This is a genomic window from Roseinatronobacter sp. (genome assembly GCF_051859525.1).
Lineage (GTDB): Bacteria > Pseudomonadota > Alphaproteobacteria > Rhodobacterales > Rhodobacteraceae > Roseinatronobacter.
In genome coordinates, this window is the sequence record NZ_JBHYFM010000003.1 from 55795 (window position 1) to 112200 (window position 56406).

Annotated in this window: 57 protein-coding genes (2 of these 57 cut by a window edge); 11 read left to right on the top strand and 46 right to left on the bottom strand. The window is 59.7% G+C overall.

Translation table 11 applies throughout. The features are described from left to right. The 6 genes in view from flgG to ACTIE1_RS04680 are tightly spaced (at most 19 nt apart) and all read right to left on the bottom strand, a layout consistent with a single transcriptional unit that may run on beyond the window. Nucleotides 1–469: the 5' portion of a flagellar basal-body rod protein FlgG gene (gene flgG / locus ACTIE1_RS04655; RefSeq protein ID WP_439562218.1), read on the bottom strand. Its footprint begins 317 nt before the window's first position; 469 of the gene's 786 nt are visible here — the first part of the coding sequence; its start codon is at nt 467–469; its stop codon lies off the left edge, out of view. A gap of 19 nt (nt 470–488) precedes the next feature. Beyond that, nucleotides 489–1205, bottom strand: a complete 717-nt coding sequence (locus ACTIE1_RS04660; protein ID WP_439562219.1) for a flagellar hook-basal body complex protein — start codon at nt 1203–1205, stop codon at nt 489–491. Beyond that, entirely contained in the window at nt 1205–1474 is a 270-nt protein-coding gene (locus ACTIE1_RS04665) for a flagellar biosynthetic protein FliQ (RefSeq protein ID WP_439562220.1), read from the bottom strand. The genes ACTIE1_RS04660 and ACTIE1_RS04665 overlap by 1 nt, the downstream gene beginning before the upstream one ends. A gap of 3 nt (nt 1475–1477) precedes the next feature. Further along, nucleotides 1478–1777, bottom strand: a complete 300-nt coding sequence (gene fliE, locus ACTIE1_RS04670) for a flagellar hook-basal body complex protein FliE (RefSeq protein ID WP_439562221.1) — start codon at nt 1775–1777, stop codon at nt 1478–1480. Nucleotides 1778–1792: 15 nt separating this feature from the next. Beyond that, nucleotides 1793–2185, bottom strand: coding sequence for a flagellar basal body rod protein FlgC (flgC, locus tag ACTIE1_RS04675; RefSeq protein ID WP_439562222.1), 393 nt, complete (start codon nt 2183–2185; stop codon nt 1793–1795). 9 nt (nt 2186–2194) lie between these two features. Continuing rightward, entirely contained in the window at nt 2195–2575 is a 381-nt protein-coding gene (locus tag ACTIE1_RS04680; protein WP_439562223.1) for a FlgB family protein, read from the bottom strand. A 95-nt stretch (nt 2576–2670) separates the two neighbouring features. Between ACTIE1_RS04680 and ACTIE1_RS04685 the strand changes: the two genes are divergently transcribed. The 5 genes from ACTIE1_RS04685 to ACTIE1_RS04705 all read left to right on the top strand — a co-directional run bounded on the left by ACTIE1_RS04685 (nt 2671) and on the right by ACTIE1_RS04705 (nt 8934). Further along, on the top strand, nt 2671–4020 hold the full coding sequence (locus ACTIE1_RS04685; RefSeq protein ID WP_439562224.1) for a FliI/YscN family ATPase: 1350 nt from the start codon (nt 2671–2673) through the stop codon (nt 4018–4020). Between the two features lie 66 nt (nt 4021–4086). Continuing rightward, the gene (gene metG, locus ACTIE1_RS04690; RefSeq protein ID WP_439562225.1) at nt 4087–5802 is read left to right on the top strand and encodes a methionine--tRNA ligase; all 1716 of its coding nucleotides are present in this window, start codon (nt 4087–4089) and stop codon (nt 5800–5802) included. Between the two features lie 49 nt (nt 5803–5851). Continuing rightward, complete coding sequence (locus ACTIE1_RS04695; RefSeq protein WP_439562226.1) at nt 5852–6106, top strand: hypothetical protein; 255 nt, start codon at nt 5852–5854, stop codon at nt 6104–6106. Between the two features lie 190 nt (nt 6107–6296). Continuing rightward, a complete protein-coding gene (locus ACTIE1_RS04700) occupies nt 6297–7673 on the top strand; it encodes an aminotransferase class III-fold pyridoxal phosphate-dependent enzyme (protein ID WP_439562227.1) in 1377 nt (458 codons plus the stop codon). A gap of 79 nt (nt 7674–7752) precedes the next feature. Beyond that, on the top strand, nt 7753–8934 hold the full coding sequence (locus ACTIE1_RS04705; RefSeq protein WP_439562228.1) for a M24 family metallopeptidase: 1182 nt from the start codon (nt 7753–7755) through the stop codon (nt 8932–8934). A 131-nt stretch (nt 8935–9065) separates the two neighbouring features. Here the strand turns inward: ACTIE1_RS04705 and ACTIE1_RS04710 are convergent, their stop codons facing one another. From ACTIE1_RS04710 to ACTIE1_RS04830, 25 genes are all read right to left on the bottom strand, one after another. Continuing rightward, nucleotides 9066–10739, bottom strand: coding sequence for a ribonuclease J (locus tag ACTIE1_RS04710; RefSeq protein WP_439562229.1), 1674 nt, complete (start codon nt 10737–10739; stop codon nt 9066–9068). Then, on the bottom strand, nt 10736–11527 hold the full coding sequence (locus ACTIE1_RS04715; RefSeq protein WP_439562230.1) for a type III pantothenate kinase: 792 nt from the start codon (nt 11525–11527) through the stop codon (nt 10736–10738). The genes ACTIE1_RS04710 and ACTIE1_RS04715 overlap by 4 nt, the downstream gene beginning before the upstream one ends. Before the next feature lie 18 nt (nt 11528–11545). Continuing rightward, complete coding sequence (locus ACTIE1_RS04720; protein ID WP_439562231.1) at nt 11546–12289, bottom strand: biotin--[acetyl-CoA-carboxylase] ligase; 744 nt, start codon at nt 12287–12289, stop codon at nt 11546–11548. Continuing rightward, nucleotides 12279–13718 (bottom strand): NADH-quinone oxidoreductase subunit NuoN, encoded by a 1440-nt coding sequence (nuoN, locus tag ACTIE1_RS04725; protein ID WP_439562232.1) that lies wholly within the window; start codon nt 13716–13718, stop codon nt 12279–12281. Before nuoN ends, ACTIE1_RS04720 begins: the two co-directional genes overlap by 11 nt. Before the next feature lie 11 nt (nt 13719–13729). Further along, nucleotides 13730–15271 (bottom strand): NADH-quinone oxidoreductase subunit M, encoded by a 1542-nt coding sequence (locus tag ACTIE1_RS04730; protein WP_439562233.1) that lies wholly within the window; start codon nt 15269–15271, stop codon nt 13730–13732. Further along, nucleotides 15271–17235: an NADH-quinone oxidoreductase subunit L gene (gene nuoL / locus ACTIE1_RS04735; protein WP_439562234.1), complete on the bottom strand. Its 1965-nt coding sequence runs from the start codon at nt 17233–17235 to the stop codon at nt 15271–15273. Before nuoL ends, ACTIE1_RS04730 begins: the two co-directional genes overlap by 1 nt. Before the next feature lie 4 nt (nt 17236–17239). After that, on the bottom strand, nt 17240–17545 hold the full coding sequence (gene nuoK / locus ACTIE1_RS04740; protein WP_277804705.1) for an NADH-quinone oxidoreductase subunit NuoK: 306 nt from the start codon (nt 17543–17545) through the stop codon (nt 17240–17242). A gap of 69 nt (nt 17546–17614) precedes the next feature. Beyond that, the gene (locus tag ACTIE1_RS04745) at nt 17615–18232 is read right to left on the bottom strand and encodes an NADH-quinone oxidoreductase subunit J (RefSeq protein ID WP_439562235.1); all 618 of its coding nucleotides are present in this window, start codon (nt 18230–18232) and stop codon (nt 17615–17617) included. A gap of 95 nt (nt 18233–18327) precedes the next feature. Beyond that, a complete protein-coding gene (gene nuoI / locus ACTIE1_RS04750) occupies nt 18328–18819 on the bottom strand; it encodes an NADH-quinone oxidoreductase subunit NuoI (protein ID WP_439562236.1) in 492 nt (163 codons plus the stop codon). A 2-nt stretch (nt 18820–18821) separates the two neighbouring features. Continuing rightward, complete coding sequence (nuoH, locus tag ACTIE1_RS04755) at nt 18822–19859, bottom strand: NADH-quinone oxidoreductase subunit NuoH (RefSeq protein WP_439562237.1); 1038 nt, start codon at nt 19857–19859, stop codon at nt 18822–18824. A 15-nt stretch (nt 19860–19874) separates the two neighbouring features. Next, nucleotides 19875–20234 carry a hypothetical protein gene (locus tag ACTIE1_RS04760; protein ID WP_439562379.1) on the bottom strand — a complete coding sequence of 120 codons (360 nt, stop codon included), beginning with the start codon at nt 20232–20234 and terminating at the stop codon, nt 19875–19877. 59 nt (nt 20235–20293) lie between these two features. After that, entirely contained in the window at nt 20294–22306 is a 2013-nt protein-coding gene (gene nuoG / locus ACTIE1_RS04765; protein WP_439562238.1) for an NADH-quinone oxidoreductase subunit NuoG, read from the bottom strand. Between the two features lie 3 nt (nt 22307–22309). Further along, the gene (locus ACTIE1_RS04770; RefSeq protein WP_439562239.1) at nt 22310–22768 is read right to left on the bottom strand and encodes a DUF5333 family protein; all 459 of its coding nucleotides are present in this window, start codon (nt 22766–22768) and stop codon (nt 22310–22312) included. 4 nt (nt 22769–22772) lie between these two features. Then, entirely contained in the window at nt 22773–24071 is a 1299-nt protein-coding gene (gene nuoF / locus ACTIE1_RS04775; protein WP_439562240.1) for an NADH-quinone oxidoreductase subunit NuoF, read from the bottom strand. A 22-nt stretch (nt 24072–24093) separates the two neighbouring features. Next, nucleotides 24094–24321 (bottom strand): DUF5337 domain-containing protein, encoded by a 228-nt coding sequence (locus tag ACTIE1_RS04780; protein ID WP_439562241.1) that lies wholly within the window; start codon nt 24319–24321, stop codon nt 24094–24096. A gap of 19 nt (nt 24322–24340) precedes the next feature. Beyond that, nucleotides 24341–25474, bottom strand: coding sequence for an NADH-quinone oxidoreductase subunit E (locus tag ACTIE1_RS04785; RefSeq protein ID WP_439562242.1), 1134 nt, complete (start codon nt 25472–25474; stop codon nt 24341–24343). Next, entirely contained in the window at nt 25474–26697 is a 1224-nt protein-coding gene (locus ACTIE1_RS04790; RefSeq protein ID WP_439562243.1) for an NADH-quinone oxidoreductase subunit D, read from the bottom strand. Before ACTIE1_RS04790 ends, ACTIE1_RS04785 begins: the two co-directional genes overlap by 1 nt. Further along, nucleotides 26694–27302, bottom strand: coding sequence for an NADH-quinone oxidoreductase subunit C (locus tag ACTIE1_RS04795; protein ID WP_439562244.1), 609 nt, complete (start codon nt 27300–27302; stop codon nt 26694–26696). Before ACTIE1_RS04795 ends, ACTIE1_RS04790 begins: the two co-directional genes overlap by 4 nt. An 11-nt stretch (nt 27303–27313) precedes the next feature. Next, a complete protein-coding gene (locus ACTIE1_RS04800; RefSeq protein ID WP_439562245.1) occupies nt 27314–27847 on the bottom strand; it encodes a NuoB/complex I 20 kDa subunit family protein in 534 nt (177 codons plus the stop codon). Continuing rightward, nucleotides 27838–28203 (bottom strand): NADH-quinone oxidoreductase subunit A, encoded by a 366-nt coding sequence (locus ACTIE1_RS04805; protein WP_439562246.1) that lies wholly within the window; start codon nt 28201–28203, stop codon nt 27838–27840. The genes ACTIE1_RS04800 and ACTIE1_RS04805 overlap by 10 nt, the downstream gene beginning before the upstream one ends. Nucleotides 28204–28452: 249 nt before the next feature. Further along, a complete protein-coding gene (locus tag ACTIE1_RS04810) occupies nt 28453–29235 on the bottom strand; it encodes a crotonase/enoyl-CoA hydratase family protein (RefSeq protein WP_439562247.1) in 783 nt (260 codons plus the stop codon). Beyond that, on the bottom strand, nt 29228–30091 hold the full coding sequence (locus ACTIE1_RS04815) for a hydroxymethylglutaryl-CoA lyase (protein WP_439562248.1): 864 nt from the start codon (nt 30089–30091) through the stop codon (nt 29228–29230). The genes ACTIE1_RS04810 and ACTIE1_RS04815 overlap by 8 nt, the downstream gene beginning before the upstream one ends. Nucleotides 30092–30094: 3 nt before the next feature. Next, the gene (locus tag ACTIE1_RS04820; RefSeq protein ID WP_439562249.1) at nt 30095–30727 is read right to left on the bottom strand and encodes a glutathione S-transferase family protein; all 633 of its coding nucleotides are present in this window, start codon (nt 30725–30727) and stop codon (nt 30095–30097) included. Nucleotides 30728–30806: 79 nt separating this feature from the next. Next, nucleotides 30807–32744 (bottom strand): acetyl/propionyl/methylcrotonyl-CoA carboxylase subunit alpha, encoded by a 1938-nt coding sequence (locus ACTIE1_RS04825; protein WP_439562250.1) that lies wholly within the window; start codon nt 32742–32744, stop codon nt 30807–30809. A gap of 144 nt (nt 32745–32888) precedes the next feature. Continuing rightward, the gene (locus tag ACTIE1_RS04830) at nt 32889–34493 is read right to left on the bottom strand and encodes a carboxyl transferase domain-containing protein (RefSeq protein ID WP_439562251.1); all 1605 of its coding nucleotides are present in this window, start codon (nt 34491–34493) and stop codon (nt 32889–32891) included. Nucleotides 34494–34672: 179 nt separating this feature from the next. On the opposite strand from ACTIE1_RS04830, the gene ACTIE1_RS04835 reads away from it, so the two are divergent. Beyond that, nucleotides 34673–35275: an OmpW/AlkL family protein gene (locus ACTIE1_RS04835; protein WP_439562252.1), complete on the top strand. Its 603-nt coding sequence runs from the start codon at nt 34673–34675 to the stop codon at nt 35273–35275. A gap of 80 nt (nt 35276–35355) precedes the next feature. Here the strand turns inward: ACTIE1_RS04835 and ACTIE1_RS04840 are convergent, their stop codons facing one another. The 3 genes from ACTIE1_RS04840 to thrS all read right to left on the bottom strand — a co-directional run bounded on the left by ACTIE1_RS04840 (nt 35356) and on the right by thrS (nt 39127). Continuing rightward, entirely contained in the window at nt 35356–35844 is a 489-nt protein-coding gene (locus ACTIE1_RS04840) for a lysozyme inhibitor LprI family protein (RefSeq protein ID WP_439562253.1), read from the bottom strand. Nucleotides 35845–35876: 32 nt separating this feature from the next. Beyond that, nucleotides 35877–37040: an isovaleryl-CoA dehydrogenase gene (locus ACTIE1_RS04845; RefSeq protein WP_439562254.1), complete on the bottom strand. Its 1164-nt coding sequence runs from the start codon at nt 37038–37040 to the stop codon at nt 35877–35879. A gap of 140 nt (nt 37041–37180) precedes the next feature. Further along, the gene (gene thrS, locus ACTIE1_RS04850) at nt 37181–39127 is read right to left on the bottom strand and encodes a threonine--tRNA ligase (protein ID WP_439562255.1); all 1947 of its coding nucleotides are present in this window, start codon (nt 39125–39127) and stop codon (nt 37181–37183) included. Between the two features lie 144 nt (nt 39128–39271). Here thrS and ACTIE1_RS04855 point away from each other — a divergent pair, with 144 nt between their 5' ends. Continuing rightward, nucleotides 39272–40570 (top strand): MFS transporter, encoded by a 1299-nt coding sequence (locus ACTIE1_RS04855; RefSeq protein WP_439562256.1) that lies wholly within the window; start codon nt 39272–39274, stop codon nt 40568–40570. Between the two features lie 14 nt (nt 40571–40584). Here ACTIE1_RS04855 and ACTIE1_RS04860 read toward each other — a convergent pair whose 3' ends face one another. Both ACTIE1_RS04860 and gltX read right to left on the bottom strand, forming a co-directional pair. After that, nucleotides 40585–42615 (bottom strand): AsmA family protein, encoded by a 2031-nt coding sequence (locus tag ACTIE1_RS04860; protein WP_439562257.1) that lies wholly within the window; start codon nt 42613–42615, stop codon nt 40585–40587. Nucleotides 42616–42733: 118 nt separating this feature from the next. Further along, nucleotides 42734–44062 (bottom strand): glutamate--tRNA ligase, encoded by a 1329-nt coding sequence (gltX, locus tag ACTIE1_RS04865; RefSeq protein ID WP_439562258.1) that lies wholly within the window; start codon nt 44060–44062, stop codon nt 42734–42736. A 94-nt stretch (nt 44063–44156) separates the two neighbouring features. On the opposite strand from gltX, the gene ACTIE1_RS04870 reads away from it, so the two are divergent. After that, a complete protein-coding gene (locus ACTIE1_RS04870; RefSeq protein WP_439562259.1) occupies nt 44157–44576 on the top strand; it encodes a metallopeptidase family protein in 420 nt (139 codons plus the stop codon). Between the two features lie 67 nt (nt 44577–44643). On the opposite strand, the gene aroB is transcribed toward ACTIE1_RS04870, so the two are convergent. Both aroB and ACTIE1_RS04880 read right to left on the bottom strand, forming a co-directional pair. Continuing rightward, on the bottom strand, nt 44644–45762 hold the full coding sequence (aroB, locus tag ACTIE1_RS04875; RefSeq protein WP_439562260.1) for a 3-dehydroquinate synthase: 1119 nt from the start codon (nt 45760–45762) through the stop codon (nt 44644–44646). Next, a complete protein-coding gene (locus tag ACTIE1_RS04880; RefSeq protein ID WP_439562261.1) occupies nt 45759–46310 on the bottom strand; it encodes a shikimate kinase in 552 nt (183 codons plus the stop codon). Before ACTIE1_RS04880 ends, aroB begins: the two co-directional genes overlap by 4 nt. A gap of 139 nt (nt 46311–46449) precedes the next feature. Between ACTIE1_RS04880 and ACTIE1_RS04885 the strand changes: the two genes are divergently transcribed. From ACTIE1_RS04885 to ACTIE1_RS04895, 3 genes are all read left to right on the top strand, one after another. Then, entirely contained in the window at nt 46450–46584 is a 135-nt protein-coding gene (locus ACTIE1_RS04885) for a hypothetical protein (RefSeq protein WP_439562262.1), read from the top strand. A gap of 62 nt (nt 46585–46646) precedes the next feature. After that, on the top strand, nt 46647–48203 hold the full coding sequence (locus tag ACTIE1_RS04890) for a hypothetical protein (protein WP_439562263.1): 1557 nt from the start codon (nt 46647–46649) through the stop codon (nt 48201–48203). 2 nt (nt 48204–48205) lie between these two features. Beyond that, the gene (locus ACTIE1_RS04895; RefSeq protein WP_439563286.1) at nt 48206–49141 is read left to right on the top strand and encodes a tyrosine recombinase; all 936 of its coding nucleotides are present in this window, start codon (nt 48206–48208) and stop codon (nt 49139–49141) included. Here the strand turns inward: ACTIE1_RS04895 and lpxB are convergent. From lpxB to rseP, 8 genes are all read right to left on the bottom strand, one after another. After that, on the bottom strand, nt 49098–50258 hold the full coding sequence (gene lpxB / locus ACTIE1_RS04900; RefSeq protein WP_439562265.1) for a lipid-A-disaccharide synthase: 1161 nt from the start codon (nt 50256–50258) through the stop codon (nt 49098–49100). The two genes, ACTIE1_RS04895 and lpxB, sit on opposite strands and share 44 nt — an antisense overlap. After that, entirely contained in the window at nt 50255–51082 is an 828-nt protein-coding gene (locus tag ACTIE1_RS04905) for an LpxI family protein (protein ID WP_439562266.1), read from the bottom strand. Before ACTIE1_RS04905 ends, lpxB begins: the two co-directional genes overlap by 4 nt. Continuing rightward, nucleotides 51079–51873, bottom strand: a complete 795-nt coding sequence (gene lpxA / locus ACTIE1_RS04910) for an acyl-ACP--UDP-N-acetylglucosamine O-acyltransferase (RefSeq protein ID WP_439563287.1) — start codon at nt 51871–51873, stop codon at nt 51079–51081. The genes ACTIE1_RS04905 and lpxA overlap by 4 nt, the downstream gene beginning before the upstream one ends. A gap of 8 nt (nt 51874–51881) precedes the next feature. Next, nucleotides 51882–52373, bottom strand: coding sequence for a 3-hydroxyacyl-ACP dehydratase FabZ (fabZ, locus tag ACTIE1_RS04915; RefSeq protein ID WP_439562268.1), 492 nt, complete (start codon nt 52371–52373; stop codon nt 51882–51884). A 117-nt stretch (nt 52374–52490) separates the two neighbouring features. Further along, nucleotides 52491–53093: an OmpH family outer membrane protein gene (locus ACTIE1_RS04920; RefSeq protein ID WP_439562269.1), complete on the bottom strand. Its 603-nt coding sequence runs from the start codon at nt 53091–53093 to the stop codon at nt 52491–52493. Continuing rightward, nucleotides 53093–55366, bottom strand: a complete 2274-nt coding sequence (gene bamA, locus ACTIE1_RS04925) for an outer membrane protein assembly factor BamA (protein ID WP_439562270.1) — start codon at nt 55364–55366, stop codon at nt 53093–53095. Before bamA ends, ACTIE1_RS04920 begins: the two co-directional genes overlap by 1 nt. A 272-nt stretch (nt 55367–55638) precedes the next feature. Next, nucleotides 55639–55800, bottom strand: coding sequence for a hypothetical protein (locus ACTIE1_RS04930; protein WP_439562271.1), 162 nt, complete (start codon nt 55798–55800; stop codon nt 55639–55641). A gap of 308 nt (nt 55801–56108) precedes the next feature. After that, on the bottom strand, nt 56109–56406 hold the 3' end of the coding sequence (gene rseP, locus ACTIE1_RS04935) for an RIP metalloprotease RseP (RefSeq protein ID WP_439562272.1). Its footprint extends 1037 nt past the window's final position; the window shows 298 of its 1335 coding nt (coding positions 1038–1335); its start codon lies off the right edge, out of view — the gene reads right to left on this strand; its stop codon occupies nt 56109–56111.

A 56406-nucleotide genomic window follows, 5' to 3' on the forward strand; every position in this document is an offset into this window, starting at 1 on the left:
TTTCACCATCAGCGTTGATGGAAATCGACCGCGCATCGTTTGGAATGACAATGCCAGGCGTGACTTCGAACCCTTCGGAATTGACAATCAACCCGTCGCCCGTGCGTTTCAGGGCGCCATCGCGCGTAAATGCGGCCTGCCCGTCAGGCAAGGTAACAGACAGAAAGCCCTTGCCTTCGATCGCGATGTCCAGATCGCCATTGGTCTGGGCCAAAGCCCCTTGCTGTATCTGCATGCTGACCGCAGCAGGACGCACACCAAGACCAAGCTGGATGCCGGTGGGCAGCACCGTGCCATCACTGGCATTAATCGACCCCGCGCGCGCGAATTGCTGATAATGCAGGTCCGCAAATTCGGCCCGGCGGGCGTTATAGCCCGAGGTGCTCATATTGGCGAGGTTGTTCGAAATGGTATCAACGCGCATCTGCTGCGCGCTCATTCCCGTGGCGGCGATATGAAGCGCTTTCATTGATCCGTCCTTTTCATCCTTATCGACCCAGTGTCTGGATCACGTTCTTGATCCGCTCATCTTCACGTTCCAGCAGACGCTGGCCCTGTTCATATGCGCGCTGGACGTCAATCATCCGCGCGATTTCCGGCATCGGGTCCACGTTGGACCCTTCAAGGAACCCTTGCCGCAAACGTGGTTGCAAAACGGGTTCAACATCACCATCCACAGCAAACAGGGTGCCCGCAGCCCGCGTCACCGACACGGGGTCGGCAGGCTGAACCAGTCCCACTTGCGCAAATGGCTGCCCGTCAGCAGAAAAGGTTCCATCCCCCGACATGACAATTGAACGGGCGTCCGGCGGCACAAATATCGGGGCGCCCCCCGCGTCCAGCAGCAGATGCCCGTCCATATTCACCAGTTCGCCCGCCGCATTCGGGGTGAACATACCCGCGCGCGTCAGCCGCAACCCCTGCGGCGTTTCCAACTGGAAGAACCCGTCGCCTTCTATCGCCAGGTCAAAACTGCCGTTGGTTTGTGTCAGTTCGCCCTGATTCAGGTATGTCTGGCGGGTGTTGCCCAGCGCCATAGACAAGGAAGTGTCCTGCCCCTGCCCGCCCACCACAAACTCGGAAAACACCATCCCCTCGCGGCGGAATCCGGTGGTCGATGTATTCGCGATGTTATGGGCGATAACCTGCATTTCGCGCTTCAGGCCCGACAGGCGTGTCAGGGTAACATAGGTCGCGTTGTCCATCACACACCTCCTGCGATCAGTGGCACTATCTGGTCGTGGAAAAAAGCGACGAGGGTGGCGGTCATGAAACTCATCGACACCCAGAAGACGATCACAATCGCGGCCAGTTTCGGCACAAATGTCAGCGTCATTTCCTGAATGGATGTTAGCGCCTGAAACAGCCCGATCGTGACGCCCGCAACCAATGCAGCAGTCAGAATCGGAATGGAAATCAGCGTTGCGACCCATAGGCCCTGACGCAATGTGTCGAAGAAGACGGCCTCGTTCATGGTTCAGACCGGCATGCGCAGGATTTCGAGATACGCTTCGACAACCTTGTTGCGGACCGCGACTGCTGTTTCGACAGCCAGTTCTGTGGCCGCGACCGCCTCGACCAATGCGTGCGGGTTTGCACCGCTGAGCATCGAACTGGTCGCGGCCGTGTCGGCCTGACGCAGCGCTTGCGTGAAACTGGACATTTGCGCACCGAAGGCAGCCTCGGCGCGCTGCGTGGTTCCTTCTTTCGGCGCGGGGGCTGCTGCGTTGCGCGCCAGATCATAGCTTTGAATGGCAATGCTTGCGGGAATGGTCATCTAGTCAATCCTTTTTCAACGACGCAGCAGATCAAGCAGGCCCTGCGACATCTGCCGCGCCTGATCAAACATGCGTAAATTCGCTTCATAGCTGCGGCCGGCCTCTCTCGCGTCGGCGATTTCGATCATCCGGTCTACAGTGGAGCCGTCGTAATAGCCTTCCGCATCAGCCAGCGCGTGGCCGGGGTCATAAATGCGCGGCAACTCCCCGCGATCCAGCCGGACCGGCCCAATATCAACGCGGGCAAGGCCGGTGGCGCGGTCAATCGCGGATTGAAAATCAATTGTCTTGCGCCGGTAGCCGGGTGTGTCGGCATTGGCGATGTTTTCGGAAACATGCCGCAGGCGGCGGGATTGCGCCTCCATCCCGGACGCGGCAACGGAGAATACACCAAACAGATCAGCCATTTATGCCCCCTAGTTCCCAAGTGCTGTACGCAGAATTCCGCGCGCTGACGAATAGACTGACAATGCCATGTCATGGCTTTGCCGGGTTTCGGCGGCACGCATCATCTGATGTTCAAGTGAAACTGTGTTACCATTCGGAGATCGGGCCGGTGCTGTCGTATCGATACGCGCCGCGGGTATGCCGCCGGTATCTTCAAAACCCAAATGACCCGCCCGCGTCGCACGCATGGACAGGCCATTATTGTAGGTCGCGCCAAAACTGGGCAGGTCACGCGCCTGATACCCCGGCGTATCGGCATGGGCGACATTTTCAGACAAGACGACTTGCCGTGCCGCTGCATGGCGGGCCATCTGCTGCGCCATGCGCATGACATCGGGTAATTCGAACATGAGGGCTTCTCCCGTCATTTGGATACACTCATCCTTAAGACTGATTCGCTTAAAGATCGGTAACCAGAAGTCGAAAAAGCTGCGAAAGGGATGCGATGAACCATCTTGATTTTCTGCGCGCCGAGGTCACGAATATGCATGTGGTCAGCATTTCAGGGCGAATTACACGCATCGACGGGCAATCCCTGGGAATTGCAGGTTTGGTGCAGGATGCGCGAATCGGCGATTGGCTGAAGGTTACGACCCAGTCCGGCACGCATGTTTACGCAGAAGTCCTGCGTATGACCGAAACCGAGGTCTTGGCGCTGCCGGACGGACCTTGTGACGGTTTGTCGATTGGCGATCGGGCGGAATTCATCGGCCCGCGCGGACTGGCCCCTGATGACAGCTGGATCGGGCGGGTGATTGACCCTTACGGCCGCCCGCTGGATGGCCGCCCCTTGCTGCAAGGGCCTGTCACACGCAACCTGCGCCAGAACCCGCCCGACCCCGCGCAGCGCGGGCGGCTTGGGGGCCGCCTTGATACTGGCATGGCCGTATTCAACACGCTGCTGCCACTGGTCGAGGGGCAGCGCATCGGATTGTTCGCGGGGTCCGGTGTCGGTAAATCCATGCTGCTGGGCAAGTTCGCGCGCAACATGCAGGCCGATGTCGTCGTCATTGCACTGGTTGGCGAACGCGGGCGCGAATTGCGCGAATTCATCGAGGATGTTCTTGGCCCCGAAGGGATGGCGCGGGCCGTTGTTGTCACGGCAACCTCGGACCAGCCACCGCTGACGCGACGACGCTGCGCCGCTGCCGCCATGTGCGTGGCCGAACATTTCCGTGATCAGGGCAAGCATGTGCTGTATCTGGCCGACAGCATTACGCGGCTGGCCGAGGCGCATCGCGAAGTCGCCCTTGCGGGTGGCGAAGCGGCCAGCCTGCGCGGATACCCCCCGTCAACCGCACATCAGATCATGGCACTGGCCGAACGCGCAGGCCCTGGCCCGGACGGAATGGGGGCGATTACCGGAATCTTCACTGTTCTGGTGGCAGGGTCCGACATGGAGGAACCCGTGGCCGACATTCTGCGCGGCGTGCTGGACGGGCATGTGGTGATGGACCGCGCCATTGCCGAACGCGGGCGGTTTCCCGCGATTGATGTTCTGCGCTCGGTCAGTCGCGCATTGCCGAAAGCGGCAACGCCGGAAGAAAACGCGCACATTTCCGAAGCACGCCGCATGTTGGGTGCCTATGACCGCGCGGAAATGATGGTACAGGCCGGACTCTATGAGGCGGGCAGCGACCCGCTTGTGGACCGCGCGATCAGGGTCTGGCCCGCGCTGGACGCGTTTGTGGGCGAATCCGCGCCAGGTGGCATAAAGCAGGCTTTTGCAAAACTGGCAATCTGTCTGGACCCGCCAGCGCAGGCCGGCACGACCGCCAGCAAGGGCAAAAAATAAAACGGGTTTCCTCTTGGCGCGGAATTGCACTAAACGGGGGGCAATTCTGCACATACGGGGACCATCATGGCGCGAATTCTGATCACCTCGGCCCTGCCATATATCAATGGCATCAAGCATCTGGGCAACCTTGTCGGCAGCCAGCTTCCGGCAGACCTTTATGCGCGGTATTGCCGTGCGCGCGGGCATGAGGTGATGTTTATCTGCGCAACCGATGAACATGGCACGCCCGCAGAACTGGCTGCGGCCAAGGCCGGCAAGCCGGTCGACGAATATTGCGCAGAAATGCATGACGTGCAGGCCGAACTGGCGCGTGGTTTCCTGTTGTCCTTTGACCATTTCGGGCGTTCCTCCAGCCAGCGCAACCATGTTCTGACGCAACATCTGGCGGGCAAACTGGCCGATGCCGGACGCATTTCGGAAGTGTCCGAAAAACAGGTCTATTCCAACGCTGACGGGCGTTTTCTGCCCGACCGGTATATTGAAGGCACCTGCCCGAATTGCGGCTATGACCGCGCGCGCGGCGACCAGTGTGAGAACTGCACCAAACAACTGGACCCGACCGACCTGATTGACCCGCGCTCCGCGATTTCAGGGTCCACCGATCTGGAAGTGCGCGAAACCAAGCATCTGTTTCTGCGCCAGTCGGATATGCGCGACCAACTGGATAAATGGATCGACAGCCAGCGCAACTGGCCGGTTCTGACCACATCCATTGCCAAGAAATGGCTGCATGACGGCGACGGGCTGCAAGACCGTGGCATCACGCGCGATCTTGATTGGGGTATTCCCGTCAAACGTGGTGACAAGGACTGGCCCGGTATGGAGGGCAAGGTGTTCTATGTCTGGTTCGACGCCCCCATCGAATATATCGCGGCCACGGCGGAATGGGCCGATGCACAGGGGCTGGATGACAGCGCATGGCAGCGCTGGTGGCGCACCGACCTTGGCGCGGATGATGTTCGTTATGTGCAATTCATGGGCAAGGACAATGTCCCCTTCCACACCTTGAGTTTCCCTGCAACGCTGATGGGGTCGGGCGAGCCGTGGAAACTGGTCAACTACATCAAGTCATTCAACTACCTGAATTATGATGGTGGACAATTTTCAACCTCGCAAGGTCGTGGCGTTTTCATGGATCAGGCGCTGGCAATTCTGCCCGCTGATTACTGGCGCTGGTGGTTGTTGTCCCATGCCCCCGAAAGTTCGGATTCTGAATTCACATGGGAAAACTTTCAGGCCAGTGTGAACAAGGATCTGGCCGATGTGTTGGGCAATCTGGTCAGTCGCGTGACAAAATTCTGCCGCTCCAAGTTTGGCGAAGTGGTGCCAGAAGGCGGGACTCTCGGGGCGCGCGAAACCGCGCTTATGGACGCGCTGACAACGCGCTTGCGCGCCTATGAAACGCATATGGAAGCGATGGAAATTCGCAAATCGGCGGCGGAATTGCGCGCGCTTTGGGTGTTGGGCAATGAATATCTGCAAGATGCCGCACCGTGGTCGACCTTCAAATCGGACCCTGAACAGGCGGCGGCACAAATCAGGCTGGCACTGAATCTGATCCGGTTCTACGCGATCATTTCGCGTCCCTTCATCCCCGATGCGGCCGCCAGCATGATGGCCGGCATGCAATCCGACGACTGGACATGGCCGGACACCGTGACAGATGCCTTGGCGCAACTGGATGCGGGGCATTCCTTCATCGTTCCTGATGTTTTGTTCGCCAAAATCACGGATGAGAACCGAGCCGCGTGGGAAGCACAGTTTTCCGGCCAGCGCTAGGGCTTGATTTGACCTTTTCATGTGCCAAGCCCTGCACTAGGCTTGGCACATGTTTACGATAGAACACGATTTCGACGCCACCATCGTTACCCTTGTGGACGAAGGCGCCCCGCGCGAGGAAGAATTGCGCGAGGATATTATCATTACAGCCTTTGAAGATTGCGTCACCTTGCGCCAGTTTGACCCGCAACGCGATGATGATGTGGTGATTACCCTGTCACTGGTCCAGTTGCGCGATCTGGGGGCCGCGCTTGACCTGCCCGAAGGCAGTTACAGACTCACCCCGAAGGGCCAGACGCGTTAGCCGCAAATCGGGCGGTTTATTGCGCCATGCACGCGCATTGCCGCTGTTCTGCGCTGCAGCGTCGACATCGTTTGACAAAGCTATGTCCCCTCCGGCAGGTTGGGGTCAAGACGGGGGACGAATCAGCCTCCCCGCACCCCCGACAGTGACATAGGAATGCGCCCCCTCCGGGGCAGAGAAAGGAAGTGCCATGCTTACCAATGATCAACTCAGCCAATGGGATAGAGAGAACTTTCTGCACCCCTCGACTGCCTTTGGCCAGCATGCACGCGGCGAAAGTGCCAACCGTATCGTAAAGTCAGGCAGCGGTGTCTATATTGAGGACCGTGACGGCAACCGCCTGCTGGACGCCTTTGCGGGGCTGTATTGCGTCAATGTGGGCTACGGACGCACCGAGATTGCCGAAGCGATTTCCAAGCAGGCGCATGAGTTGTCCTACTATCACGCTTATGTCGGCCACGGCACAGAAGCATCGATCACGCTGGCCAAGATGGTCGCAGACCGTGCGCCTGCACATATGAACAAGGTCTATTTCGGCCTTGGCGGGTCGGATGCGAATGAAACGAATGTGAAACTTGTGTGGTATATCCAGAATGTTCTGGGCCGCCCCGAAAAACGCAAGATCATCTCGCGCTGGCGCGGCTATCACGGGTCGGGCCTGATTACCGGCTCGCTGACAGGGTTGACGCCGTTTCACAACAAATTCGGCCTGCCCCTGTCCGAGGTTGTCCATACCGAAGCGCCCTATTATTTCCGCCGCCCGCGCAAGGACATGTCCGAAGCCGAATTCACCGCCCATTGCGCCGCAGAACTGGAAGCACTTATCGAACGCGAAGGCGCCGACACAATCGGGGCGTTTATCGGCGAACCGATCCTGGGCACCGGCGGCATTGTTCCCCCGCCCGCAGGCTACTGGGACGCCATTCAGGCCATCTTGAAAAAACACGACATCCTGCTGATCGCGGATGAGGTCGTAACCGGCTTTGGCCGCTTGGGCACCATGATGGGGTCCACGCATTACGGCATCACGCCCGATATCATCACCATCGCCAAGGGCCTGACATCCGCCTACGCGCCCTTGTCCGGCTCGATTGTCAGTGACGACTTGTTCAAGGTGCTGGAAGATGGCACCGACAAATTCGGCCCCTTCGGACATGGCTGGACCTATTCGGCGCATCCCATCGGCGCGGCTGCAGGCGTTGCTAACCTGAAACTGGTTGACGATCTGGGTCTGGTCCAAAACTCGCGCGACACGGGCGCCTATTTCCAGCAAGCGCTGAAAACCGCACTTGGCACACATCGCTTTGTGGGTGATGTGCGCGGCGAAGGGTTGATGGCCGCTGTCGAATTGCAGCGCGATCCGGCCAACGGTGACGATTTCGACGCCGCCGACAAGGTTACCGCGCGCGTAGTAGGCGAAATGGCCAAGCGCAATGTCATTGCCCGCGCCATGCCACAGGGCGAGATCATTGGCTTTGCGCCCCCGCTTTGCATTACACCCGCGGAAATTGATCTTGTGGTCGATGTGACCGTCGATGCGCTGAACGCCGTGACGGGCGGGTTGTAACCAGTCCCCAAGCCCCTTTCCGGGTGCCACGGCACGCGGAAAGGGGCCTTTTCTTGCCCTGTTCAAGGTTTAGGCATCCATGACCACAACAAACCCGAATTTCACCGATGCCGAATATGAAGCGCGTGTCGCGCAGACACGCGCCGAAATGGCCAAGCGCGGTATCGACCTGCTTGTCATCTCCGACCCGTCCAACATGAACTGGATTTCAGGCTATGACGGCTGGTCTTTCTATGTGCATCAGGCCGTGCTGCTGCCGATGGAGGGGGAACCCGTCTGGTGGGGGCGCGGCATTGACGAGCCGGGCGCAAGGCGCACTGTCTTTATGAAAGACGGCGCCAATATCGTGCCCTATGACGACAGCTATGTGCAAAACCCCCAGAAACACACGATGGAGGCCCTGTCCTCGCTGATTATCGATCGGGGCTGGCATACCGGCTGGATCGGTGTCGAGATGGACAATTACTACTATTCCGCAGCCGCCCACCAGACCTTGCTCAACCATCTGGGCGATGCGCGTTTCGTGGATGCGACAGGACTGGTGAACTGGCAGCGGCTGGTGAAATCCGAATCCGAATTGCTGTATATGCGCCGCGCCGCACGGATCGTGGAACGCATGCATCAGGTTATTCTGGATGTCGCCGAACCTGGCATGCCCAAGAACATGCTGGTTGCGGAAATCACCCGCGCGGGCATTCAGGGCGCGGACGGGCAATGGGGCGACTACCCCGCCATCGTTCCAATGGCGCCGTCCGGCCTTGACGCGACCGCGGCACATCTGACATGGGATGACCGCCCCATGCGCGCGGGTGAAGCCACCTTCTTCGAGATTGCAGGCGTGCATCGCCGCTACCATTGCCCCCAATCACGCACATTATTTTTCGGCACAGTCCCCGATCTTTACCGCCGCGCAGAAGAGGCGGTTCTGGAAGCGACGCAAGCAGGGCTTTCCTATTGCCGTGCGGGCGCGCGTGCCGAAGACGTGGCAATCGCCTTCAATGTCACGCTGAACAAAAAGGGTTTTGAAAAAGACAATCGCTGCGGCTACTCCATCGGCTTAAGCTACCCCCCTGACTGGGGCGAACGCACCTTGTCGTTGCGCAGCGGTGCCATGACCGAACTGAAACCCGGCATGGTCCTGCATTTCATGCCCGCCCTGTGGCTGGAAGATGGCGGGCTGGAAATTACCGAACCTGTTCTGATCACAGAGAACGGGCCGGAATTGCTGTGCTCCACCCCGCAAGAGATATTTGTGAAATAACGCAACCCCGCCGCGCAGGCTGGTTTTCATTCTGGCCCAAATATCCAAAAACCTCTCTGCTGGCAAACAGGCTATAGCAAGCAGAAAACCGGCATCCGGTTTTCTGCGACATGCCCTGCAACGCGGCCCTGTCAGTCATTCATCAGGCGGCTGACAACAATCGTGACTTCGGGCTTCTTGCCAATTTCTTCCATTGTGACCTGACGCACCAAGCGGCGCAGGCCGTCATTCAGCTTGTCATCATCCGCCATGGTCTTGGCACCGGCACGTTCCAGATATTGCGCCAGCTCCTCCTCAATAATTTCGTTCAGGGGCTGCCCGCCCTTGCCCGTCGGACGCAGTCCCACAATTTCGGCCCAGGGATCGCCCAGCACATCATCTTCTTCGTCCAGAATAAGCGTCACGAACACATGCCCGCCAATCGCCATTCGAATCCGGTCGCGCACCACGCCGTCCATCGCACCAATCATCCGGCTGCCATCCAGATAGATGCGGCCGGTGTCAACCTCGTCCACCAGAACGGGTGCGGCACCGCTCAGGTCGACAACCGACCCGTTTGGCACGACCATGGACTGCATCCCGCGCGCTATCGCCAGTTTCGCGTGTTCGTGCAACATGCGGTGTTCCCCATGAATGGGGATCAGCATTTGTGGCTGGATCAGATCATGCATCGCTTCCAGATCGGGGCGGTTGGCATGGCCTGACACATGATACAGCCGTTCGGAGTTATCCAGAACATCCACACCCATTTGCGACAGCGCATTCACGACACGCCCCACCTCACGTTCGTTTCCCGGAATCGTCATGGATGAAAACAGGAACGTGTCGCCTTCTTTCATGTTCAGGCCCATATAAGTCCCGCGCGCCAACTGCGCCGAGGCCGCGCGCCGTTCGCCCTGACTGCCTGTAACAATCAGCAACAGGTTTTCGCGCGGTACATCTTTGGCCGCTTCGGGGCTGATGGTCGGCGGAAAGTCCTTCAGGATGCCCGCTTCTGTCGCCACTTGTGTCATGCGCAGCATGGCCCGCCCCATCAGGCAGACAGACCGTCCTGCCTCATGGGCGGCCACTGCCAGCGTTTTCAGTCGCGCGACATTCGATGCAAATGTCGTGGCCACGACCATGCCGCGCGCATCGCGCATCAACTGCGCAATGGGGTCGGTCAAGGTGGCCTCGGACCGGCCGGCATGTTTGTTCATGACATTGGTGCTGTCACACAGCAGTGCCTTGACACCACTACGGCCGATTTCTGCCAGCAATTCAGGGTCATGGGGTTCGCCCACGCCGGGGGTGCGGTCGGCCTTGAAATCCCCGGAATGCACAACGCGACCTGCGGGCGTATCAATCACCACACCAGACGCCTCGGGCAGCGAATGGGCCACGGGGAAAAACTGGACCCGAAACGGGCCAAGCTCCAGCGCTTCGGGGGCCTTGCCCACGGTAATCACCTGTTCGGGGTCCTGACCGGCATCCTGCATCTTCAGCCGTGCAATGCGTGCGGTAAAATCGCGGGCATAGACCGGCACCTTCAGCTTGTGCCACAACTGCCCGACAGCGCCGACATGATCTTCATGCGCGTGGGTGATGATAATCCCTTCCAGACGGTCGCGCCGCTCTTCCAGCCAGCGCAGGTCCGGCATGATCAGGTCCACGCCCGGGCTGGATGCCATATCGGCAAAGGTCACACCCAGATCAACAAGGATCAGGCGTTCACGCCCTTTTGGCCCATAGCCGAAGACATAGGCATTCATGCCCACCTCGCCCGCGCCACCAAGGGGTAGATAGATCAGCCTGTCTTTGCTCATGCCTGCTCCTGTAAACTGCTATTGGTCATGTTATAGTCGTAAATGACGCAAAGACCATGTAATGTCAGATCATCCTCGACCGTGTCAAACAGCGTTTGCGCCTGTGCGAACAGGGGCGCAAGCCCGCCGGTGCCGATTACTTTCATCGGGCGGCCGTATTCAGCGCGTATACGCGCGGTTATGCCTTCGATCAGGCCGATATAGCCCCAGAACACACCAGACTGGATACAGGCAACCGTGTCGGTGCCAATAACCTTGTCCGGGCGCGAAATATCGACATGTGGCAGCGCCGCCGCCCCCTGATGCAACGCTTCCAGCGACAGGTTCACCCCCGGAGAGATGACGCCCCCCACATAGGCCCCGTCATGGGCGACCACATCAAAATTTGTGGCGGTGCCGAAATCAACCACAACAACATCGCCGCCATGCCGGTCAAAAGCGCCAGCGGCATTGGCCAGCCGGTCGGGGCCGGGGCGCACCCCTTCGTCCACGCGCGGCGGAACGGGCAACAGACAATCGGGTTTGCCGACAACCAACGGGCGACACCCGAAATAACGGTCGCACAGAACCCGCAGGTTGAACACGACGCGCGGAACAGTCGATGAAATAATCACGCCCTTGATGTCCAGCTTCACGCCCTTGATATTCATCAGGGTCGACAGCCACACATAATACTGATCAGCGGTGCGCGTGGCTTCGGTCGAGGTGCGCCATGTCGCCAGAAACTGCGTGCCATCCCAAACAGCGAAGACGGTATTCGTGTTTCCACAATCAATGGTCAAAAGCATGGCACGGCCCTTTCGCGTTCAAAAAAACACATCTGCAGCAGGAATGGTGCGCCGCCCTTGCGCTGTGCGCAGCATCAGCGCCCCTGTTGCATCAATCCCTTCAAAGGTGCCTTCGTGACTGTCTGTAACTGTCCGCGCGACAATGCACTCCCCAAGCCGCGCGGCGCTGTTCATCCACGCCTGCCGGATCGATGCGAACCCGTAGGTCACCAGCTGGTGTTCCCATTTTGCATAGGCTGGCGCCAGAACATCAAGGAATTCTTCGGGGGACATGGCAATACCGGTTTCCGACATCAGGCTGACGGGCCGCAATGCGCCCTGTTCGGGATCAGGCGCATGCAGCAGGTTCACCCCGATCCCGATTGCAAGATGGCCGACCTGCGCACCCTGTCCGACACTTTCCAACAAGATACCCGCCAGTTTTCCGCCATTTAGCAGCACATCATTCGGCCATTTCAAGGCAAAACTCTCGGGTCGCGCGGTGACGGTGACCAAGGCTTCATGTAGCGCCAGCGCCGCCACAAAGGACCGCAGCGCCACTTGATCCGGCGGACCGCCCGGCCGTGTCACATAGGTGGCGGCGAAATTTCCCACAGGGTCACGCCAATCGCGCCCGCGCCGTCCGCGCCCCTGAGTCTGGCGCAAGGCCAATATCCAGCATGGGCCACCAAGGCCGGACGCCATGCGCGCGGCCTCGGCATTGGTGCTGTCGGTTTCTGGCAGGACGCGACGCCCGACCCCCTCAGGCCAGCTATTTGACAAGGGCTTCTGCCGCCAGCGCCGCCATCCCCTCAATGCCGAACAGGTTGATAACGCCCAACACCATCAATGCGGCCGATGCAACCAGTAGCGTCGCCTGAACCGGCGCACGCACGCTGTCCAGCGGTTCGGTGGTTTCACCGAAATACATGTAATAGACGATGCGCAAATAGTAGAACGCCCCGATCACGGACGCGACAACGCCTGCCACCGCCAGCCATGTCAGGCCAGCCTGCACGGCAGCCCACAAAACATAGAATTTGCCAAAGAAGCCCACCAGCGGCGGAACACCTGCAAGGCTGAACAACAGCACCAGCAACGCCAGTGCGCGCAACGGCTCGGCCTTGGAATACTGGCGCAGGCTGTCGATATCCGTAACGGGTTTCCCATCGCGCGACATGGTCAGAATGAAGGCGAAAACACCGATATTCATGGTGACATAAATCGCCATGTAAACCAGCATCCCCTGCACGCCCTGCGCCGTACCCGCCGCAAGGCCGACCAGCGCGAACCCCATATGCGTGATAGAGGAATAGGCCATAAGGCGCTTGATATCGCGCTGCCCGATCGCCGCAATCGACCCCACGAACATGGACGCAAGTGCCAGAAACGCGATAATCTGCGACCAGTCGCCGGGCACCACCCCGAAGGCTTCGTGCACGACACGCGCAACCAGTGCCATGGCCGCCACTTTCGGGGCCGTGGCAAAGAACGCGGTCACGGGTGTTGGCGCCCCCTCATAGACGTCAGGCGTCCACATATGGAAGGGAACCGCCGAGACCTTGAAGGCCAGACCGGCCAGCATGAACGCCATGCCCATCAACAGACCGACCGACATGCCGTCTTCCGAAATGGTGCTGATGATGCCCGCAAACAGCGTGGTCCCCGCATAGCCATAGGTCAGCGACGCGCCATACAGCAAAAGCCCGGACGCCAGCGACCCAAGGATAAAATACTTCAGGCCCGCCTCGGTCGAGCGCGCGGAATCGCGGTTCATGGTGGCCACGACATACAGTGCCAGCGATTGCAACTCCAGGCCCATATACAGCGCGATCAGATCGCCCGCGGACACCATCAGCATCATGCCGACAACCGACAGCGCAATCAGGATGGGGTATTCGAAACGCAGCAAACCGCGCGCCAGCATGTAGGATTGGCCCATCACCATGACGATAGCTGCCGACAGCAACACGATCATCTTGGAGAATTGCGCGAACGGGTCGGAAATATACATTCCGTTAAAGGCCGTCTGAACCTCCAGCCCCTGCGCGCCGGAATACAGTGCCAGCAGAACCATCAGCGCTGCCGTTGCCCACAAAATGGGTTCGGCCAGCTTGTCCTTGCCGCCATAGACACCCACCATCAGTGCGGCCATTGCATAAAGCGCAAGGACGATCTCTGGCAGGGCTGTGTAAAGATCAGCTCCGATCATTGCGGGACCTTTCAGTTCTGTGCCAACTGGGATGCAGACTCATATGCCTGCAACGCCAGCGAATGCCCTTCGACCAATGCCGAAACCGAAGGGCCAATAATATCGGTGATAAGCGCGGGATAGATGCCAAGGAGCAGTGTCATCGCGATAAGCGGCGCGATAAGCGCCTTCTCGCGGCGGTCCATGTCCTTGATGCCTTTAAGCGATTCCTTGATCAACTCGCCCATGACAACGCGGCGGAACAACCACAGTGCATAGCCCGCAGACAGGATAACGCCCGTGGCCGCGAACAGCGCCACCCAGGTATTGACCTGAAACACCGCCATGAAGGTCAGGAATTCGCCGACAAACCCGGATGTGCCCGGCAGACCGACATTCGCCATGGTGAACAGCAGGAACACTGCCGCATAAACCGGCATGCGGTTGATAAGCCCGCCATAGGCCGAAATCTCGCGGGTGTGCATCCGGTCGTAAATGACCCCCACCGCAAGGAACAAGGCACCAGAGATAAACCCGTGGCTGATCATCTGGAAGATCGCACCATCAACGCCCTGTTGATTGGCCGCAAAAATGCCCATCGTCACAAAGCCCATATGCGCGACCGACGAATAGGCGATCAGCTTCTTCATATCGGTCTGCATCAGCGCCACAAGGCTGGTATACACAATCGCAATCGCGGACAGCCACAGCACCAGCGGCGCGAAAATGTCGCTGGCAACAGGGAACATGGGCAGCGAGAAACGCAAGAACCCGTAGCCGCCCATTTTCAGCAACACGGCCGCCAGCACAACCGACCCCGCCGTGGGGGCCTGCACATGGGCGTCCGGCAGCCATGTATGCACAGGCCACATCGGCATTTTCACGGCAAAGGACGCGAAAAACGCCAGCCACAGCAGCGTTTGCATGCCACCGATCACCTGCCAGCCCATCAGGCTGAAGGTTTCTGTGCTGAACTGGTGGCCCAGCAGGGTGGGAATATCCGTGGTGCCTGCATCGACATACATCGCGATCATGGCAACCAGCATCAACACCGACCCAAGGAACGTATACAGGAAGAACTTGAACGCTGCATAAATGCGTTCCTTGCCGCCCCAAATGCCGATGATCAGGAACATCGGGATCAGGCCCGCCTCGAAGAACAGATAGAACAGCACCAGATCCAGCGCCGTGAACACGCCGATCATCAGCGTTTCCAGCAGAAGGAACGCGATCATGTATTCCTTGACGCGGTGTGACACGTTCCAGCATGCGCCAATGGTGATGGGCATCAGGAAAGTCGTCAGCATCACGAACAGGATCGAAATGCCGTCAACCCCCATCTTGTAAGTGAAGCCCATGATCCAGTCATGTTCTTCCACAAACTGGAAGCCGGTATCTTGCGGGTCAAAGCCCACCAGCAGGATAAGCGATGCGGCGAACGTGGCCAAGGTCGCAATCAGCGCCACCCATTTGGCGTTATTCTGTGCGGCCTCATCCTCGCCACGCAGGAAAATCGCCAGAATGACCGCTGCAATGGCAGGGGTGAATGTAATAATCGACAGCAGGTTCAGCATTACTGCGCCCCCCCTGCAAGGGTGACATAGGTGACGATCACGACAATCCCCAGAACCATTGCGAATGCATAATGATAGACATATCCGGACTGCGCACGTCCGGCGATGCGTGTGATGAACGGAATGATGCCCATGGCCAGACCGTTGATGCCGCCGTCAATGACCTTGCCATCGCCTTTTTTCCAAAGGAACGTCCCCACAGCCTTGGCCGGACGCACGAACAGGAAGTCATAGATCTCATCGAAATACCATTTGTTCAGCAGGAACTGATACGCCCCCGGGAACGTCTCGGCCAGGCGTTTGGGCAGCGACGTGTCGCGGATATAGAACATCCATGCCAAACCCAGCCCCAGCAACATCGCGATGAAGGGCGATACCTTGACCCAGGCGGGCACATAATGGGCCTGCGTGACCAGATCGTTCCCTTCAGCCAGGAAGATCGCTGCACCGAAATAATCGCGCACCTGCCCTGTTGACCCGAAGAACGGACCATAGAACACCATACCCGCCAGCACCGACCCGACGGCCAGAACCGCAAGCGGCACCAGCATGACCATCGGGCTTTCATGCGCGTGTTCATGCGTGTGCTTGTCGCCGCGGGGGCTGCCCCAGAAGGTCAGGAACATAAGCCGCCAGCTGTAGAAACTGGTCATGAAGGCCGCGAATACCAGTATCCAGAAGGCATAGGTGGTACCCGACGCGAATACGGATTCAATAATCGCGTCCTTGGACACAAAGCCCGCAAAGCCGATGGTTGTCAGCGGAATGCCCACACCGGTAATCGCCAAGGTCCCGATCAGCATGGCCCAGAAGGTCATCGGCAGTTTGTCTTTCAGCCCGCCATAATTGCGCATGTCCTGTTCGTGGTGCATGCCGTGAATGACCGACCCCGCGCCCAGAAACAGCATGGCCTTGAAAAACGCATGCGTCAGCAGGTGGAACATGGCCACCGAATAGACGCCCACACCCGCCGCAACAAACATGAACCCCAGCTGCGAACAGGTCGAATAGGCGATGACGCGCTTGATGTCATTTTGCACAAGCCCGACAGTTGCTGCAAACAGCGCCGTCATGGCCCCGATCAGCACAACAAACGCCATGACCTGCGGGGTGTATTCCATCAGGGGCGACATGCGCGCGACAAGGAACACACCGGCGGTAACCATGGTCGCCGCGTGGATCAGCGCCGATACAGGCGTCGGCCCTTCCATCGCGTCAGGCAACCAAGTGTGCAGGAACAACTGCGCCGATTTGCCCATCGCGCCCACAAACAGCAGGAACGCAATCAGATTGGCCGCGTTCCAGTCCGTCCACAAGAAACTGACAGTGGTTTCCGCCAGCATGGGGGCGGCGGCGAACAAATCGTCATACTGAATGGAATCGACCAGCAGATAGATCGTCATCAACGCAAGGATCAGCCCCATATCGCCCACACGGTTGACGATAAACGCCTTCATCGCGGCGGCGCCCGCGCTTTGCTTGCGGAAATAGAACCCGATCAGCAGATAAGACGCGAGGCCCACCCCCTCCCAGCCGAAGAACAGCTGCACAAGGTTGTCTGCGGTCACCAGCATCAGCATGGCAAAGGTAAACAGCGACAGATACGCGAAAAAGCGCGGGCGGTAACTTTCGTTATCCTTGAAATTGTCGTCATGCGCCATGTAGCCGAAACTATACAGATGCACGAGCGCGGATACCGTGGTGATGACAATCAGCATCACAGCGGTCAGCCGGTCCAGCCGGATCGCCCAGTCGCCCACCAGTGACCCGCTGTCGATCCAGCGCATCAGTGTGATTTGCTGAACACCGCCATCATGGGTCAGAAAGATAACCCATGACAAAAACGCCGACAGGAACAATAGCGCCGTCGAAATGACCTGCGCAGGGCGTTCCCCGATCACACGCCAGAACAGACCCGCGATAATGGCCCCCAGAAGTGGCGCAAAAAGAACCGTTACTGCCATGGGATCAGCCTTTCATCACATTGACGTCTTCGACGTCGATCGTGCCACGGGTGCGGAAGAAGCACACCAGAATGGCAAGCCCGATCGCGGCCTCGGCGGCAGCGACAGTCAGCACGAACAGCGTGAACACCTGACCAACCAGATCATTGAGGAAGCTGGAAAACGCGACCAGATTGATATTCACCGACAACAGCATCAATTCTATCGACATCAGAATGATGATGATATTCTTGCGGTTCAGAAATATCCCGAAAATACCGATGACGAACAGCGCCGCCGCCACGGTCAGGTAATGTTCAAGTCCAACCATTCGGTTCCCTCGTTCCGTATGTGTCGGGGCCGCTTTCTGGCCCTCGTTATCGGTTGTCCCTTGCGGGCCTTATCCCAGCCCCTGGCCGGATTTGACGTCTTTCAATTCCAGCGCCTTGGCCGGATCGCGGTGCATCTGGGCAACGACATTCTGACGCTTCACATCCTTGCGGTGGCGCAATGTCAGAACAATCGCCCCGATCATGGCCACCAGCAAAATCAGCGCGGCTGTCTGGAACAACAGGAAATACTGGTCATAAATGATCATACCCAGCGCCTTGGTGTTGTGCATTTCCGCCATGTCGGGCGTGGGTGCCTGCCGCAATTCGCGCGCGGTTTCCGCTTCTTGCCATGACCCGAACAGCAGCGCCATTTGCATCAGCAGGACGATGCCCACAATACTGGCAATCGGGAAGTAGCGCGCCATTTCCCCTTTTAGCGCGGCGAAATCGATATCCAGCATCATCACGACGAACAAAAACAGCACCGCGACCGCGCCGACATAGACAATGATCAGCAGCATGGCCAGAAACTCTGCGCCCAGCAGCACGAACATGCCCGCCGCCGACAGGAATGTCAGAATAAGCCACAGAACCGAATGCACCGGATTGCGCGCAATGGTGACCAGAAACCCGGCCCCCAGCAGGGTGACCGCGAATGCATAGAATGTGATATCGGCAATACCCATGTCCCTCGGGTTCCCTTTTTTCCTGTCGCGGGCGGTGTTTTGCGCCCGTCGTCCTTTGCTCTGCGCAGCGCCGGAAACTGTCCGGCACCGCCCCTTTAACGGTAGGGCGCGTCGATTTCCAGATTGCGGGCAATCTGGGCTTCCCAGCGTTCGCCGTTTTCCAGCAGTTTATCCTTGTCGTAAAACAACTCTTCCCGTGTCTCGGTCGCGAACTCGAAATTCGGTCCTTCGACAATGGCATCCACGGGACACGCTTCCTGACAGAAACCGCAATAGATGCATTTTGTCATGTCGATATCATAGCGCGTTGTGCGCCGTGACCCGTCATCGCGCGGTTCCGCGTCAATGGTGATCGCCTGCGCGGGGCAAATCGCCTCGCACAGTTTGCACGCAATGCAGCGTTCCTCGCCATTGGGGTAACGACGCAGGGCGTGTTCACCACGAAACCGCGGGCTAAGCGGCCCTTTTTCATGCGGATAGTTGATCGTGGGCTTGGGCGCCACGAAATAGCGCATGCCCAAGGCGAAGCCTTTGATGAAATCGGTCATCAGCGTGTATTTTATCGCACGCGCCCAATCCATACCCATGATCAGCCTCCAATCGTCCAGCGGGCCCAGAACGCACCCATGACTTCAAATTTCGCAAGGAACGACACGATGACGACCCATGCCAGCGACAGCGGCAGAAACACCTTCCAGCCAATACGCATCAACTGGTCATAGCGGTAGCGCGGCACAATGGCCTTCACCATGGCGAACAGGAAGAAGAAGAACGCCATCTTCAGGAACATCCAGTGGAACCCGTCCGGCAGGCCAGGAATGGGCGACAGCCAGCCGCCAAAGAACAGCAGCGACAGCAAGGCGCACATCAGGAAGATGGCAATATATTCGCCAGCCATGAACAGCAGATAGGGGGTCGACCCGTATTCCACCATGAACCCCGCCACCAGTTCGGATTCCGCTTCCGGCAGGTCAAAGGGCGGGCGGTTGGTTTCGGCCAGCGCCGAGATGAAGAACAGCACGACCATTGGCAGATGCGGCAACCAATACCAGCCCAACGCACCCCAGCCGGTATCTTGTGCGGCGACAATATTGCCGAAATTCATGCTGCCGGTCGAAATGATGATCCCGATGATGATCAGGCCCAGCGACACTTCGTAGGAAATCATCTGCGCGGCAGACCGCAGCGACCCAAGGAACGCATATTTGGAGTTGGACGCCCAGCCCCCCATGATCACGCCGTAAACTTCCAGACTGGCAATCGCGAACACAAACAGGATGGCCACGTTGATATCGGCCAGAACCCAGCCGTCATTGAACGGGATCACCGCCCATGCCAGAACCGCCAGCACGAAGCTAAGCAGCGGCGCCAGAAAATAGACCGGCCGGTCAACGCCTGCCGGAATAACCACTTCCTTGACCACGAATTTCAGCGCATCCGCGAAGGTTTGCATCAGCCCCCAAGGGCCGACGACATTGGGACCGCGCCGCAACTGTACAGCCGCCCAGATCTTGCGGTCTGCATAGACCAGAAAGATAAGGCTAATCATCACGAAGCCAATCACCAACAGTGATTGTGCCATGATCAGCACGGTGATCCCTAGTCCGGTTTCCAGAAATTCAGCCATTCGTCCCTCTATTCCTCAGACTGTGGGAATGCCCTGCTCGTGGCAATCCGCGACGATCACCTCGGCGTCCATGTTGCGCAGACCGGGCGGCAGGTCCGGCGAGATGGTGTAAACCCCATCCGCCTGCCAGATGCCAGCGGTTTGCGTTGCATTTGTCCTGACGTGGCGTGCAAAACTGTAGCCGCGGATCAGGGTGTATTGTGCAGCCGCGCAGCGGGAATAGGCGATCACATCCTCGCGCCCCCGCGCGCCGTCCATGCGCACGACAAAACTGACCAGATCGCCTTCCAGCAGACGGGTTTGCACCCCCAGATATTGCGCATCCGACGGCGGCGACATTGGCACGCGCACCCGATCCCCGTTTCCACATGCCATCAACCCGCCCGACAGGGCGAGGGTGACAAGCGGCATATGAAGGGTGCGCCACACTCATGTCACTCCGCAGCGATCTTGGACTGGCCGCGCGCCTTGGCCATGGCAGACAATTCGGCCATAAGGCTGGATGCACGGGCAATCGGGTTGGTCAGGTAGAAATCATCAACAGCATAGCGGAAATCGGCCTTGCCCAATGGTTTGGCGGCAAGGGCCTGCCACGCGTTTTCCGGTATAACGTCAATATCACCAAGATGCGGCACCGCATCTGTCAATTGTTGGCGCAGGGCGCTGATGGTGTCAAACGGCAGGGTTGCGCCCAGTTCCGCCGATAGCGCACGCAGGATCGCCCAGTTTTCCTTGGCATCACCGGGTGCAAAGCCTGCGCGCAGGGCCAGTTGCGGGCGCCCTTCGGTATTGACGAAGATCCCCGGTTCTTCGGTATAGGCGGCGGCAGGCAGAATAAGGTCGGCACGGTGCGCGCCGCGGTCCCCATGGCTGCCCTGATAGATGACAAACGCGCCCGGTGCGATGTCAATCTCATCTGCGCCAAGGTTATAGATCACTTCGGCGTCCTTGGTGGCGGCATCAAGCCCGCCATCCGTCACGCAGCCCAGATCCAGCGCGCCAACGCGGCTTGCTGCCGTGTGCAGAACCAGCAAACGCCCGCCGATCTTGTCAGCCAGCGCCATGGCTTGCGCCAGCACCGCTTCGCCATCAGCTTCGCGCAGGGCACCCTGGCCCACGATAACCAGTGCCTCGGCCTCATCGGATTTCGCGGCTTTGACCAGTTTTTCCAGCGCAGCGCGGTCTGTGCCGCCTTCGATCACGTCATAGGTCAGATCGACTGCCGTGCCTATGCGCGTCACATCCGCGCCCGCCAGCCATGCCTTGCGAATGCGCGCATTCAGAACCGGCGCTTCGGCGCGCGGGTTCGTGCCAATCAGGTAGATACGCTTTGCGTGGTCAATATCTTCGATTGTCGCGGTGCCCACATAGGCCGACCGGTTGCCCGCAGGCAGTTTGGCACCATCCACACGGCATTCCAGCGTGCCGCCCTGCCCTTCGACCAGCAGTTTCAGTGCATAGGCCGCTTCCACTGACGACAAATCGCCGATCAGGCCCGCAACCTTCTTGCCCTTGATAGCATTTGCAGCCGTTTCCAGCGCTTCGGGCCATGTGGCAACCCGCAGCTTGCCATTCTCGCGGATATAGGGGCGGTCAAGGCGCTGGCGCTTCAACCCGTCCCAGACATAACGCGATTTGTCCGACAGCCATTCTTCGTTCACGCCATCATGGTTGCGTGGCAGAATACGCATGACTTCGCGACCCTTGGTATCCACACGAATATTGGACCCCAGCGCGTCCATCACGTCGATGGTTTCGGTCTTGGTCAATTCCCACGGCCGCGCAGTAAAGCTGTAGGGTTTGGACACCAGCGCGCCCACGGGGCACAGGTCGACAATATTGCCCACCAGTTCCGAGTCCACCAATGCGCCCAGATAGGTGGTGATTTCAGCATCCTCGCCGCGTCCGGTCTGGCCCATGACGGTCTGGCCCGCCACCTCGGTGGTAAAACGCACGCAACGCGTGCAGGAAATACACCGCGTCATATGGGTTTCTACCAATGGCCCCAGCTGCATATCCTCGCTGGCGCGTTTGGGTTCACGGTAGCGCGAAAAATCCACGCCATAGGCCATGGCCTGATCCTGCAAATCGCATTCGCCGCCCTGATCGCAAATCGGACAATCCAGCGGATGGTTGATCAGCAGAAACTCCATGACCCCTTCACGGGCCTTCTTGACCATGGGGCTGTTGGTCTTGATCACCGGCGGCTGTCCTTCGGGGCCGGGGCGCAGGTCGCGCACCTGCATGGCACAGCTTGCCGCAGGTTTGGGCGGGCCGCCCACAACCTCGACCAGACACATGCGGCAGTTGCCGGCAATCGACAGACGTTCATGATAGCAAAAGCGCGGCACTTCCACGCCAGCCTGTTCACAGGCCTGAATCAGCGTCATCGAAATGGGAACTTCGACTTCTTTCCCGTCAATGATGATCTTGCGAAGGTCTGACATGTGTTATCTCTCCCGCAATCTGCGGCCAAGTGCCGAACGGTCGGCCATTTCGGCCCGCGCATAGGTGCAGACCGCCTGCGTGTTGGACGGGTCAACGCCCGCCTGCGTAAGGTAGCCATCAACCACGCCTTGCAGGCGTTGCTGTTCGGTTTCGTCGTCAACAAATGCTTCGATCTGGGCGCGGCTGAAACCCATGCCGCGCGCCTGATTGTACAGCCCCATAAAGAATGTGACCCGTTGCAGGCGGTTCGGTCCCTGCAAATCCGGACAGGCATCAACGATATGTTTTATCAATGCAGCCGTGAACAACCCGTTATAGACGTCAGCATTGCCGCGCAGGGCCGCATTCACATCGGATTGCGGCATGGCATCAGCGCGGATCGGGCTTGCCAGCACCAGGGCAACCCCCAGACCGGCCAATGCTGATTTCACATCAAATCTTGTGAAAGCAAGGTGTTTCATTCGATCACTCCGCCGCCACTTGAACAGATGCACCACGTTTCTGTGCCTTGATCCTGTCTACGATTTCATCGCGGAAATTCCGGATCAGGCCCTGAATGGGCCATGCCGCCGCATCGCCAAGTGCACAGATGGTGTGGCCTTCGACCTGCTTGGTCACATCCCACAACATCTCGATTTCCTCGACCTCGGCCTCGCCGCGCACAAGGCGGTCCATGACGCGCATCATCCAGCCGGTGCCTTCGCGGCACGGCGTGCACTGGCCGCAGCTTTCGTGCTTGTAGAATTTCGACAATCGCCAGATGGCCTTGATGATGTCGGTCTGCTTGTCCATGACAATCACCGCCGCCGTGCCAAGGCCCGATCCCAGATCGCTGCGCAGATAATCGAAATCCATGATCGCATCGCGCATCTTCTCGCCTCGGACACAGGGCACGGATGACCCGCCGGGAATGACCGCCTGCAAATTGTCCCAACCGCCGCGAATGCCGCCGCAATGCTTCTCGATCAATTCCTCGAACGTGATCGACATCGCTTCTTCGACGACGCAGGGGCGGTTCACATGGCCGGAAATGGCAAACAACTTCGTGCCCGCATTATTCGGACGGCCAAACCCCGCGAACCATGCGCCGCCACGGCGCAGGATCGTGGGCACAACAGCAATCGATTCCACATTATTTACCGTGGTCGGGCAGCCATACAGGCCCGCGCCTGCTGGAAATGGCGGTTTCATGCGCGGCATGCCCTTCTTGCCTTCAAGGCTTTCCAGAAGGGCCGTTTCCTCGCCACAAATATAGGCGCCTGCGCCGTGATGCAGGAACAGGTCGAAATCCCAGCCCGACCCGCTGGCATTCTTGCCGATCAATCCAGCCTCATAGGCTTCATCAATGGCGTTCTGCAACGCTTCGCGTTCCCGAATATATTCGCCGCGGATATAGATGTAGCAGGTATGCGCATTCATTGCGAAACTGGCAATCAGACACCCTTCGATCAGGGTATGCGGATCATGGCGCATAATCTCGCGGTCTTTGCAGGTGCCGGGTTCGGATTCGTCGGCATTCACGACCAGATATGCAGGCCGCCCGTCGCTTTCCTTGGGCATGAAGGACCATTTCAGGCCGGTCGGAAAGCCCGCACCACCCCGCCCGCGCAGGCCCGACTGCTTCATTTCGTCAATGATCCAGTCGCGCCCCTTTTGCAGGATGTTCTTCGTGCCATCCCAATGGCCGCGCGCAATCGCCCCCTTCAGGGACCGGTCATGCATGCCGTAAATATTGGTGAAGATGCGATCCTGATCGTCAAGCATGATCTTTACCCTTGTCTGCGCGTCATTTGTCGCGCTTGCCTTGCCGCCAGATGCGGAATGTTACGATCAACGCCCAGGCAAACCCTGCCAGCGCTGCGAAATCTATCAAGAATGCGTAGCGTGGATCCCAGCCGAATTCGCGACCCATCCATCCCAAAACGACCCAAGCCACGATCGCCGCAGCCATGACCACGCCCGCAAGCCGTGCTTGCCGGGCCAAGGCCATGTCGCGAGGGGAAGGTTTTGCCATACGCTTTCATCCTGTTGCACTACTTGGCGCGTTTGGAAAATTCAGTCTCGCCGCCTTCGGCAAGAATTTTGGCCTGATCAATCCAGCCATCCCGTTCGATCCGGCCCTTGAATTTCAGCCGCTCATCCACCCAAGCCACATCATCATCAGTCCATGCCGCGACTTGCCAGAAATGGAACACGCCCAGTTCGTTCAGGGTGCCTTCCAGCTTCGGGCCAACGCCTTTCAGCTTCTTCAGATCGTCTGCCTTGCCCTTGGGCGCTTTCAGCATCTCGGGCTGCGCAGATGCGGCTTTGGCCCGTTTTGCTGATGTCTTCGGGTTGCCCTTCTTGACGGCCTGCGCTTCTTGTTTGGAAACGCCAGTGTCATCCACGGGGGTGGACAGCGCCGGTTTCGGCTCATGATCCTTGATGGTCTTGGCGGTGACCTTGCGCTTGCTTGCCTTGGCGGGTTTGTCCTGCCACGGCGTCAGCAGCGGCACTTCGCTGCCGTCAATGCGCTTGATCGTGTCACCAATGCTTGTGGCCAACGCCACAGACCCGTTCTGCGCTTCGCCTGTGTAATCCTTCAGCGTGGTTGCCCCGCCCAAGGGTTCCGATGCAAAGCGCCCGTTTTGCGGCCCTGCTGTGGGCACCTTGCCGGCAGCCAGATCGTCGATCAGTTGCGCGAAGCCTTCGGCTGTCAGGTCTTCGTAATAGTCCTTGCCGATCTGAACCATGGGCGCGTTCGAACATGCCCCAAGGCATTCCACTTCTTCCCAACTGAATTTGCCATCTGCCGACAACATGTGCGCGCGCGGCGCAATCTTCTGTTTGCACACTTCAATCAGCTTTTCCGCCCCGCAAATCATGCAAGACAGCGTGCCGCAGACCTGAAAATGCGCAACGGACCCGACGGGCTGCAACTGGAACATAAAATAGAATGTCGCCACTTCCAGCGCGCGGATATAGGCCATGCCCAGCATGTCGGCGATATGTTCAATCGCGGGGCGCGTCAGCCAGCCTTCCTGTTCCTGCGCGCGCCACAAAAGCGGTATGATCGCCGAGGCCTGACGGCCTTCGGGGTATTTGGTGATCTGCGCTTCCGCCCATGCCTGATTGGCGGGCGTAAACGCGAAAGAAGCGGGTTGGTCTGGGTGCAGGCGGCGCAGCATTAGCGGTCAATCTCTCCGAACACCACATCCATGGTGGCGATGATGGCGGCCACATCGGCCAGTTGGTGCCCTTTGGCGACATGGTCCATGGCTTGCAGATGCAGATAGCCCGGCGCACGCAGTTTCGCACGATACGGTTTATTGGTGCCATCCGCGACCAGATAGACCCCGAATTCGCCTTTTGGCGCTTCGACCGCAGCGTAAACTTCGCCTGCGGGAACATGGAACCCTTCGGTATACAGCTTGAAATGGTGGATCAGGCTTTCCATGGAGGTTTTCATGTCCGCACGCTGTGGCGGGGTGATCTTGCCGCGTGCCAGAACGTCGCCCTGCCCTTCGGGGGCGCGCAATTTCTCAATCGCTTGCAGGATTATCTTGGTTGATTCCCGCATCTCGGCCATGCGCACAAGATAGCGGTCATAGCAGTCACCATTCTTGCCAACCGCCACATTGAAATCAAACTCGTCATAGCATTCATAGGGCTGAGCGCGCCGCAAGTCCCACGCCATACCGGACCCGCGCACCATGACCCCCGAGAAACCCCAATCGAGGGCTTCCTGTTCGGAAACGACGCCGATATCGCACAGACGCTGCTTGAAGATCCGGTTTTCTGTCAGCAGCCCGTCGATATCATCCAGCACCTTCGGGAAATTATGCGCCCACGCCTCGATATCATCCAGAAGCGCCGGCGGCAGATCCTGATGCACGCCGCCGGGACGGAAATAGGCCGCATGCAGCCGCGCCCCGCAGGCGCGTTCATAAAAGACCATCAGCTTCTCGCGTTCCTCGAACCCCCATAGCGGGGGTGTCAGCGCGCCGACATCCAGTGCGCCCGTTGTCACGTTCAGCAAATGGCTTAGGATACGCCCGATTTCGCTGTATAACACGCGGATCAGCGACGCGCGGCGCGGCACCTGCACGCCTGTCAGGCGTTCAATCGCCAGACACCATGCATGTTCCTGATTCATGGGCGCCACATAATCCAGCCGGTCGAAATACGGCAGGTTCTGCAAATATGTGCGGCTTTCCATCAGCTTTTCGGTGCCACGATGCAAAAGCCCGATATGCGGGTCGCAGCGTTCCACAATCTCGCCGTCCAGTTCCAGAACAAGGCGCAGCACACCATGTGCCGCAGGGTGCTGAGGGCCGAAGTTGATGTTGAAATTGCGGATTTTCTGTTCGCCCGTCTGGGCATCCTCAAATCCCTTGGAGCCGTCCATCATGTAGCAGCCTCCTTCTTCTCATCACCCGGAAGAATATAATCTGCGCCTTCCCAAGGGGACATGAAATCAAACTGGCGATATTCCTGCACAAGCTGGACCGGTTCATACACCACACGCTTAAGCGCCTCGTCATAACGTACTTCGGTGTAGCCGGTTGTCGGGAAATCCTTGCGCAGCGGATACCCGCGAAAGCCGTAATCCGTCAGAATGCGCCGCAAATCCGGATGGCCGGAAAACAGGATGCCGAACATGTCGAACACTTCACGCTCGAACCAGTTCGCGCTGGGGTGAATGTCGGTGATTGATGGCGCAATGTCCTGCTCGCCCAGTTCGACCTTCAGCCGGATGCGGTGGTTACGATACATCGACAGAAGATGATAGACCACGTCGAACCGTTTACGGCGGCCGGGCCAATCCACGGCCGTGATATCCACAAGCGTTGAAAACCGCATATTTTCATCGCTTTGCAAAAAGCGCACAAGTTTGGGCAACTGCGCAAGCGTGGTCACCACAGTCAATTCGCCAAACGCGGTTTCATGGCTGACAACCGCATCGGCCATGCGCAGCTCCAACTGACCGGCAAGTTCCTTCATTGCATCCGACATATGCCGACCCCTTACCTGACCAATGTGCCTGTGCGGCGTATCTTGCGTTGCAATTGCATGATGCCATACAACAGCGCCTCTGCCGTGGGTGGGCAGCCGGGCACATAAATATCAACCGGCACAATGCGGTCGCAGCCCCGCACGACAGAATAGCTGTAATGGTAGTAGCCCCCGCCATTGGCGCAAGACCCCATCGAGATGACATAACGCGGCTCCGGCATCTGGTCATAGACCTTGCGCAGCGCGGGGGCCATCTTGTTGGTCAGCGTTCCTGCAACGATCATAAGGTCGGACTGGCGCGGGGTTGCGCGCGGGGCCGTGCCGAAGCGTTCCACGTCGTAGCGCGGCATGGCGACGTGGATCATTTCGACCGCGCAACAGGCCAGACCAAATGTCATCCAGTGCAGCGACCCGTTGCGCGCCCAGTTTATGACATCCTCGGTCGAGGTCAGCAGAAACCCCTTGTCCTGCAATTCGCGGTTCAACGCCTGCGTGGCAACTTCGCGATCCCCGCCTGCGGTATTCGCCCCGGTCATCACTCCCATTCCAGCGCCCCTTTCTTCCATTCATATGCGAAGCCGACGGTCAGAACCCCAAGGAACACCATCATCGACCAGAACGCCGTCATCGACATTTCGGAAAAAGCCACGCCCCACGGGAACAGGAACGCGATTTCCAGATCGAAGATGATGAACAGAATTGCCACCAGATAGAATCGGACATCGAATTTCATGCGCGCATCATCGAATGCGTTGAACCCGCATTCATAGATGGACAGCTTCTCGGGATCGGGGTTGCGCACTGCGATGATGATTGCCGACAAAAGCAACACCAATCCAAGCACAACAGCGATTCCAAGGAAAATCAGAATGGGCAGGTAGGATGCAAGTAGGTCTTCCACCTTTGGCTCCTTTTTCGCGCGGGAACAGAGGCACCCTGAGGGCCGCAGACCTTCTGAACCGCAACTTGGCTGCCCTTCATCTACTCCTGTAAACCGGTGGGGTCAACCAAAGCCGCACGTCCATTTCACGAAAAAACCACGCATTGAATACAATTGCATACCGGCCATGTGGCGCGTTGCGATATTTCACAGGCCGCTATATCGACAGATACGCGCCCCTCGCCGACGGGTTCCACCCGCGCCCATCTTTCAGCCGTGCCAGGCCGGTTTGCGCCGCGCGAAGAAGGCGCTGATTCCTTCCTGCGCTTCCGGTGATTGCCATGCAGATACCAGTTCGCTGATGGAATGATCCACGGCCCCCTCTGGCGAAGTGCCCCCAAGACGCAGGGCAAGGGCCTTGGCACGCGCGACCGCGCCCGGCGCACAGGCCAGATAGGGCGCGATTTCCTCCTCAACCACCATATCCAGATCCTGCGGGGCAACAGCGCGGGCCAGCAGGCCAAGGGTCACGGCTTCCTCGGCCCCGAAAACCCGCGCGGACATGAACACGCGCCGCGCCATCGCCTGCCCCATCCGTGCCAGAACATAGGGGCCAATGGTCGCGGGTATCAGCCCCAGACGGGTTTCTGTCAGCCCGAATTTGGCACCCTGAACACCGATGGCCACATCGCATATGGCCATCAGGCCAACCCCGCCACCGAAGGCTTGTCCCTGCACCCGCCCGATCAAGGGTTTGGGCAGACTGTTCAGCGCACCTAGCATATCTGCCAGCTTTCGCGCCTCGGCCGCGCGGGTCGCGTCATCCGCGCGCATCTGGTCCTGCATCCACCCCAGATCACCGCCCGCACAGAAACTTTTCCCAGCGCCGGTCAAAACCACAACACGCACGGTATCATCCGCTGCAAGCTGCGCGGCTGCGGCGGTCAGTTCCGCAATCATCTGCGCAGACATGGCGTTGTGTTTTTCTGGCCGCGCAAGTTCCAGCGTTGCCACCCCGCGCGCGTCCGTATTGATCGCAATCGTTTCAAACATCAGGTGTTCCCTTGCACAAGCCTTGCGCCATACGCGCGGCGCGTTCCAGAACATCGCGGTCCAGCGCGGTGTTCCAGCCCCGCGCCACCAGCCAGTCATGAACAGATTCGGTTGCGACATTTCCTGACGCCCCCGGCGCATAAGGACAGCCACCAAGCCCGCCCACCGCCGCGTCAAAAACCCGCAGCCCGTATTCTAGCGAGACTTCAATATTCGCCTGCGCGCGGCCGGCCGTATCATGGTAATGCCCCGCCAGCATGCTTGCCGGCATGTCCTGCAATACCGCGCGCAGCATATCTGCAATCCGCTCGGGTCGGGCTTGCCCCAGCGTATCACCCAGGCTGATTTCATAGCACCCCATATCGCGCAGTTGCGACACCACGCGCACCACGTCATCCGGCGCAACAGCCCCGTCAAAGGGGCAATCGGTCACGCAGGACACATACCCCCGAACGGGAATTCCTGCATCACGGGCGGCATCAGCCACAGGGGCAAGGCGTTCCAGACTTTCGGAAACCGAACAATTCAGGTTTGCCTTGCTGAACCCCTCCGATGCTGATGCGAAAATCGCAATCTCACTCGCGCGCGCAGCCAAAGCAGCCGTGAAACCCCGCATATTGGGCACCAGTGCTGCATAGCGCACATTGTCCATGCGGGTAATCAACGCCAGAACATCAGCGGAATCAGCCATTTGCGGCACCCATTTCGGGCTGACAAAACTCGCTACCTCGATGCGCCTGAACCCCGCGCCACTCAGGCAGTTTACCAGTGCGACCTTGTCAGATGTCGGGATCAGACGCTTCTCATTCTGTAGCCCGTCACGGGGGCCAACTTCGAATATTTCAACATATGCCATATCTCATCCCTCTGGCGGCGCATAGAAGTCACGCGTGTAAATCTGCGCCGGCCCGTCCTTTTGCATGGCGCGCTGGAAGGCTGGCCGTTCAAGGACCATATCTGCATAACGCGCGGTGGTCTGTGGCAAGGGCACGAAGCGTTGCGCCATGCACACTGCATACCCAATCGCAATGTCGGCCACGCTGAACTGCCCTGCCACCCAATCCGGCCCGATGGCGCGAAGCGCGTTTTCAAGGCGGCGCGCCTCCAGCCGCATGACAGTGGGCGAGCGCATCCAGTCGTCACGCAGGACGATGTGATGCTGCGTCAGGTTCGCCAGATGCGCACCAAGCGTTTCGGCATAATGCAGACCTTGCAGGAATGCGGCGCGCGCGGGCGCCCCTTCGGCGATGCGCAGTTGCGGGGCCAGCCTTTCGGCCAGATATAACAGAATTGCGCCGCTTTCATGCATGGGCAGGCCGTCAATCTCGATTGCAGGGACACGCCCGGCAGGCGAGCGCGCCAGATGCGCCGCATCGCGCAGCGACCGGTCGAAGAAACTGCACGCGACAAGGTCATACTCGGCGCTGATTTCTTCCAGAAACCATAGCACACGAAATGAACGCGATTGCGCAACATGCCATAGCCGGATCATACCTGCCCCCCTAATCCAAGCGCCCTGCCTGAAATCCGCGAGAAGGCCGGATAGCTGCCGGACCGGATTTCGGGCGTGTTCATTCCTCCCGCTCCTCCAGACGCACCAGTGCGGCCCCTGCCTCGACCTGCGCGCCTGCACTTGCCAGCACTTCTGCAACACGGCCCGCGCGACTTGCCGTCAGCGTGTGTTCCATCTTCATGGCCTCCAGTATCACCAGCCGCGCTCCTTCCGCCACATCGTCGCCAACAGCGACAAACACCGCCTTGACCTGTCCGGGCATGGGGGCGGTCACACTATCCGCCCCCATGCCCTGCGCGCCTTGCTGGTGCAACGGGTCCAGAAGCGTGAAAATGCGCGGCGTTGCAGCAAATATGTAGACGTGACCATTGATATTGCGGGCGCGATACCGCCCGCCCGCCATATGGTAACCTGCCTTATCAGCGGTCACTTCTAGCTGCGTATCGCCAATTGCGACCAACGCTTGCGCCGGTCCCGTCACGGCAATCCGCAGGTCATGCCGGTCATCGCCAAGCATCAAGCAGACATCGCGCCAGACAGGTCCGGTCGGGCTGAACCCCGCAAGCGGATGGGTCAACCCGTCCAGTTCAATCGCGCAGGCCGCCGCCACTGCCAGCTCATCAGAACCTGGCGCCGCCGTTCGGGTCAGACCGTCAATATCGCGGGCAATCAGGCCGGTATCCACATCGCCCGCACGAAATCCTGCATGCCGCGTCAATGCCCCAAGAAACGCCAGATTTGTGACCGAGCCTGCGACTTCGGTTGCCGCCAGCGCGGCCTGCATCCGAGAAAGGGCGATGGCGCGGCTTTGTCCATGCGTTATGACTTTGGCAATCATCGGGTCATACCACGGACTGATCTCATCGCCCGCGCGCACGCCGGTATCAAACCGCGCATTCGGACAGAACTGCAAATGCGCCAGCCTGCCGGTTGCAGGCAGGAAACCCGCCGCGACATCCTCTGCATATAGCCGCGCCTCGAACGCGTGTCCGTTAATCGACAGCTGGTCCTGCGCACAAGGCAACCCCTCGCCCGAGGCCACGCGCAACTGCCACTCCACCAGATCCACACCTGTGATGGCTTCGGTTACGGGGTGTTCTACCTGCAAACGGGTGTTCATTTCCATGAACCAGAACCTGTCCGGACGCAGCCCGTCACTGCCGTCAACGATAAATTCCACAGTGCCGGCACCAGCATACCCGATCGCGCGGGCGGCGCGCACTGCGGCCTGCCCCATGGCAGCGCGCATCTGCGCGGTCATGCCGGGTGCGGGGGCTTCCTCTATAACTTTCTGATGGCGCCGCTGAAGCGAGCAGTCGCGCTCGAACAGATGCAGCGCGTCCACGCCATCACCAAACACCTGCACCTCGATATGGCGGGGCTTGGTGACATATTTTTCAATAAGAACCGCCTCATTTCCGAAAGCGGTCGCCGCCTCGCCCCGGGCACTTTCAAGCGCGTCCATGAAATCCGATGGGGTATCCACCAGTCGCATGCCCTTGCCCCCACCGCCCGCCACGGCCTTGATCAGCACGGGGTAACCTATTGCATCAGCGGCGCCTGCCAGATGCTCTGGGTCCTGATTGGTGCCATGATAGCCGGGAACAACCGGCACGCCGGCATCATGCATCAACGCCTTGGCCGCGTCCTTCAGCCCCATTGCGCGGATCGCACTGGCCGAGGGGCCGATAAACACCAGACCCGCCACCGTCACCGCATCCACAAAGTCCGGATTTTCCGACAGAAACCCGTATCCAGGATGGATGGCCTGCGCACCAGTGTCCAGCGCTGCGCGAATGATGACATCCCCGCGCAAGTAGCTGTCGCGCGGTGCGGCCCCGCCGATATGGACGGCCTGATCCGCCAGTTCGACATGCATCGCCTGCATATCTGCATCTGAATAGACAGCGACGGTGCGCACCCCCATGGACTGAGCCGTGCGGATGATGCGGCACGCAATCTCGCCACGATTGGCAATCAGGATTTTATCAAACATGCTCAAGCATCCCTTCTTAACCGCCATCCGGGGGCGCTGCCCCCCATCGTCTTGCGACGATGCCCCCCGGAGTATTTCGTGCAAGATGAAGTCCGGACAGTTTCATCTTGCAAGAAATACTCCCGCCGGAGGCCAGCTTCTTTTCTACATCCGGAACACACCAAAGCGCGTGGCCCCGATCGGGGCATTCAATGCCGCCGAAAGTGACAAGGCCAGCACCTGCCGTGTCTGGCGGGGGTCGATGATGCCGTCATCCCAAAGCCGTGCACTGGCGTAGAGCGGGTGGGACTGGCGCTCGAACATCTCGATGGTGGGGCGCTTGAATTCGGCCTCATCCTCCGCACTCCAGCTTTCGCCCGCACGTTCCAGCGCGTCGCGCTTCACGGTGGCAAGGACGCCCGCCGCCTGTGCCCCCCCCATCACGGAGATGCGACTATTGGGCCATGACCACAGAAAACGCGGGCTGTAGGCACGCCCCGCCATGCCGTAATTGCCTGCGCCAAAAGACCCGCCGACCAGCATGGTGATCTTGGGCACTGATGTCGTGGCCACCGCCGTCACCATTTTGGCCCCGTGTCGCGCGATGCCCTCATTCTCGTATTTGCGCCCGACCATGAAGCCGGTGATATTCTGCAAGAACACCAGTGGAATGCGGCGCTGGCTGCACAATTCCACAAAATGCGCGCCCTTCACCGCCGCCTCGGAAAACAGCACCCCGTTATTGGCGACAATCCCGACAGGGCAGCCCATGACATGCGCAAACCCCGTGACAAGCGTTTCGCCGAAGCGGGGTTTGAATTCATCAAAGCGCGAGCCGTCAACCACGCGCGCGATCACTTCGCGGATGTCATAGGGTGTGCGCAGATCAGCAGGCACGACGCCAAAAATCTCGTCCGGGTCATAGGCGGGATCTTCGGGGGTTTGCCACTGAACGGTTGCAGGCTTCGTGCGGTTCAGGTGGCCCACCGCGCGGCGTGCGAGCGCCAGCGCATGGGCGTCATCTTCGGCCAGATAATCAGCCACGCCCGACAGGCGGGTATGCACGTCGCCGCCGCCCAGATCCTCGGCAGTGACAACCTCGCCCGTTGCTGCCTTCACCAGCGGCGGGCCTGCCAGAAAAATGGTGCCCTGATCCTTCACAATGATGGTTACATCGGACATGGCAGGCACATAGGCCCCGCCTGCAGTGCACGACCCCATCACGACAGCAATCTGCGCGATCCCTTTGGCCGACATCTGCGCCTGATTGTAGAAAATGCGCCCGAAATGGTCGCGGTCGGGGAACACCTCGTCCTGATTGGGCAGGTTGGCACCGCCGCTATCGACCAGATAAATGCAAGGCAGGTGGTTTTCCTCGGCGATTTCCTGCGCGCGCAAATGCTTCTTGACGGTCATCGGGTAGTAGGTGCCGCCCTTCACGGTGGCATCATTGCAGATGATCATACACTCCTGCCCGGAAACCTGACCGATCCCTGCGATCACCCCCGCACAGGGCGCCGCCCCGTCATAAAGCCCGTGCGCAGCGGTCGCGCCCACTTCCAGAAACGGGCTGCCTGCATCCAGCAAATTGGCAACGCGGTCACGCGGCAGCATCTTGCCACGCGCCAGATGGCGCGTGCGCGCCCTCTCTCCTCCGCCAAGCTGCGCGAGTTCTATTGCGGCACGGACTTCTGCCAAGGCGGCGATATGCCCCGCTTGATTTGCGCGAAACGCCTCTGACCCAGCAAGCACTGATGACCCAAGCTTCATGCCCTACCCCCGATTTGGAACTTAGTCTGATTGCCGCGCGCGGTGACACCCGAGATCGGGGCGACACCGGCTTGCGACACTCCGTCACAGCCGCCCCGCACGGCAATTTGATGCAGGTCAAAGCAGCCGTGCCGACCGTCCCGCAACATCCGCGCTGTTTGCACAACGAGGGAACGATCATGAGTATTAAATCCATTTCCATATGCGCAATTTCTGCACTGGCACTCGCGGGCGGGGCTGCCGTGGCGCAACAGGCCGGCGACTGGACGCTGGGTGTTGGCATCGGCCATGTGAACCCGAAATCCAACAACGGCACGCTTGCAACCCTTCCCGCCAGCATTGGCAGCAGCACACGCCCGATCCTGACTGCGGAATATTTCATTCGGGACAATCTGGGTATCGAATTGCTGGCGGCGGTGCCGTTCCGCCATTCGATCAGCCTTGGCGGCGTGCAGGTGGGCACCACCAAACACCTGCCGCCAACCGTTTCGCTGAACTATCACTTTTCCAATGACAGCGCGATTACGCCGTTTCTGGGCGCTGGCATCAATTACACCAGCTTCTTCAGCACCAGATCGCCACTTGGCAACCTGAAGATCAAGGATTCCTGGGGACTGGCGCTGAATGCGGGTGTCGATTTCGCGGTAAGCGAGCGCAGCGCGATCCGTGCGAACCTGCGGTATATCAACATTCAGTCGGACGTACTGCTTGACGGCACAAATATCGGCAAGACCAAGATCGATCCTTGGGTTGCGTCGATATCCTACGTTCACCGGTTCTGACGGGGGCACCGACCACGGCATCGGGCGCGCCGGATCGGGGCGCCCTTTTCCTATGGGATTGGTGGTCCCCCCCGCCATAGCTATCGCGCGCCGTGCAGCACGGACCACAGATACAGCGTCTGTTCAGCGGTCATGTTCACTGCACAGCCCAGAAAGGCCGGGCTGGACCCGGTGCCCCCCTGCCATTGCGCCGCTTCAAAGCTGCAACGCGCATCCCGAAAGCCGATCCATGCACGCTGCATGTCGCGCGCACTGTCAGACAGCGAAATCGCGGCATTGGTGCGGTCCGCGTCCTGCGCTGTCAGGTCCGCACGCAGGGCCTGATATGCGCCATTCAGCTTGTCATCCCAAAGACCCAATTCCGCATCCAGACAAAACCCCATGCCGATGGTCGTTTCCCCGCCGGGCTGTTCCATGCACGCAGTCGCCGCGCGACCAATGCAGTCATAACCCTGCGCGTTATCCGACAATGTGGCAAGGCACCGCTCGGTCGGGGCGGGATCGAAACGAAATTCTGCGGCGGTCGCAGGCACGGCAATCAGGGCGGCGAGAAGGATGGTCAGGCGCATGGGGTTTTCCTTTTGACAAGCACGGCCGAATCCTAGCCCATTGCCCCCATCAATTCACGCCCGACAAGCATGCGGCGAATCTCGGAGGTGCCGGCACCGATTTCCATCAGCTTGGCGTCGCGGAACAGGCGGCTGACGGGGCTGTCATTCATGAACCCTGCGCCGCCCATCGCCTGCACGGCCTGATGCGCCTGCACCATTGCCTGTTCAGACGCATATAGCACGCAAGCCGCCGCATCCGCGCGCGTGACCGCGCCACGGTCACAGGCCTTGGCCACTTCATAGACATAGGCGCGCGCGGAATTCATGGCCGTGTACATGTCGGCAATCTTGCCCTGCATCAGTTGAAAGCTGCCGATGGGTTGGCCGAACTGCTGGCGGTCGCGCAAATAGGGCATGATTTCATCAAGACAGGCCGCCATGATGCCCGTGCCAATGCCCGACAGCACCACGCGTTCATAATCAAGCCCTGACATAAGCACACGCACACCGCGCCCTTCATCCCCCAGAACATTGTCAAACGGGACTTCCACATCCTCAAAAACCAGCTCTGCCGTGTTGGACCCGCGCATGCCCAGCTTGTCGAAATGCGGGCTGGTGGAAAACCCGGTCATGGATTTTTCGATCAGGAATGCGGTAATCCCCTTGGACCCCGCCGACGGGTCGGTTTTGGCATAGACAACCAGAACATCGGCGTCAGGCCCGTTGGTGATCCAGTATTTGGTGCCGTTCAGGATATAGCGGTCGTTTTTCTTGTCCGCGCGCAGTTTCATGCCCACCACGTCAGACCCCGCGCCCGCTTCGGACATGGCAAGTGCACCGACATGTTCACCACTGACCAGTTTGGGCAGATAGCGGTCGCGCTGCGCATCCGTTCCGTTCAGCTTGATCTGGTTGACGCACAGGTTGGAATGCGCACCGTAAGACAGCGACACCGAAGCCGAGGCGCGCGCGATTTCTTCCACCGCGATAACATGCGCCAGATAGCCCATGTCGGCGCCACCATAGGTTTCGGACACGGTAATCCCCAGAAGCCCCAATTCCCCCATTTCACGCCATAATTCGGCGGGGAAGGTGTTGGTGCGGTCAATCTCTGCCGCCATGGGTTTGACGCGGTCCTGCGCCCAGCGGTGGACCATGTCGCGCAGGGCGTTCACCTCGTCGCCAAGGTCGAAATTCATTGAAGCTGTGAACATGCGCCAATCCTCCCGCAACTGAACGCTTGTTCAATTCATACGCAGGCTGGGTGCTTGCGTCAAACAGAATCTTGCACAGAAAGAGTCAGGGGGCCAAGGCCCCCTGTTCTGAGTATTTCAGGCAAGATGAAGATGCGAGTTCAGCGCAGATCCGGCGGGGTGGCTTCTGCGCGCAGGGCGTCGACCAGCACATCAAGGGTTTCGGTCGTCGTGCGGTTTTCCCCAAGGCGGCGCACGGACACAGTGCGTTCGGTCACTTCGCGCGCCCCAATGGCCAGAATGACGGGCACTTTACCCACGGAATGTTCGCGCACCTTGTAGTTGATTTTCTCATTGCGCAGATCAAGCTCGGCGCGGATGCCTGCAGCGTTCAACGTCTCCAGAACCTCGCGGCAATAGTCATCCGCGTCCGAGACAATGGACGCGACAACCACCTGACGCGGGGCCAGCCAGAAGGGCAGTTTGCCCGCGAAGTTTTCGATCAGCATACCGATGAAGCGCTCGAAACTGCCAAGAACCGCGCGGTGCAGCATGACGGGGCGATGTTTGCCCCCGTCTGCACCGATATAGGCCGCGCCCAAGCGTTCGGGCAGGTTGGGATCCACCTGAAGCGTGCCGCATTGCCAGTCGCGCCCGATGGCGTCGGTCAGCACGAATTCCAGTTTCGGGCCGTAGAATGCCCCCTCGCCGGGGAACAGTTCATACTCATGCCCTGCCGCGCGGCAGGCATTGCCCAGCGCGGCCTCGACACGGTCCCAGCTTTCATCGCTGCCGATGCGCTTCTCGGGGCGGGTGGACAGCTTTATGCGCCATTGATCGAAGCCCAGATCGGCATAGACTGCTGACAGGAATTCAATGAATTTCTTTGATTCCGCCTCGATCTGGTCCTCGGTGCAGAAGATATGGCCGTCATCCTGCGTGAAGCCGCGCACCCGCATGATGCCATGCAGCGCGCCTGACGGTTCATAGCGCGCGCATGACCCGAATTCGGCCATGCGCAAGGGCAGATCGCGGTAGGATTTCAGCCCGTGATTATAGATCTGCACATGGCAGGGACAGTTCATCGGCTTCAGCGCGTTGATGGTCTTTTCGCGGGCGTGATCCTCGTCAACCTCGACGATGAACATGTTTTCCTGATAATTGTCCCAATGGCCTGAATCCTCCCACAGCTTGCGGTTGACCACTTGCGGGGTGTTCACCTCCAGATAGCCGCCCCTGCGCTGCTGGCGGCGCATGTAATCTTGCAGGCTGGTATAGATGGACCAGCCATTGGGGTGCCAGAACACCTGACCGGGGGCTTCTTCCTGCATGTGGAACAGGTCCATTTCACGGCCCAGCTTGCGGTGGTCGCGCTTGGCCGCTTCCTCCAACATGGTCAGATGGGCCTTCAGGTCATTGCGGTTCTTGAAGGCCACGCCATAGATGCGCTGCAACATGGGGCGCGTGTTGTCGCCCAGCCAGTAGGCGCCGGCGATATTCATCAGCTTGAACGCATCTGCGGGCACTTGCGCGGTGTTTTGCAAATGCGGGCCACGGCACAGATCCTGCCAGTGGCCGTGCCAGTACATGCGCAGCGGCTCGCCTTCGGGGATGCGGTCGATCAGTTCAATCTTGAACGGCTCATTCGCGTCCTTGTAGTGCTGGATGGCGCGGGCGCGGTCCCAGACTTCTGTGCGCACAGGGTCACGGGCGTTGATGATGTCGCGCATCTTCGCCTCGATCTGCGCAAGGTCTTCGGGGACAAAGGGTTCGGCACGGTCGAAATCATAAAACCAGCCCTTGTCGCGCACAGGGCCGATTGTGACCTTCACATCCGGCCAGATTTCCTGCACGGCGCGCGCCATGATATGCGCCAGATCATGGCGGATCAGTTCCAGCGCCTGCGCGTCATCCTGCATGGTATGAATGGCGATGCTTGCATCATTCATGATGGGCCATTGCAGGTCGAAATGCGCGCCATTCACAGTGGCGGAAATCGCTTTCTTATCCAGTGATGTGGAAATGGATGCTGCCACTTCGGCAGGGGTGACCCCAGCAGCGAATTCGCGCATATTGCCATCAGGGAATTTCAGGGAAATCTGGGCCATTGGCCGTGCTCCTCGTCGTTTTGGCGCCCACGGAACGCCCGGTTGCGGGTTATGTCGGGGCTTGATTTCGCTGTCATGGGAACGAAAGTCAAGCTGACATCGTTTATTCACGTTGCGATATTGCAAAAAACCGGAGTTCCCTTGATGCGCCCAGCCGTGCAAACTGCCTTTGAGACACTAACATCCGATGATGATGGCCGCGTATGCAAGGATATCTCGGACGCGGCGTGCAAGGAACAGCCCGCAAACTTCTTGCGCCACGCAGGCGCGCTGGGGTTAAGCAAGGCAGCGGACGGGCTGGCGGACCCGAAACTGGTTCTGGCGTGGTTGATGACGCATCTTGGTGCGCCTGCGGGGTTGGTGGGGTTGCTGGTGCCGGTGCGCGAAGCGGGCGCGTTGCTGCCGCAACTGTTTACTGCCGCACGCATTCGCGCCATGGGCCAGAGGAAATGGGCATGGACAGGCGCGGCGGCAGGACAGGGGATCGGGGCGGCAATCATCCTGCTGGCTGCATTGACCTTGTCCGGCGTATATGGCGGGCTGGTCGTTCTGGCGGGCCTCGCATTGATTGCGCTGTCGCGGTCGGTCGCATCGGTTGCCTATAAGGATGTGTTGGGAAAAACGATTGCCAGAACGCGACGCGGCACAGTCACGGGGCTGGCTGGCAGCGGGGCGGCTGCTGTGACCTTGTGTTTTGCCGCCGTGCTTATGGTTTTTTCAGACGCGCGCGCTGTCATCGTGCTGGCAGCATTGGGGCTGGCGGCGGTGTCATGGGCTGTGGCGGCGGCCATATTCGCAGGGCTGGCAGAAGAACGCGGGGCCAGCGATGGCGGCGCAAACGGTTGGCGCGCCGCGATCGAGAATTTGCGCTATCTGCGCGAGGATTCACAACTGGCGCGTTTCATACTGGCCCGCGGGCTGCTGACATCAACCGCGCTGGCGCCCCCCTATCTGGTCGTTATGGCATCAGGCGCTGGCGGGGCCGCACTGGAGGGGCTTGGCGCATTGGTCGCGGCATCAGCGCTGGCGGGGCTTGTCTCCAGCTATTTCTGGGGCAGGCTTGCGGATATATCCGCGCGCAAGGTGCTTATCCTGACCGGACTGACAGGCGCTGGCGCATTGGCGCTGGCGCTGGGGTTCAATGCAGCGGGGCTGGCGCAAACATTCTGGGCCTTGCCTTTGGCATTGTTTGTGCTTGCATTGGCCCATCAGGGGGTGCGGCTGGGCCGGTCCACCTATCTGGTGGATATGGCACATCAGGACAGGCGTGCGATCTACACGGCCATTTCAAACACCATCATTGGTGTGCTGCTGCTGGCCAGCGGAATTTTTGGTGCGATTGCCGCGCTTGCCGGCCCGCAGGCCACATTGATTTTGTTCACGCTGATGGCACTTGGCGGCGCCTGGGTGGCCTATGACCTGACAGAATTGGGCGATGCGTAAGTGTGGCGCAGGTGTCAGTTGCCACCAAGCAACCCGCGCAAACGATTGCCAAGTTCCTGTTCAAGACCCCGCCGCAGCGTATCCTCGATCCGCTCGCCCTCCTGACGCTGAACGCCAAGTTCGCGCTCCAGCCGTTCTGCGGCTTGACTGCGTGCGCGTTCTTCAAGGCGGCGCGCTTCCTCTCGGGCCATTTCCTCGACGCGTTCCTGTTCCACGCGCAACTGTTCACGCGCCAGCGCCTCCAGGTCCAGACGGAAACGGGGTGCATCCCATGGGCCTGTGATCATCAGCGGCACGCGCAAACGCTCGTCGCCTTCGCTGCGCAGCGCGGCAGGGGTCACACGGTAATCCAGCGTGCGCGCCCCAAGTGAAACAGTCCCCTGCCCCGCAACGGAAAACCGTGCCGCCGCAAGCGCAAGGTCATCATTGCGCAGCACCCCGTCAGCCACAGTGAATGTGCCGGTAATACTGTCATAGACCGTGCGATTGCCTTCGCCCATGTAACTCATGTCCAGATTGCGCAGCATACCCGCCAGATCGAAGCCGATAATCTCGCCCTGATCGAAGCGCAACGCGCCATCCCCGCGCAGGCTGTTCATGATGGCATGCACCGAATTCCCGACACCCAACACATTGATATCCATGTTCGCGCGCCCCTGCAGGCGGTGGTAATCCGCAACTTCGCCCAACATCGGCAACAACGAGATGTCACGCGCATTCAGATCGGCACGAACCGACAAGCCGGAACGGTTATTCGCAACCAGTTGCCCTGACAGCCTGCCCCCGAAAACGGCCGTTTCCCGCAGATCAAGCACCGCGCGCGAATTGTCGATGCTGACCCCGAAACGGGAACGCCCCAATGTCGCAAAATCGGTTCGCACAGTGTTGAAGGCCAGCGACAGTTCGGCATCCAGCAAATCCAGCGCGCTGGCGTCAATGACATCGCGGGGCCAGCCCTGTGCACCGGTCCCGCCGCCTGAACCACCACTGCCACTGCCCTGCCGCGCCGCTGATGTGCCGCCCGCGCTGCGCAAATCCAGCACATCGCCCGAAAATTCGCCGGTCAGTCTGGGCCGTGCCCCCGCAAGCGCCAGATCAGCCCCCCCTTCCAGCCGCAACGTGCCTGCGCCGACGCGGGCATTGCGGGCATACAGCGTACCATCAGCCGTGCGTGTGATCTGGCCTGAAAACCCAAGCGGCAGATATGCGGGCGCAATATCCCCTCCAGTTTGACCCACTGCCTGCAATACCGGGCGCAGCAGCGGAATATCTGCATCTAGCTGCCCTTCGGCAATCATGTCGGCCAGCCCTGCCCGCCCGGAAAACTGTGCACGCGCGCCCGCAAGCCCCAGATCAGCACTTAGCCCGACCACTGCGCCGCTTAACAAGCGCGCGACATTGTCCGTGGCAACCGTCATTTGCAAAGGCTGGCCGTTCAGTTGCGCCGCAAGGGTCAGTTCCGACGGGCCATCCAGCGCGGGCAACCCGAAACTGGCATCCAGCCCGTCCAGCCGAATATCTGTGCCCGATGCGGCATCTTGAAACCGGACCTGCCCGTCCTGTATGCGCGCCAGCCCCAAAGAAAACGTGCGCGGGCGGGTGTCGGGGGGGCTGTCAGCTTCTGTTGCACTGTCGATTTGCGGCGCAGGTGCGGCAGTGCGCACCGCAACTTCCCAGTTTCCACGCCCGTCATCATTGCGCCGCAAGTCTATAACCGGCGATTGCAGGACAATCCTGTCAATCTGGATATCCCTGCGCATCAGGGCCGCGAAATCAAGCCCGATTTCCATCTGCTCGGCACGAAGCAGGGGCGCGTCACCAGCCCAGTCGGCATTGCCGATGGCGATACCGTTCGCCGTGGCCCCGATGACCGGATAAAAACTTGGCCGCACGGCACCATCAATCGTAAGGGTGCGTCCGGTCGCGGTCTGAAACTGCTGGGCCGCAATTTGCGCAATGCGTTCGGAAGGCAGCAGGAACAGGGCGGCTGCAACCAGCATGACCAACCCGACAACAACCGCAATCAAAGCCTTCAACACACGCATAACACCCCCACCAGACGCAATGGTTCAACCTGATGCCGAAACACTAACGACAAGCGGCAGCGATGTCTTTTCAAAAAAGCGAATTGCGGCAAACCTGCCGGTCAGGCGCCCCGCATCGTCATTTTTTGGCACGCACTTGTTGCAAAAGTGGCATCAGGGCCGACATGTCCGGACCATGCGCCTGCCCTGTCAATGCCTTGCGCAACGGCATGAACAAGGCCCGCCCCTTGCGGCCGGTCTGCGCCTTGACGGCGTCAGTCCAGTCTTTCCATGCGCTTTCGCCATATGGCGGGTGCGGCAGCAATGTCAGTGCCTCGGACACGAAATCCGCATCCTCGGCGTCAATCACAGGATCGGCGCCCTGCTGGCACAACACCCACCATGGGCGGATATCTTCCAGACGGGTCACATTCTCGCGGGCCACCTGCCAGAATTGCGGGGCGATATCTTCGGGCACACCCAGTCCGGCAAGGTAATCTGCAACAGCCTCATACGGGCGGGCCTGAATGTCGGCCCGCGTCAGGGGCCACAAATCCTCGGCATCGAATTTGGTGGGGGCCGACCCGAATTGCGACAGATCGAACCCTTCGGCGATATCATCCATACTTGGGCGCAGTTCCACGGGCTGGCTGGACCCAAGCCGCGCCATCAGCGACAGCAACGCCATGGGCGTTACCCCCTGCGCACGCAAATCACGCAGTGACAAGGTGCCCAGACGCTTGGACAGGGCTTCGCCCTGCGGGCCGGTCAGCAGGGAATGATGCGCAAATGACGGCGGCGTGCCGCCCAATGCCTGAATGATCTGGATTTGCGTTGCGGTATTCGTAACATGGTCGGACCCGCGCACGATATGGGTGACCCCCATATCCATGTCGTCCACCACCGATGCCAGCGTATACAGAACCTGACCGTCGGCACGGATCAGCACAGGGTCCGAAACCGACGCGGCGTCAATCGACAGCGGCCCCAGAATGCCATCGTCCCATTCAATGCGTGTCTGGTCCAGCAGGAACCGCCAATAGCCGTCCCGTTCCGCACTTAGCCGGATGCGCATCGCGTCATCCATGTCCAGCGCGGCGCGGTCATAGACCGGCGGGCGGCCCATATTCAGCTGCTTCTTGCGCTTCAGGTCCAACTCGCCCGGTGTTTCAAAACACTCGTAGAACCGGCCATCCGCGCGCAATTTATCCGCGGCATCCTTATAGCGATCCAACCGGGTCGATTGCTGCTCGATCCGGTCCCAGCCGATGCCAAGCCAGTCAAGATCCTGCTGGATGGCGTCGATATATTCCTGCCTGGAGCGTTCCTGATCCGTGTCATCCAGCCGCAAGATAAATTCACCACCCGTCTTGCGGGCAATCAAATAGTTGAACAACGCAGTGCGCAAATTGCCGATATGCAGGTAACCTGTCGGCGAGGGCGCGAAGCGGGTGACAATCTTGGACATGGAAAAAACCTCCTGATTGGGTCATGCTTTTTCACAAGCCTTGCGCCAGCGCAAGCCCCGTGCTTTGAAACAGGACCGCAGGAAAGCGACAGCAATGAACAACAGTGTATCACAATGGGGGTCATCCCTGCCACCGGACCACAGCGCGTTCGAAGAAATCGTGATGCAGGCAATAGAAGGCTTGCCCGTCCAGTTCCGGCAGGCGGCCGCCGCTGTCGCGCTACAGATCGCCGATTTCGCGCCAGATACCTTTCTGGAGGAGTTGGACCTTGATAACCCCTTCGAGCTGACCGGCCTGTATACCGGCACACCGATGACCGAAAAATCCGTAATGGACCAACCGATGGAGCCGGACACGATATGGCTGTTCCGCCGCCCCATTCTGGATGAATGGGTTGCGCGGGGGGATATCGAATTGGGGGTGCTGGTTGCCCATGTTTTCATCCATGAACTTGCACATCATTTCGGATGGTCTGATGCCGATATCGCAACAATCGCGCCTTGGCAGGATTAAACGCGGTGCCAAGCCTGTCATGTCGCGTGATGGTGTGTTGCGGAACTTGGGGAGTATCCCACCCCCACTAGCCGCGCGCGGCCAGCCCGTCTGCCAGCACGGAATGCAGAATATCCGCGGGAACATCATCGCAAACAAACGCCGCGCCAATATCGCGCGCCAGAATGAACCGCAGCCGCCCGTCCTGAACCTTCTTGTCCTGCGCCATCAGGGCAACCAACCCTTCGGCGGGGGGCAGATCGCCCGGAATATCAGCCAGATCGGTCGCCATTCCCATCTGGCGCAAATGCGCGCGAACGCGGCCTGGGGTTTCCTGCGCGCAAAGCCCCATGCGCGCCGACAACTCGAACGCCAGCGCACAGCCGATTGCAACGCCTTCACCATGCAGCAGGCGCGCGCTATAGCCTGTCGCCGCTTCCAAAGCATGACAAAATGTGTGCCCAAGGTTCAACAACGCGCGGTCCCCTTGTTCCGTCTCGTCCCGCGCGACAATATCGGCCTTCATCTGGACAGACCTGTGCACAGCATACTGGCGCAGCGTCTTGTCCCCTTTCGCCATGGCCGGGGCATTTCGTTCCAGCCATTCAAAGAAGGCACTATCGCCCAGCAGGCCATATTTCACCACCTCGCCATATCCGGCCAGAAAATCGCGCGCCGGCAGGGTGTCCAGCACATCAATGTCGGCCAGAACCAGTGCAGGCTGGTGAAAGGCCCCGACCAGATTCTTGCCATGGCGGGTGTTTATACCCGTCTTGCCGCCGACTGAACTGTCCACCTGCGCCAACAGGGATGTAGGGATTTGCACGAAACGAACCCCGCGGCGCAGCACCGCCGACGCAAAGCCGCCCAGATCACCGATGACACCGCCCCCCAGTGCGACGACCACATCGCGGCGTTCCACCTTCTCGTCCAGCAACCACTCCACAGACTGCCGCAACCCGTCCCAGTCTTTCGTCGCCTCCCCCGGTTCCAGTGCAAGTGCTGTGCTGGCAATACCCGCATTCGCAAGGCCCGCCTTCATCCCTTCCAGATGGGATGCCGCAACACGGGTTTCCGTCAGAACAGACACCTGCTTGCGATGTAGAAACGGCGCAATCAACTGACCCGCCTGCGCCATCAGGCCCTGCCCGATGACCACATCATAGGCGCGTGCCCCAAGTGGCACATGAACACGGTCGATTGTCATCCGGCATATCCTTCCAGCACATCAGGGCGCGTTGATAGCGCATCCAGCACAGCCTGCGCTGTGTCAGCTATGGCATAGCCCGATTGGGTCTGGACTGCCAGATCGGCCTTCGCATAGAAGGGCTCGCGCGTGCGCAACAGCCCTGCCAGCGTTTCGCGCGGGTTGGCCGTGCGCAAAAGCGGCCGCGTGGATTTCTGGCGCACCCGTGCCCAAAGCACCTCGATATCGGCCTTGATCCAAACCGAAACACCCAGATCCGAAATCAAGGCGCGGGTCCCCGCATTCAGAAACGCCCCGCCCCCGACTGACAGAATGCCGGGGCGGCCACGCATCAGGCGGGCGATGACTTCGGCTTCGCGGGCACGAAAGAACGCCTCGCCGTCGCGTTCGAATATTTCGGCGATACTCATTTGGGCGGCTTCCACGATTTCTTCGTCCGAATCGCGAAAGGACACATTCAGCGAATGTGCCAGTTCCCGCCCGACTGCCGTCTTGCCTGCGCCCATCATCCCCACAAGCACAACGGTTTTATGCAATTTCATGCCCAAGCTCCGCCCCCTCGCCCGCCCCTTAACAAGTTTTCGTGGCCTGCATTGTCCTTGTCGTGATATTGCGGCACTGTCAAAAGGGAAACCCCCCGAAGCATAGTTCGCAAAAAGAGGGGATGCGATATGAAAGGCAGGCTGAATGCGACATCTGGTGCGGCTTATTCTGGTGATGGCGGTGTTGACGGGTCTGGCCGTGGTGGCCTACGCCTATTTCGGGGACATGTCTGCCGAACAGCGCGGGTTTGAAACGCCGGTCACGCTGGATGTGAATTGAACCGGGCAGGCAAACATACAGGCGCTGCGCATCGCGCAGGATCAGGCGGGGCTGCCCTTGCCTTGGCGATTGCATTTGCGCTGCCGCTTGACGCGCAATCCTTGCAGGCTGGCCGCCCGTTGAATGCTATTGACTGGCTGGAAGATGCCATGTCCCACCCATTGCCACCGGACATGACCGGCATTGACGACCCCGACATCCAGACCGCACCGGACGAGGACGGGACTGCTATTTCGGTCACGCCCCTGTTGCCGCCAACGCTGGATCAGGTCGGCCTGTTTGTGCCCGAACGCGCAGGACTCCCGCGCGAATTGTGGGGCGATGCAGCAGTCGCCGAAGTGCTGGCGGGCATTTCGGCCCTGCCTGTGGACACGGTCCCAAGCGCGCTGCAACTTGAATACCGCCTGTTGCTGGCCGAATTTGCCTCTCCCGTCCAGTTGCAGCCAGAGACGCAGGGCACGGTGCTGAATGCGCGTGTGGACAAGCTGATGGCCATGGGCGCGTTGGAACAGGCCACACAGCTGATCGACGCGGCCCCCGTCCGCACTGCGGCACTGAACGCACGCGCCTTCGATATCGCCCTGCTGCTGGGCGAGGAAGACCGCGCCTGCGCCAGCATGAGTGGGCAGATCACCACGGATTTCGGGCACGGGGCGCAAATTTTCTGTCTGGCACGGCGCGGCGACTGGCAGGCCGCCTATATGATGCTGAATGCCACAAAATCGCTGGGTTTGCTGGAAGCCAGCGAAGCGGCGCTTTTGCTGCGCTTTCTGGAGGAAGAGGACGCAACCTTTACCCCGCCCCCACCCGCGGAACTGTCCCCATTGGGCTGGCGCATATTGGAAGCGCTGGGTGATCCGGTGCCGACAGCAAGCCTGCCTGTGGCCTATGCCTATGCAGACCTGCGCGGAACCAGTGGCTGGCGCGCCCAGCTTGATGCCGCCGAACGCCTGACCCGCGCGGGCGTGATGCAACCCAACCGCCTGCTGGGCCTTTATGCACAACGCCGCCCCGCTGCATCGGGGGGCGTGTGGGAACGCGTGCGCGCCGTTCAGGCGCTTGATCACGCGCTGGCCATTGGCGACAGTGCTGCCGTGTCACAAGCGCTGGCAACCGCATGGCCGCAATTCGTCAGTGTCGAACTGGAAGTGGCATTTGCCCAGATGTTCGCCGAAATTCTGGCCGAAGCATTGGCCGATGGCCCCGTCCAGCCAGACGCGCTGGACGGGGCTGCGCGCGGTATTGTCTGGCACATCCTGTTGCTGGCGCAGACAGGACTGGATCTGGCCATCCAGATGACGCCGAATTCGGGCGCGGCACAACTCGCAACAGCGCTGGCCACTGGCGAAACCGACCTTCCGCCCGTTTCAAACGCCTCTATGGCCGCAGCCATTGCGCAGGCATTCACATCGCCCATGGCGCAAGCGGACGATGCGCCCCAACCGCCCGCCAGTTCCGGCGGGATCATCCTGCTGGACGCGCTGAACAATATTGCACATGCCGCCATAGGCGACCCACGCGCCGCGCGTTTGGGCCTGCAAGGGTTGCTGTCCTTGGGGCTGGATGATGCCGCGCGCCGGATTGCTGTTGAATTGCTGCTGCTAGAACGACGCGGCTAGGCATGACAACGCATCAGGAATATCGCTGGATTTCTACGTTTCTGGATGCAACCGCCGCCGAGGCAGGCGCGGCACGCAACACCCAACTGGCCTATGGCCGCGACTTGCGCGATTTTGCCGAATGGGCAACGTCAAACGCACTCGGTTTTGCGACACTGACGCGCACGGATATAGAAGCCTATCTGGTTTATTGCGATGCACAGGGACTGGCGCGAACCACGCGTGCGCGGCGCCTGTCATCCATTCGCGCGATGTACCGCTTCGCCTATGCCGAGGGCTGGCGCGATGACGACCCCGCCAGCCGTATCCGTGGCCCCGGCAAGTCCAAAAAACTGCCCACGACATTGTCCCATGACGACGTATCCGCCCTGCTGGAGGGTGCGCGCAGAACTGGCCGCACCGAATCTGACAGACTGCGCAATACATGCCTGATGGAATTGCTGTATGCCACTGGCCTGCGGGTCACAGAACTGGTCGGACTGCCGGTTGCGGCTGTGCGCGGTGATCCCCGCATGATTTTGGTGCGCGGCAAGGGCGGGCGTGAACGCATGGTGCCACTGTCGAAACCCGCACGCGAAGCCCTGACAGACTGGCTGGCCCATTGGGACCGGCATGCCGCTGATCTGCGGGCGAAGCGGTTGCCGGAACCGCGTTTCCTGTTTCCGTCGGGCGGGCGGGAGGGGCATTTCAGCCGTGTGGGGTTTTTCCTTGTCCTGAAGGAAATCGCCCTGAACTCCGGGCTGGACCCCGCGCGCGTCAGCCCGCATGTGTTGCGGCATGCCTTTGCAACCCATCTGTTGGCGGGCGGGGCGGATTTGCGCGCGATCCAGACCCTTCTGGGGCATGCTGACGTGTCCACGACCGAAATATACACCCATGTTCTGGAAGAACGGCTTAAGGCGCTGGTTCTGGACCATCATCCGCTTGCGAAGCCATAAAGTTCAGGACGGATTGCGCGGCGCGCAAGCCCGGCGCAAGCCCGCCCTTCCCCAGCCGTTCCATTGTCAGCGCCATGGCCTGATGCTGGCGCGCGCGCGCATCTGCATCGCCCAGCAAGTGTTTCAGCGCAGCCGCAATGCGGTTTGGTTCACAATCACGACCCAGAAATTCCGGAATACTGCGTGTGTCAGACACAAGATTGACCAATGTGACCGTATCCAGTTTGATCATGCGTGCGGCCAGAAACCGCGTCACCGGTGCCACGTCATAGGCAATAATCATGGGTGTGTCGCTGGCGGCCAGTTCCAGCGACACAGTGCCCGACGCCGCCAGCGCCAGATCGGCTGCACCGAATGCCGCGCGCTTGGCCGCGCTATCTTCCAGCACCTCGGCCTTGACTGGCCATTGCCGCACCTGCGCGCGCATGAAGTCCGCCTGCGCGCGCACTGTCGGCACCACAACGCGTGCGTTTTCTGGCAGCGCCAGCGCCAATGCCTGACCAAATCGCGGGGCCAGACGCGAAATTTCGCCGCGGCGTGACCCCGGCAGCGCCAACACCAGCGGGCCGTCATGGCCTGCGCGTATCTGCGCAATCTCTGCCGCCGAGGGGCGCGGCTCTGCCACGACCGGGTGTCCCACGAAATCGCAACTCATGCCGGCCGCGTGCATATAGGGCGGTTCAAACGGCAATAGCGCCAGAACATGGTCCACCAGCGGGGCCATACGCGCAGCCCGTTTCGGACGCCATGCCCAAACAGAAGGCGCAACATAATGCACGACCGGCAATGCGGGCCGCACGCGGCGCGCCTGTTTCAAGACACGCAGGCAAAAATCGGGGCTGTCGATCGTGATGACGATATCCGGTGCCGCACGCGAAATCGCGGCGGCTGTTTGTGCAATGCGCGCGCGCAGCAAACGCAGCTTTGGCAGCACCTCTGCCAGCCCCATGACAGACAGGTCGGACATGGGAAACAGCGACGCAAGCCCCTGTTCCGCCATCGCATCGCCGCCGACACCGGAAAATTCCGCATCAGGGCACAGCGCGCGCAGTCCGGCCATCAGTGCCCCGCCCAGCCGGTCGCCTGACGGCTCCCCTGCGATCAAAAAGACCTTCAAGGCGCGTCCATGGCCCACAGGAATACCCCAAGCGTATTGGCCTGCGCCAGCATCTGGTCACGGTCAATCAGCAACACACCACCCGCATCAAAGGCAATACCGCGCAGGCCGGCGCGGTGGACGCCCGCAACTGTTTCCGGCCCCAATGCAGGCAAATCGATCCGGCGGTCCTGATCCGGTTTTGGCGCCTTGCAGAACACCCCGCCATCGGGCAGTTCAACACCGCGCGCGCGCAAATCCGCCAGATGGGCCAGCATCACATCCGTGCCCGGCAATGCCTCGACCGCCAGACACTGACCGCGCGACGCAATGCAGCCCTGCCCCACATCAGCAGCGCCCATCACCTGCAACACACGAAAGCCGCGCATCGCGTCCTTTTTATCCTGTGACGAGGGCTGCGCGTCGGTCAGGACACCCGCTTGGGCAACCAGATCAGGGCATATATCCTGCGCACCAAGAACGTCGATACCCCATTCCCCCATCAGGGTGATCACTTCACGCAGGGTGCCGTCATCGCCTTGCTGCATCGCGGCCATGATCCGTGGCAACAACTGCATTGTGGCCGGATCAATCAAGGACGGGTCCAGCCGCGGGCGGTGCACTGCGCCCGCGAATACCGCGCGCGTCACGCCCTGATCTTGCAAGCGGTCCAGAAACGGCACCAGCCGTTCCAGCCGGAAGCGTTCAACCGCTTCATGCGCTGGCGACAGGGTTTCAAAGCCCTCCATCTCGGCCAGTAGGGGGTTTTCGCCCGCGGCCTGCAAGCGTTCGGCCAGAAGCTGTGGCAAGCGGCCCTTGCCCGATATCAGCGCAGTGCGGGTCATTTCGGGCGCAGGAAACTACGATGGCTGTTTTCAGTAAAGAAACTGGCCATTTGTTGCACGGCATCCGAAGTGCTGTCCTGCAGCAGGGCCTGCGCCATATCCGCCAGTGACCCCTCTCCGCTGGCCAGCCGTTTATAGGCAGCGCGCAATGCCGAAATATCATCGCGTGCCATACCGCGCCGCTTCAGGCCAATCAGGTTCAACCCTTCCAACGTGCCATCAGGCCCCGCGACCAGCCCGAAGGGCATGACATCATGGGTCACACGCGTCAGCCCGCCGATCATCGCACCTTCGCCAACGCGCACAAACTGGTGAACGCCTGCCAATGCACCAATGATCACATTGGTTTCAATGATCGCATGGCCCGCAACGCCCACATAATTCGCCAAAATGACGTTATCCGCGATCTGTGCGTCATGCCCCACATGCGCGCCCGCCATGATAAGGCAGTTATCCCCGATCCGCGTGACGCCCCCGCCCCCATCAGTGCCAATATGCAACGTCGCATTCTCACGGATGCGGCATTTCTTGCCGACAATCAGCCGCGTACGCTCTCCTGCGTATTTCAGATCCTGCGGGATTTCACCCACAGAGGCGAAGGAAAAGATTGTGCAATCATCGCCGATGTCGGTCCATCCGGTCACCAGCGCATGGGGTTTGACAGTCACGCCGCGCCCCAGCGTGACTTCCGCGCCGATAATGGCGAAAGGGCCGATCTTGCAGTCCGGCCCGATGGTCGCGCCATCTTCCACAACCGCCATGGGATGAATATCTGCGCTGGGGTCTATCATACCCGCACTCATTCCGCTGTCTTGGCGCTGGCGTCTATCATCGCGGCAAATTCAGCCTCGGCCGCGATCTGGCCGTCCACCTTTGCCACGCCTTCAAATTTCCAGATCTTGGTCGATCCGCGTTTGACCTGCACATGCAATTCCAGCACATCGCCCGGCACGACCTTGCGACGGAATTTCGCCTTGTCGATGGACATGAAATAGACCAACGGCGCCTTGTCACCAAACCCCACAGACAGGCCCACCAGAACGGCCGCTGTCTGGGCCATGGCCTCGACAATAGTCACACCGGGCATGATGGGGGCACCGGGGAAATGGCCCTGAAAATGCGGCTCGTTGAAGGTCACGTTTTTCACCCCAACGGCCGATTGGCGCGCGACGACATCGCGCACCTTATCGACCAGCAAAAACGGGTACCGGTGCGGGATAATTTTCATGATCGTAGCAAGATCTGCCTGTGCGGGCACAGCTTGGTCCTGCGGGGCTGGGTGATCGGTCATGTAACGGCTTCCTTCACTGTTGGTCATTGCCTGAACGCCCCACCACAGCGGGATGCAGTCAAATTTTCGCTGATTTACCAAGCTGTCGCCCGCGTGACAAGCGGCGCGGTGTCGGGGTCACGGAATGCGCAGCGGATTTGGCGAGGGGCTGCCGTCACCAATGCTGTCATTCAATGCGGCAATGGCGGGCTCTGTCATGTCCATCCCCGAGACGCCAATGATGACCGCACGCGAATCAATCAACACCTGCGCCCCCTCAGACGCCAGAACCTGCTGCAAGATCGGGGCCGCCAGTTGAAAGAAACGGCGCTGCTCGGATTCTTCATACAGGCTTAAGCGTTGTCGCTTCTCGGCTTGGGACCGCCGGATACCTTCGGCTTCAAGATCGAAGGCTTCGGCTTGTGCGCGAAACTCGGCCGGTGGCATGCTGGCCCGCGCTTCGGTCAGTTCCATCTCGCGTGTGGTCAGCTGTTCCAGCAGCTGCTCGTTCTCGGCCTCCAATGCGCGGGATGCCGCGTCAATTTCAGACTCGACCCGTTGCCCGAAGGCGGACCCACGAAACAGGCGCTCTTCATCCAAGGTGCGCAATTGCAAAACCGGCGCTGGCGCATCCAGTGCCTGACCAAGCGACAACCCCTGCGTCCCCTGCGCAAAAGCGGGGGCGGCAAGCTGAATGCCTGCCGCCCCGATCAAGGCCAAGACCCAATCGGGCCGCATCATCAGAAGCTCGAAACGATCGTGAAGTCGAAATTCTGCGCACGATCATAAGGACGCTTGCGCACCGGCCGCGAGAAGTCGAAGCGCAACAGGCCCAAGGGGCTGTCCCAGAACAGGGAGACACCCAAAGTCGCGCGCACATGCATCTTGTTGGAATTTTCGCCGGTTGCATCGAACATATCGACACCGGCAAGCCCAGACGTGCCATCTACGCCCCAGACCGAACCAACATCGGCAAAGACGCCGCCAGACAGGCCGTATTCTTCGGGTGTGCCCAGCGGGAAGCGCGCTTCGGCTGATGCCACGAAATACCGGTTTCCGCCAAGAACGTCTTCGTTGCTGGCACCGAAATCGCGCGGACCGGATTCACCGGGACGGAACCCCCGCATAACGCTTGCCAACTGGAACCGTTCGCGGAACCGCGAATTACCGCTGATCATATGCAGCATACCGGCGCGCACATCCCCTGTCAGGGTCACGTCTTCGTTGAACACGGCCATTTCATAGCCAGCGCGGGCTTCCGACTTCACGAAACGGCGGCTTTGATTGCCCACACCGAAATCCTGAGAGAAGCTTAGGATCATGCCTTGTGTCGGGTCGATGCCAACATTGCGGGTATCGAAGCTGTAGGTATAGCCAAGTGACCCTGTCACCGCCGTGCCTGCATCCTCGTCCAAACGAATACGCTCCGAGGAATTCGCGGAAAGTCCGCGCAGGCGGTCCATTACCAACCCCTGACGCACTTGCAGGCGCCCGAACTCGCTGACCGGGAAGGTAAGCGAATTGCGCAAAAACGCTTCGCGCGTGTCGAAATTGGAATTCAGCGACGATGTTTCCTGATACCCGATCCCCAGCGTGTAGGACAGGTCACGATCAAACAGCGCCGGTTCGGTAAAGAACAACGATATGTCGCGCGATCCCTTGATCACGTTGAACGCAACGGCAACTTCCTGACCGCGGCCAAGGAAGTTCAGTTCCGAAAAACTGATCCCGAAGCCGATACCTTCGCTGGCAGCATAGCTGACCGAGAACCCCAGCGAGCCAGTGGTGGTTTCTTCAACCTCGACATCCAGAATGGCTTGATCGGGGGCGCTGCCCGCGCGTGGTTCAACAGACACATCCGAGAAATAGTCAAGCGCACGAATACGTTCTGCCGCTTCGCGAATTTCGCGCGGGTTCAGCGGGTCCCCCTCGGCAGAGCGGAACTGACGGCGAATGACGCGGTCTTGCGTTGTCGTGTTGCCTTGAATGTCGATGCGTTCGACCAGAATACGGTCACCGCGCACAAGGGCGAATTCGACATCAATCGTCTGGGTGCGGTTATTGCGCGTGAACCGAGGTTCCGCGCGAATGAAGCGCAACCCCTGCCGTTCCGCACGCTGTTCCAGCCGTGCAATATTCAGGTCCAGCGTGTTGGGGGTGAAAAGTGCCCCGGCCGGTATCTGCACATCGCCCTCGTAATCGGCGGCGTTGATCCCCTCAACCTCGCTGACAACACTGACATTGCCGAAACGGTATTGCTGACCTTCGCGCATGTTGAAAGTTAGGAAAAAGCGGTCGCGTTCGCGTGCAATTTCAGGCGTGACCGACAAAATCTCGAAATCGACATAGCCGCGCGACAGATAGAAATCCGTCAGCAACTGGCGATCCAGCGCAATACGTTCGGCAATGAACGTATCGCTTTGGATGATCAGACGCAGAATGCCTGCCTGCTTGGTGCTAAGAACCTGACGCAGGCGGTAGTTCGAAAAGGCGTTGTTGCCGACAAAGGAAATACGCTCGATCTCGACGACATTGCCTTCACGAATGACGAAGGCAAGATCGACGCGGTTATTGCCGCGTGGCAGCACTTCGGGCGTAATTTCGGCAGCAGTCCGGCCACGACGGTTATACAGTTCTGCAATGGCGCGGGCGTCCGCTTCAACTTGCGACGGGGACAGAACACGCCCTGCTCTGGTCTGGACAACTTCGGCGATGGCGTCGTCGTCGATACGGCGGTTGCCCTCAAAATTCACGATGCCGATTACCGGATATTCACGCACCGTGATCGACAAGGTGTTGCCGCGCGGTTCTACCGAGACATCCTCGAACAGGCCGGAACCGGAAAGCTGCGATACAGCTGCATTAATCTGCGCGGCGCTGACACTTTGGCCGGGCCTGATTCCCGCAAGTCCGATGATGGTGGAATCATCAACACGGACATTGCCGTCAATCGCTACAGAAGAAATCTGGAAATTCTGCGCCTGTGCAGGTGCGACAAACGCAAAATTTACCAATGAAAAAAGACAAAAGACCGCCGCAGCAAAGAAGTGCGCCCTTGCGCCCCCATCCCTTGTTTGCGACGGCAGCATCCCATGAATTCCGCGCATATCCGGCCCCGTATTTCCGCATTATTGTTAGATCACTGCCTAGCGACTAAACACAAAAGAGTCAAAGCAATCGCGGCCTGAATTCATCTTGGTGCGGGGGGTGTTGCTTGCAGACCCATGCGAAACGCAAAAAAGCGTGCGACAGGCGCACGCTTCAAGTGTTGCCGGTGGGGCGCAGCCTAGCGCGGCGGCACAATTTCCTGAGGGGCGTAGCCCAGATACATAGACAGACCAGCGGCGACACCCATGCCAGCCACGATCAGCGCAATAACAAGAACCTTATCCGCAATGCTTTGCCAGATAATGCGGAAATTTTCCAGTTCACTATCGATATATGCCATACGAGCCTCCTGATTTGTTAGGTTTCTCAGGAAAGTTTGGCACGAATGAGGCACAGCAGTGTCGTTGCCGTGGCAGTCCGGCCCGCAGCATTTTCAGGGCACAACCGACGGGCAGTCAGGCTTGGCAGCATTCAAACGCGAAAGACCGACGCGTTTCGGCGCTTGAACGGCGCGCCGAAACATTTTTTAGAGCATGTCGCGTTCATTCGCATTCACTCGACATGCTCTAACTTATTGGTTTTGCATGTTCGAGAAGCTCAAAACCGGTTCCCACTTTTGAGCAACATGCACTAACGCCCGCGTGGCGTTCAGCACGTCAAATCAGTGAACAATGCGAAGGCAAAAAGCGTCAGCACCAGCGACAGACCGATTGCCATAAGGACGCGTATGGCCCTGTCGCTGGCGGGTCGCCGCATCACGGCTTCATACGCGTAGAACACCAGATGCCCGCCATCCAGTGGCGGTATCGGAAACAGGTTCAGGAAACCGATGGCAACCGACAGAACCGCAATGAACCAGACCAGTTCAAACACACCGTCACTGGCCATCGCAGCCGAGGCTTCCGCGATCCCGATCGGGCTGGACAGGTTGCAGGTGCTGATCTGC

What these genes read in the sequence shown, in the direction of transcription:
- ACTIE1_RS04660 (WP_439562219.1), bottom strand. Translation starts at nt 1,205, where the DNA reads ATGGACAACGCGACCTATGTTACCCTGACACGCCTGTCGGGCCTGAAG.
- ACTIE1_RS04665 (WP_439562220.1), bottom strand. Translation starts at nt 1,474, where the DNA reads ATGAACGAGGCCGTCTTCTTCGACACATTGCGTCAGGGCCTATGGGTC.
- fliE (WP_439562221.1), bottom strand. Translation starts at nt 1,777, where the DNA reads ATGACCATTCCCGCAAGCATTGCCATTCAAAGCTATGATCTGGCGCGC.
- flgC (WP_439562222.1), bottom strand. Translation starts at nt 2,185, where the DNA reads ATGGCTGATCTGTTTGGTGTATTCTCCGTTGCCGCGTCCGGGATGGAG.
- ACTIE1_RS04680 (WP_439562223.1), bottom strand. Translation starts at nt 2,575, where the DNA reads ATGTTCGAATTACCCGATGTCATGCGCATGGCGCAGCAGATGGCCCGC.
- ACTIE1_RS04685 (WP_439562224.1), top strand. Translation starts at nt 2,671, where the DNA reads ATGAACCATCTTGATTTTCTGCGCGCCGAGGTCACGAATATGCATGTG.
- metG (WP_439562225.1), top strand. Translation starts at nt 4,087, where the DNA reads ATGGCGCGAATTCTGATCACCTCGGCCCTGCCATATATCAATGGCATC.
- ACTIE1_RS04695 (WP_439562226.1), top strand. Translation starts at nt 5,852, where the DNA reads ATGTTTACGATAGAACACGATTTCGACGCCACCATCGTTACCCTTGTG.
- ACTIE1_RS04700 (WP_439562227.1), top strand. Translation starts at nt 6,297, where the DNA reads ATGCTTACCAATGATCAACTCAGCCAATGGGATAGAGAGAACTTTCTG.
- ACTIE1_RS04705 (WP_439562228.1), top strand. Translation starts at nt 7,753, where the DNA reads ATGACCACAACAAACCCGAATTTCACCGATGCCGAATATGAAGCGCGT.
- ACTIE1_RS04710 (WP_439562229.1), bottom strand. Translation starts at nt 10,739, where the DNA reads ATGAGCAAAGACAGGCTGATCTATCTACCCCTTGGTGGCGCGGGCGAG.
- ACTIE1_RS04715 (WP_439562230.1), bottom strand. Translation starts at nt 11,527, where the DNA reads ATGCTTTTGACCATTGATTGTGGAAACACGAATACCGTCTTCGCTGTT.
- nuoN (WP_439562232.1), bottom strand. Translation starts at nt 13,718, where the DNA reads ATGATCGGAGCTGATCTTTACACAGCCCTGCCAGAGATCGTCCTTGCG.
- ACTIE1_RS04730 (WP_439562233.1), bottom strand. Translation starts at nt 15,271, where the DNA reads ATGCTGAACCTGCTGTCGATTATTACATTCACCCCTGCCATTGCAGCG.
- nuoL (WP_439562234.1), bottom strand. Translation starts at nt 17,235, where the DNA reads ATGGCAGTAACGGTTCTTTTTGCGCCACTTCTGGGGGCCATTATCGCG.
- nuoK (WP_277804705.1), bottom strand. Translation starts at nt 17,545, where the DNA reads ATGGTTGGACTTGAACATTACCTGACCGTGGCGGCGGCGCTGTTCGTC.
- ACTIE1_RS04745 (WP_439562235.1), bottom strand. Translation starts at nt 18,232, where the DNA reads ATGGGTATTGCCGATATCACATTCTATGCATTCGCGGTCACCCTGCTG.
- nuoI (WP_439562236.1), bottom strand. Translation starts at nt 18,819, where the DNA reads ATGGGTATGGATTGGGCGCGTGCGATAAAATACACGCTGATGACCGAT.
- nuoH (WP_439562237.1), bottom strand. Translation starts at nt 19,859, where the DNA reads ATGGCTGAATTTCTGGAAACCGGACTAGGGATCACCGTGCTGATCATG.
- ACTIE1_RS04760 (WP_439562379.1), bottom strand. Translation starts at nt 20,234, where the DNA reads ATGGCATGTGGAAACGGGGATCGGGTGCGCGTGCCAATGTCGCCGCCG.
- nuoG (WP_439562238.1), bottom strand. Translation starts at nt 22,306, where the DNA reads ATGTCAGACCTTCGCAAGATCATCATTGACGGGAAAGAAGTCGAAGTT.
- ACTIE1_RS04770 (WP_439562239.1), bottom strand. Translation starts at nt 22,768, where the DNA reads ATGAAACACCTTGCTTTCACAAGATTTGATGTGAAATCAGCATTGGCC.
- nuoF (WP_439562240.1), bottom strand. Translation starts at nt 24,071, where the DNA reads ATGCTTGACGATCAGGATCGCATCTTCACCAATATTTACGGCATGCAT.
- ACTIE1_RS04780 (WP_439562241.1), bottom strand. Translation starts at nt 24,321, where the DNA reads ATGGCAAAACCTTCCCCTCGCGACATGGCCTTGGCCCGGCAAGCACGG.
- ACTIE1_RS04785 (WP_439562242.1), bottom strand. Translation starts at nt 25,474, where the DNA reads ATGCTGCGCCGCCTGCACCCAGACCAACCCGCTTCTTTCGCGTTTACG.
- ACTIE1_RS04790 (WP_439562243.1), bottom strand. Translation starts at nt 26,697, where the DNA reads ATGATGGACGGCTCCAAGGGATTTGAGGATGCCCAGACGGGCGAACAG.
- ACTIE1_RS04795 (WP_439562244.1), bottom strand. Translation starts at nt 27,302, where the DNA reads ATGTCGGATGCAATGAAGGAACTTGCCGGTCAGTTGGAGCTGCGCATG.
- ACTIE1_RS04800 (WP_439562245.1), bottom strand. Translation starts at nt 27,847, where the DNA reads ATGGGAGTGATGACCGGGGCGAATACCGCAGGCGGGGATCGCGAAGTT.
- ACTIE1_RS04810 (WP_439562247.1), bottom strand. Translation starts at nt 29,235, where the DNA reads ATGTTTGAAACGATTGCGATCAATACGGACGCGCGCGGGGTGGCAACG.
- ACTIE1_RS04815 (WP_439562248.1), bottom strand. Translation starts at nt 30,091, where the DNA reads ATGGCATATGTTGAAATATTCGAAGTTGGCCCCCGTGACGGGCTACAG.
- ACTIE1_RS04820 (WP_439562249.1), bottom strand. Translation starts at nt 30,727, where the DNA reads ATGATCCGGCTATGGCATGTTGCGCAATCGCGTTCATTTCGTGTGCTA.
- ACTIE1_RS04825 (WP_439562250.1), bottom strand. Translation starts at nt 32,744, where the DNA reads ATGTTTGATAAAATCCTGATTGCCAATCGTGGCGAGATTGCGTGCCGC.
- ACTIE1_RS04830 (WP_439562251.1), bottom strand. Translation starts at nt 34,493, where the DNA reads ATGAAGCTTGGGTCATCAGTGCTTGCTGGGTCAGAGGCGTTTCGCGCA.
- ACTIE1_RS04835 (WP_439562252.1), top strand. Translation starts at nt 34,673, where the DNA reads ATGAGTATTAAATCCATTTCCATATGCGCAATTTCTGCACTGGCACTC.
- ACTIE1_RS04840 (WP_439562253.1), bottom strand. Translation starts at nt 35,844, where the DNA reads ATGCGCCTGACCATCCTTCTCGCCGCCCTGATTGCCGTGCCTGCGACC.
- ACTIE1_RS04845 (WP_439562254.1), bottom strand. Translation starts at nt 37,040, where the DNA reads ATGTTCACAGCTTCAATGAATTTCGACCTTGGCGACGAGGTGAACGCC.
- thrS (WP_439562255.1), bottom strand. Translation starts at nt 39,127, where the DNA reads ATGGCCCAGATTTCCCTGAAATTCCCTGATGGCAATATGCGCGAATTC.
- ACTIE1_RS04855 (WP_439562256.1), top strand. Translation starts at nt 39,272, where the DNA reads ATGCGCCCAGCCGTGCAAACTGCCTTTGAGACACTAACATCCGATGAT.
- ACTIE1_RS04860 (WP_439562257.1), bottom strand. Translation starts at nt 42,615, where the DNA reads ATGCGTGTGTTGAAGGCTTTGATTGCGGTTGTTGTCGGGTTGGTCATG.
- gltX (WP_439562258.1), bottom strand. Translation starts at nt 44,062, where the DNA reads ATGTCCAAGATTGTCACCCGCTTCGCGCCCTCGCCGACAGGTTACCTG.
- ACTIE1_RS04870 (WP_439562259.1), top strand. Translation starts at nt 44,157, where the DNA reads ATGAACAACAGTGTATCACAATGGGGGTCATCCCTGCCACCGGACCAC.
- aroB (WP_439562260.1), bottom strand. Translation starts at nt 45,762, where the DNA reads ATGACAATCGACCGTGTTCATGTGCCACTTGGGGCACGCGCCTATGAT.
- ACTIE1_RS04885 (WP_439562262.1), top strand. Translation starts at nt 46,450, where the DNA reads ATGCGACATCTGGTGCGGCTTATTCTGGTGATGGCGGTGTTGACGGGT.
- ACTIE1_RS04895 (WP_439563286.1), top strand. Translation starts at nt 48,206, where the DNA reads ATGACAACGCATCAGGAATATCGCTGGATTTCTACGTTTCTGGATGCA.
- ACTIE1_RS04905 (WP_439562266.1), bottom strand. Translation starts at nt 51,082, where the DNA reads ATGACCCGCACTGCGCTGATATCGGGCAAGGGCCGCTTGCCACAGCTT.
- lpxA (WP_439563287.1), bottom strand. Translation starts at nt 51,873, where the DNA reads ATGATAGACCCCAGCGCAGATATTCATCCCATGGCGGTTGTGGAAGAT.
- fabZ (WP_439562268.1), bottom strand. Translation starts at nt 52,373, where the DNA reads ATGACCGATCACCCAGCCCCGCAGGACCAAGCTGTGCCCGCACAGGCA.
- ACTIE1_RS04920 (WP_439562269.1), bottom strand. Translation starts at nt 53,093, where the DNA reads ATGATGCGGCCCGATTGGGTCTTGGCCTTGATCGGGGCGGCAGGCATT.
- ACTIE1_RS04930 (WP_439562271.1), bottom strand. Translation starts at nt 55,800, where the DNA reads ATGGCATATATCGATAGTGAACTGGAAAATTTCCGCATTATCTGGCAA.